Source organism: Amycolatopsis thermoflava N1165, from assembly GCF_000473265.1.
GTDB classification, from domain to species: domain Bacteria; phylum Actinomycetota; class Actinomycetes; order Mycobacteriales; family Pseudonocardiaceae; genus Amycolatopsis_E; species Amycolatopsis_E thermoflava.
Genome location: NZ_KI421511.1, coordinates 6127575 through 6183379, shown reverse-complemented (window position 1 = coordinate 6183379; position 55805 = coordinate 6127575). Strand labels below are relative to the sequence as shown.

At 71.4% G+C, this 55805-nt stretch carries 55 protein-coding genes and 1 pseudogene (2 of these 56 cut by a window edge); 33 read left to right on the top strand and 23 right to left on the bottom strand.

From position 1 onward, the window contains the following. The 3 genes from AMYTH_RS0130485 to AMYTH_RS0130475 form a co-directional block, all read right to left on the bottom strand. On the bottom strand, positions 1-505 hold the 5' portion of the coding sequence (locus AMYTH_RS0130485; RefSeq protein ID WP_027933429.1) for a cation diffusion facilitator family transporter. Its footprint begins 500 nt before the window's first position; the window shows 505 of its 1005 coding nt (coding positions 1-505); its start codon is at positions 503-505; its stop codon lies off the left edge, out of view. Between the two features lie 20 nt (positions 506-525). Next, entirely contained in the window at positions 526-1239 is a 714-nt protein-coding gene (locus tag AMYTH_RS0130480) for a DUF742 domain-containing protein (RefSeq protein WP_027933428.1), read from the bottom strand. A 141-nt stretch (positions 1240-1380) separates the two neighbouring features. Continuing rightward, on the bottom strand, positions 1381-3666 hold the full coding sequence (locus tag AMYTH_RS0130475) for a (Fe-S)-binding protein (RefSeq protein WP_027933427.1): 2286 nt from the start codon (positions 3664-3666) through the stop codon (positions 1381-1383). A gap of 147 nt (positions 3667-3813) precedes the next feature. Between AMYTH_RS0130475 and AMYTH_RS0130470 the strand changes: the two genes are divergently transcribed. Next, positions 3814-4137: a DMT family transporter gene (locus AMYTH_RS0130470; protein ID WP_027933426.1), complete on the top strand. Its 324-nt coding sequence runs from the start codon at positions 3814-3816 to the stop codon at positions 4135-4137. Continuing rightward, entirely contained in the window at positions 4134-4694 is a 561-nt protein-coding gene (locus tag AMYTH_RS0130465) for a TetR/AcrR family transcriptional regulator (RefSeq protein WP_017985646.1), read from the top strand. Before AMYTH_RS0130470 ends, AMYTH_RS0130465 begins: the two co-directional genes overlap by 4 nt. Here AMYTH_RS0130465 and AMYTH_RS0130460 read toward each other — a convergent pair whose 3' ends face one another. Both AMYTH_RS0130460 and AMYTH_RS0130455 read right to left on the bottom strand, forming a co-directional pair. Then, positions 4695-6161, bottom strand: a complete 1467-nt coding sequence (locus AMYTH_RS0130460) for an MFS transporter (protein ID WP_027933425.1) — start codon at positions 6159-6161, stop codon at positions 4695-4697. 82 nt (positions 6162-6243) lie between these two features. Beyond that, the gene (locus AMYTH_RS0130455) at positions 6244-6786 is read right to left on the bottom strand and encodes a YbhB/YbcL family Raf kinase inhibitor-like protein (protein ID WP_027933424.1); all 543 of its coding nucleotides are present in this window, start codon (positions 6784-6786) and stop codon (positions 6244-6246) included. A gap of 147 nt (positions 6787-6933) precedes the next feature. Here AMYTH_RS0130455 and AMYTH_RS0130450 point away from each other — a divergent pair, with 147 nt between their 5' ends. The 6 genes from AMYTH_RS0130450 to AMYTH_RS0130425 all read left to right on the top strand — a co-directional run bounded on the left by AMYTH_RS0130450 (position 6934) and on the right by AMYTH_RS0130425 (position 13303). Then, positions 6934-7611: a DUF4097 family beta strand repeat-containing protein gene (locus AMYTH_RS0130450; protein ID WP_027933423.1), complete on the top strand. Its 678-nt coding sequence runs from the start codon at positions 6934-6936 to the stop codon at positions 7609-7611. After that, positions 7608-8981 (top strand): alpha/beta hydrolase, encoded by a 1374-nt coding sequence (locus AMYTH_RS0130445; protein WP_027933422.1) that lies wholly within the window; start codon positions 7608-7610, stop codon positions 8979-8981. The genes AMYTH_RS0130450 and AMYTH_RS0130445 overlap by 4 nt, the downstream gene beginning before the upstream one ends. Positions 8982-9114: 133 nt before the next feature. Beyond that, positions 9115-10971, top strand: coding sequence for a molecular chaperone DnaK (gene dnaK, locus AMYTH_RS0130440; RefSeq protein ID WP_027933421.1), 1857 nt, complete (start codon positions 9115-9117; stop codon positions 10969-10971). Next, positions 10968-11663: a nucleotide exchange factor GrpE gene (gene grpE / locus AMYTH_RS0130435; RefSeq protein ID WP_027933420.1), complete on the top strand. Its 696-nt coding sequence runs from the start codon at positions 10968-10970 to the stop codon at positions 11661-11663. Before dnaK ends, grpE begins: the two co-directional genes overlap by 4 nt. 27 nt (positions 11664-11690) lie before the next feature. After that, on the top strand, positions 11691-12869 hold the full coding sequence (gene dnaJ / locus AMYTH_RS0130430; protein WP_027933419.1) for a molecular chaperone DnaJ: 1179 nt from the start codon (positions 11691-11693) through the stop codon (positions 12867-12869). Next, complete coding sequence (locus AMYTH_RS0130425; RefSeq protein WP_094006474.1) at positions 12866-13303, top strand: heat shock protein transcriptional repressor HspR; 438 nt, start codon at positions 12866-12868, stop codon at positions 13301-13303. Before dnaJ ends, AMYTH_RS0130425 begins: the two co-directional genes overlap by 4 nt. A gap of 257 nt (positions 13304-13560) precedes the next feature. Here the strand turns inward: AMYTH_RS0130425 and AMYTH_RS0130420 are convergent, their stop codons facing one another. Both AMYTH_RS0130420 and AMYTH_RS0130415 read right to left on the bottom strand, forming a co-directional pair. After that, positions 13561-14268: a dienelactone hydrolase family protein gene (locus tag AMYTH_RS0130420; RefSeq protein ID WP_027933418.1), complete on the bottom strand. Its 708-nt coding sequence runs from the start codon at positions 14266-14268 to the stop codon at positions 13561-13563. A gap of 10 nt (positions 14269-14278) precedes the next feature. Further along, complete coding sequence (locus AMYTH_RS0130415; protein WP_209440801.1) at positions 14279-15451, bottom strand: globin domain-containing protein; 1173 nt, start codon at positions 15449-15451, stop codon at positions 14279-14281. A gap of 302 nt (positions 15452-15753) precedes the next feature. On the opposite strand from AMYTH_RS0130415, the gene AMYTH_RS0130410 reads away from it, so the two are divergent. Together AMYTH_RS0130410 and AMYTH_RS0130405 are read left to right on the top strand one after the other, a co-directional pair. Continuing rightward, entirely contained in the window at positions 15754-16251 is a 498-nt protein-coding gene (locus AMYTH_RS0130410; RefSeq protein WP_027933416.1) for a MarR family winged helix-turn-helix transcriptional regulator, read from the top strand. 35 nt (positions 16252-16286) lie between these two features. Next, positions 16287-18569 (top strand): MFS transporter, encoded by a 2283-nt coding sequence (locus AMYTH_RS0130405; protein ID WP_228685326.1) that lies wholly within the window; start codon positions 16287-16289, stop codon positions 18567-18569. 67 nt (positions 18570-18636) lie between these two features. Here AMYTH_RS0130405 and AMYTH_RS0130400 read toward each other — a convergent pair whose 3' ends face one another. Beyond that, on the bottom strand, positions 18637-19884 hold the full coding sequence (locus AMYTH_RS0130400; protein WP_209440800.1) for an MFS transporter: 1248 nt from the start codon (positions 19882-19884) through the stop codon (positions 18637-18639). After that, positions 19881-20420, bottom strand: a complete 540-nt coding sequence (locus AMYTH_RS0130395) for an ArsR/SmtB family transcription factor (RefSeq protein WP_027933413.1) — start codon at positions 20418-20420, stop codon at positions 19881-19883. The genes AMYTH_RS0130400 and AMYTH_RS0130395 overlap by 4 nt, the downstream gene beginning before the upstream one ends. A gap of 141 nt (positions 20421-20561) precedes the next feature. Between AMYTH_RS0130395 and clpB the strand changes: the two genes are divergently transcribed. The 3 genes from clpB to AMYTH_RS0130380 are packed head-to-tail and all read left to right on the top strand — an operon-like array spanning position 20562 to position 24712. Then, entirely contained in the window at positions 20562-23165 is a 2604-nt protein-coding gene (clpB, locus tag AMYTH_RS0130390) for an ATP-dependent chaperone ClpB (protein ID WP_027933412.1), read from the top strand. 60 nt (positions 23166-23225) lie between these two features. Then, positions 23226-23951, top strand: coding sequence for a type III secretion system chaperone family protein (locus tag AMYTH_RS0130385; RefSeq protein ID WP_017985663.1), 726 nt, complete (start codon positions 23226-23228; stop codon positions 23949-23951). Next, the gene (locus tag AMYTH_RS0130380) at positions 23948-24712 is read left to right on the top strand and encodes an SDR family NAD(P)-dependent oxidoreductase (protein WP_027933411.1); all 765 of its coding nucleotides are present in this window, start codon (positions 23948-23950) and stop codon (positions 24710-24712) included. Before AMYTH_RS0130385 ends, AMYTH_RS0130380 begins: the two co-directional genes overlap by 4 nt. A gap of 232 nt (positions 24713-24944) precedes the next feature. Here the strand turns inward: AMYTH_RS0130380 and AMYTH_RS0130370 are convergent, their stop codons facing one another. After that, positions 24945-25607: a DUF4097 family beta strand repeat-containing protein gene (locus tag AMYTH_RS0130370; RefSeq protein WP_027933410.1), complete on the bottom strand. Its 663-nt coding sequence runs from the start codon at positions 25605-25607 to the stop codon at positions 24945-24947. Positions 25608-25703: 96 nt separating this feature from the next. Then, entirely contained in the window at positions 25704-26306 is a 603-nt protein-coding gene (locus AMYTH_RS0130365) for a PadR family transcriptional regulator (protein WP_027933409.1), read from the bottom strand. Between the two features lie 56 nt (positions 26307-26362). On the opposite strand from AMYTH_RS0130365, the gene AMYTH_RS0130360 reads away from it, so the two are divergent. Next, positions 26363-27577, top strand: coding sequence for an FAD-dependent oxidoreductase (locus AMYTH_RS0130360; protein WP_027933408.1), 1215 nt, complete (start codon positions 26363-26365; stop codon positions 27575-27577). On the opposite strand, the gene AMYTH_RS0130355 is transcribed toward AMYTH_RS0130360, so the two are convergent. Beyond that, a complete protein-coding gene (locus tag AMYTH_RS0130355) occupies positions 27537-28058 on the bottom strand; it encodes a DinB family protein (protein ID WP_027933407.1) in 522 nt (173 codons plus the stop codon). The two genes, AMYTH_RS0130360 and AMYTH_RS0130355, sit on opposite strands and share 41 nt — an antisense overlap. A gap of 84 nt (positions 28059-28142) precedes the next feature. Between AMYTH_RS0130355 and AMYTH_RS0130350 the strand changes: the two genes are divergently transcribed. Continuing rightward, complete coding sequence (locus AMYTH_RS0130350) at positions 28143-29096, top strand: helix-turn-helix transcriptional regulator (protein WP_027933406.1); 954 nt, start codon at positions 28143-28145, stop codon at positions 29094-29096. Here the strand turns inward: AMYTH_RS0130350 and AMYTH_RS0130345 are convergent. Continuing rightward, the gene (locus tag AMYTH_RS0130345) at positions 29057-29542 is read right to left on the bottom strand and encodes a DoxX family protein (protein WP_027933405.1); all 486 of its coding nucleotides are present in this window, start codon (positions 29540-29542) and stop codon (positions 29057-29059) included. The genes AMYTH_RS0130350 and AMYTH_RS0130345 overlap by 40 nt on opposite strands. Before the next feature lie 78 nt (positions 29543-29620). On the opposite strand from AMYTH_RS0130345, the gene AMYTH_RS0130340 reads away from it, so the two are divergent. After that, positions 29621-30169, top strand: a complete 549-nt coding sequence (locus tag AMYTH_RS0130340; protein ID WP_027933404.1) for a TetR/AcrR family transcriptional regulator — start codon at positions 29621-29623, stop codon at positions 30167-30169. A gap of 86 nt (positions 30170-30255) precedes the next feature. Here the strand turns inward: AMYTH_RS0130340 and AMYTH_RS0130335 are convergent, their stop codons facing one another. Continuing rightward, entirely contained in the window at positions 30256-31491 is a 1236-nt protein-coding gene (locus AMYTH_RS0130335) for an FAD-dependent oxidoreductase (protein WP_027933403.1), read from the bottom strand. Next, positions 31488-32696, bottom strand: a complete 1209-nt coding sequence (locus tag AMYTH_RS0130330; protein WP_228685017.1) for an MFS transporter — start codon at positions 32694-32696, stop codon at positions 31488-31490. The genes AMYTH_RS0130335 and AMYTH_RS0130330 overlap by 4 nt, the downstream gene beginning before the upstream one ends. Positions 32697-32822: 126 nt before the next feature. Between AMYTH_RS0130330 and AMYTH_RS0130325 the strand changes: the two genes are divergently transcribed. From AMYTH_RS0130325 to AMYTH_RS0130305, 5 genes are all read left to right on the top strand, one after another. Next, on the top strand, positions 32823-33692 hold the full coding sequence (locus tag AMYTH_RS0130325) for a LysR family transcriptional regulator (protein WP_027933401.1): 870 nt from the start codon (positions 32823-32825) through the stop codon (positions 33690-33692). 114 nt (positions 33693-33806) lie between these two features. Next, a complete protein-coding gene (gene pyrE / locus AMYTH_RS0130320; protein ID WP_017985675.1) occupies positions 33807-34367 on the top strand; it encodes an orotate phosphoribosyltransferase in 561 nt (186 codons plus the stop codon). Positions 34368-34490: 123 nt separating this feature from the next. Further along, positions 34491-34874: a DUF2784 domain-containing protein gene (locus AMYTH_RS0130315; protein ID WP_027933400.1), complete on the top strand. Its 384-nt coding sequence runs from the start codon at positions 34491-34493 to the stop codon at positions 34872-34874. A 15-nt stretch (positions 34875-34889) separates the two neighbouring features. Then, complete coding sequence (locus AMYTH_RS0130310) at positions 34890-35435, top strand: hypothetical protein (protein WP_027933399.1); 546 nt, start codon at positions 34890-34892, stop codon at positions 35433-35435. Then, positions 35432-36082 (top strand): TrmH family RNA methyltransferase, encoded by a 651-nt coding sequence (locus tag AMYTH_RS0130305; RefSeq protein WP_027933398.1) that lies wholly within the window; start codon positions 35432-35434, stop codon positions 36080-36082. Before AMYTH_RS0130310 ends, AMYTH_RS0130305 begins: the two co-directional genes overlap by 4 nt. Here the strand turns inward: AMYTH_RS0130305 and AMYTH_RS0130300 are convergent. Next, positions 36048-38228, bottom strand: a complete 2181-nt coding sequence (locus tag AMYTH_RS0130300; RefSeq protein ID WP_027933397.1) for a molybdopterin-dependent oxidoreductase — start codon at positions 38226-38228, stop codon at positions 36048-36050. The genes AMYTH_RS0130305 and AMYTH_RS0130300 overlap by 35 nt on opposite strands. 56 nt (positions 38229-38284) lie before the next feature. Between AMYTH_RS0130300 and AMYTH_RS0130295 the strand changes: the two genes are divergently transcribed. Both AMYTH_RS0130295 and AMYTH_RS49090 read left to right on the top strand, forming a co-directional pair. Further along, the gene (locus tag AMYTH_RS0130295) at positions 38285-39274 is read left to right on the top strand and encodes a glycoside hydrolase family 76 protein (protein WP_027933396.1); all 990 of its coding nucleotides are present in this window, start codon (positions 38285-38287) and stop codon (positions 39272-39274) included. A gap of 107 nt (positions 39275-39381) precedes the next feature. Next, positions 39382-39528: pseudogene (locus AMYTH_RS49090) on the top strand (IS630 family transposase); the annotation flags it as partial. 88 nt (positions 39529-39616) lie between these two features. On the opposite strand, the gene AMYTH_RS0130290 reads toward AMYTH_RS49090, so the two are convergent. Continuing rightward, positions 39617-40627 carry a LacI family DNA-binding transcriptional regulator gene (locus AMYTH_RS0130290; RefSeq protein ID WP_027933395.1) on the bottom strand — a complete coding sequence of 337 codons (1011 nt, stop codon included), beginning with the start codon at positions 40625-40627 and terminating at the stop codon, positions 39617-39619. Positions 40628-40745: 118 nt separating this feature from the next. Between AMYTH_RS0130290 and AMYTH_RS0130285 the strand changes: the two genes are divergently transcribed. From AMYTH_RS0130285 to AMYTH_RS0130250, 8 genes are all read left to right on the top strand, one after another. Continuing rightward, complete coding sequence (locus AMYTH_RS0130285) at positions 40746-41750, top strand: substrate-binding domain-containing protein (RefSeq protein WP_027933394.1); 1005 nt, start codon at positions 40746-40748, stop codon at positions 41748-41750. Beyond that, the gene (locus AMYTH_RS0130280) at positions 41747-42730 is read left to right on the top strand and encodes an ABC transporter permease (protein WP_027933393.1); all 984 of its coding nucleotides are present in this window, start codon (positions 41747-41749) and stop codon (positions 42728-42730) included. The genes AMYTH_RS0130285 and AMYTH_RS0130280 overlap by 4 nt, the downstream gene beginning before the upstream one ends. After that, entirely contained in the window at positions 42727-43533 is an 807-nt protein-coding gene (locus AMYTH_RS0130275; protein WP_020418402.1) for an ATP-binding cassette domain-containing protein, read from the top strand. The genes AMYTH_RS0130280 and AMYTH_RS0130275 overlap by 4 nt, the downstream gene beginning before the upstream one ends. Beyond that, positions 43530-44369: a PfkB family carbohydrate kinase gene (locus tag AMYTH_RS0130270; protein WP_027933392.1), complete on the top strand. Its 840-nt coding sequence runs from the start codon at positions 43530-43532 to the stop codon at positions 44367-44369. The genes AMYTH_RS0130275 and AMYTH_RS0130270 overlap by 4 nt, the downstream gene beginning before the upstream one ends. Continuing rightward, entirely contained in the window at positions 44366-45007 is a 642-nt protein-coding gene (locus AMYTH_RS0130265; RefSeq protein ID WP_017985686.1) for a nucleoside/nucleotide kinase family protein, read from the top strand. Before AMYTH_RS0130270 ends, AMYTH_RS0130265 begins: the two co-directional genes overlap by 4 nt. Next, the gene (locus AMYTH_RS0130260; protein ID WP_027933391.1) at positions 45004-45750 is read left to right on the top strand and encodes an SDR family oxidoreductase; all 747 of its coding nucleotides are present in this window, start codon (positions 45004-45006) and stop codon (positions 45748-45750) included. Before AMYTH_RS0130265 ends, AMYTH_RS0130260 begins: the two co-directional genes overlap by 4 nt. A 119-nt stretch (positions 45751-45869) precedes the next feature. Beyond that, positions 45870-46283, top strand: a complete 414-nt coding sequence (locus tag AMYTH_RS0130255) for a VOC family protein (RefSeq protein ID WP_027933390.1) — start codon at positions 45870-45872, stop codon at positions 46281-46283. An 88-nt stretch (positions 46284-46371) separates the two neighbouring features. Further along, positions 46372-47871: a class I adenylate-forming enzyme family protein gene (locus tag AMYTH_RS0130250; protein WP_027933389.1), complete on the top strand. Its 1500-nt coding sequence runs from the start codon at positions 46372-46374 to the stop codon at positions 47869-47871. 123 nt (positions 47872-47994) lie between these two features. On the opposite strand, the gene AMYTH_RS50590 is transcribed toward AMYTH_RS0130250, so the two are convergent. Together AMYTH_RS50590 and AMYTH_RS0130240 are read right to left on the bottom strand one after the other, a co-directional pair. Continuing rightward, a complete protein-coding gene (locus AMYTH_RS50590) occupies positions 47995-48243 on the bottom strand; it encodes a YdeI/OmpD-associated family protein (protein ID WP_228685016.1) in 249 nt (82 codons plus the stop codon). Continuing rightward, the gene (locus tag AMYTH_RS0130240) at positions 48240-48635 is read right to left on the bottom strand and encodes a VOC family protein (protein ID WP_027933388.1); all 396 of its coding nucleotides are present in this window, start codon (positions 48633-48635) and stop codon (positions 48240-48242) included. Before AMYTH_RS0130240 ends, AMYTH_RS50590 begins: the two co-directional genes overlap by 4 nt. A gap of 80 nt (positions 48636-48715) precedes the next feature. On the opposite strand from AMYTH_RS0130240, the gene AMYTH_RS0130235 reads away from it, so the two are divergent. Beyond that, complete coding sequence (locus AMYTH_RS0130235) at positions 48716-49651, top strand: helix-turn-helix transcriptional regulator (RefSeq protein WP_027933387.1); 936 nt, start codon at positions 48716-48718, stop codon at positions 49649-49651. Positions 49652-49675: 24 nt separating this feature from the next. Here the strand turns inward: AMYTH_RS0130235 and AMYTH_RS0130230 are convergent, their stop codons facing one another. The 4 genes from AMYTH_RS0130230 to AMYTH_RS0130215 all read right to left on the bottom strand — a co-directional run bounded on the left by AMYTH_RS0130230 (position 49676) and on the right by AMYTH_RS0130215 (position 54437). Beyond that, complete coding sequence (locus tag AMYTH_RS0130230; RefSeq protein ID WP_017985690.1) at positions 49676-50356, bottom strand: DedA family protein; 681 nt, start codon at positions 50354-50356, stop codon at positions 49676-49678. Between the two features lie 111 nt (positions 50357-50467). Further along, complete coding sequence (locus AMYTH_RS0130225; protein ID WP_027933386.1) at positions 50468-51289, bottom strand: YceI family protein; 822 nt, start codon at positions 51287-51289, stop codon at positions 50468-50470. Continuing rightward, a complete protein-coding gene (locus tag AMYTH_RS0130220) occupies positions 51286-53916 on the bottom strand; it encodes an MFS transporter (protein WP_027933385.1) in 2631 nt (876 codons plus the stop codon). Before AMYTH_RS0130220 ends, AMYTH_RS0130225 begins: the two co-directional genes overlap by 4 nt. Continuing rightward, complete coding sequence (locus AMYTH_RS0130215; RefSeq protein ID WP_017985693.1) at positions 53913-54437, bottom strand: MarR family winged helix-turn-helix transcriptional regulator; 525 nt, start codon at positions 54435-54437, stop codon at positions 53913-53915. The genes AMYTH_RS0130220 and AMYTH_RS0130215 overlap by 4 nt, the downstream gene beginning before the upstream one ends. Positions 54438-54649: 212 nt before the next feature. On the opposite strand from AMYTH_RS0130215, the gene AMYTH_RS0130210 reads away from it, so the two are divergent. Continuing rightward, positions 54650-55805, top strand: the 5' portion of a protein-coding gene (locus tag AMYTH_RS0130210; protein WP_027933384.1) for an FAD-binding oxidoreductase. Its footprint extends 236 nt past the window's final position; the window shows 1156 of its 1392 coding nt (coding positions 1-1156); the start codon lies at positions 54650-54652; its stop codon lies off the right edge, out of view.

The following is a 55805-nucleotide window of genomic DNA, read 5'->3' as shown; positions in this document are numbered from 1 at the left end:
GCGCCGGATCGTCGATGTAGCGCAGGAACTTCCAGATCGTCCGGTTCTGTTCCACCGCGCCGCGCCGCACCTGGCGGAACGCCTGCGTCCACGACACCGACTCCAAGACGAACGCCAGCGCCAGCACGACGTACCCGACGATCGGACTGGTCTGTTCCACCGGCTCCCCGAACACCGTCGAGAAACCCTCGTACAGCGCGAAAGTCGCACCGGAGGCGAAGATGGACACCGCCGCCAGCAGGGACCAGAAGTACCGCTCCTTGCCGTACCCGAACGGGTGCATGACATCGGCTGGGCGGCCGGACCGGCGCAGCGCCGTGAGGAGCAGGATCTCGGTGAACGTGTCGGCCACCGAGTGCGCCGCCTCGGAGAGCATCGCCCCCGAACCGGTGATCACGCCCGCCACGGCCTTCATCACGGCGATGGCCAGGTTCACCCCACCGGCGAGCAACACGGTGAGAGTGCTTTCGCCGCCGGCGTCCGGGCGCTCCGATTCCTCGCTCACCGGCCGATCCTACGAGCGGATCACAACCGCTGCAGGCCGTCCAGCACGCGCTTCATCAGCTCGAGCGGCGGGCGCCCCTCTGCGGTCCGTTCGATGCCGTGGATGTGCAGCAACCCCAGTTCGGCCATGTCGGACAACAGCACCCTGGCCACGCCGAGCGGGATCGACAGCAGCGCCGCGACCTCGGCGAGCGAACGCGGGGTGTCGACCACCGCGCGGACCGGCTGGTACTCCGCGCTCAGCGCGGGACCGGTCCACTTCGCGTCGGCGCGGACCGAGACCAGCGTCTCGATCGCCAGCTCGTAGGCGGAGTGCGTGCGCCCCTTGGTCAGCACGTACGGCCGCACGCGCAGCCGGTTCTCGTCGTCGGGGTCGAGCAGCTCGGGGGGCTCCGGCTCGGCAGCGGGCGCGGGCTCGGGGCGGGGCCGCGGCGAGGGTTTGAACTCCTCGCGCGGTTCGGGGTCCGGCAACGGTTCGGGCTCCGGTTCGGGCGCGGGCCGCGGCTCCGGTTCACCGAACCGAGCGAGCTGCTTCTCGGTCGGGAACCGCGCGCCTGCGGCCCGTTTGGTCTTCGTGGTCTCGGCGGGGACACGGCCCGGAGCTTGTGGTTCCGGGCCAGGGGGTTCGGCGTGTTCGCCGGTCAGCTTCCGCAACTGCTTCACGGACGGGAACCGGGCACCGGCGCGCGCGACCCCCGGCTCACCGGCCGGTCCGGTCCCGTCGGGTACTCCCATGCTCAGCCCCGTTCGCGCGCGTCGACATCCTCCGCGGGCAGCGTCGGCAGCGTGACGAACAGGATAACCCGGGTGTCGAGACCCCAACGGGTGGTGACGAAGAAGGCGCCCCCGCGTAGAACTCGCGGGGGCGCCTTCGGGCTACTTGTCCTCGGTCGGCAGCGGCGTGCCGGTCGACACCTTGTCCGTCCGGGCGTCGGCCTCCAGCGGGTCCGACTCGACCGCGGGCAGCGAGTCCGCACCGGGCGCCGGCGCGGGCTGCGGACGGCGCTTGACCGCCGACAGCAGCAGCTGCGAGACGTCCACGACCTCGACCTTCTCGCTCGCCTTGCCGTCGTTCTGTCGCGCGGTCACCCCGTCGGTGAGCATGACGCGGCAGAACGGGCAGCCGGTCGCGATCTTCGACGGCGCGGTGCCGAGCGCCTCGTCGACGCGCTCGATGTTGATCCGCTTGCCGATCTTCTCTTCCATCCACATGCGCGCGCCGCCCGCGCCGCAGCACATCGACCGGTCGCCGTGGCGCGGCATCTCGCGGAACTGCGCCCCGGACGCGCCGACCAGCTCACGCGGCGCCTCGTAGACCTTGTTGTGCCGGCCCAGGTAGCACGGGTCGTGGTAGGTGACGTCGTCCGCGATCGGCGCGACCGGCACCAGCCGCTTCTCCCGCACCAGGCGGTTGAGCAGCTGCGTGTGGTGCACGACCTCGAACTGCCCGCCCAGCTCCGGGTACTCGTTGGCGAGCGTGTTGAAGCAGTGCGCGCAGGTCGCGACGATCTTGCGGCTGCCTGCCTCGCGGCCCTCGAACACCGAGTTCAGCACCTCGACGTTCTGCTGCGCGAGCATCTGGAACAGGAACTCGTTGCCGGCGCGACGGGCCGGGTCACCGGTGCACGACTCCTCCGGGCCGAGCACCGTGTACTTGACGCCCGCGATGTGCAGCAGCTCGGCCACCGCGCGGGTGGTCTTCTTCGCGCGGTCCTCGAACGCGCCGGCGCAGCCGACCCAGAACAGGTACTCGGTGTCGCCGAGCTCGCCGTCGAACACCGGCACCTCGAAGTCCAGGTCCTCGGCCCAGGCCATCCGGTCCTTGGCGTTCTGGCCCCACGGGTTGCCCTTGTTCTCCAGGTTCTTGAACATCCCGTTCAGCTCGGTCGGGAAGTTCGACTCGATCATCACCTGGTAACGGCGCATGTCGACGATGTGGTCGACGTGCTCGATGTCCACCGGGCACTGCTCCACGCACGCGCCGCAGGTGGTGCACGACCACAGCACCTCGGGGTCGATGACCCCGCCGTCGTCGCCGACCAGCGGCCGCTCGGCCTCGGCCAGCGCCAGCACGTCGATGCCGGCGTACGGGTTCTCGCCGGTCAGGCCGACCTCTTCACCCGTGACGTCCTTCTTGCCGCCCGCGAGCAGGTACGGCGCCTTCGCGTAGGCGTGGTCGCGGAGCTGGGTGATGACCAGCTTCGGCGACAGCGGCTTGCCGGTGTTCCACGCCGGGCACTGCGACTGGCAGCGGCCGCACTCGGTGCAGGTGGTGAAGTCGAGCCAGCCCTTCCAGCTGAAGTCCTCGATCTGACCGGCGCCGAAGACGTCCTTCTCCGGGTCGGCCTCCTCGAAGTCGAGCGGCTTGCCCCCGCTCATCATGGGCTTCAGGGCGCCCAGCGCGGTGCCGCCGTCGGCCTCGCGCTTGAAGTAGATGTTGAAGAAGGCGCTGAAGCGGTGCCAGGCCACACCCATGGTGAGCGTCTGCCCGACGACGTAGAGCCAGATCATGCCCGAGAGCAGCTTGATCAGCGCGGTGATCGTGACCGCGACCGTGCTGGCGGGCAGGATCTCGGCGAGCGGCTTCGTGACGAAGCTCGTCCACAGCGCCGGGTCCTCGATGCCGCTGGAGATCTTGAACGCCTTCACGCCGAGGATGCCGAGGCCCTCGACGATCACCACGGTCTCGACGAAGTAGGCCTGCTTGAAGTTCGACCCGGCGAAGCGCGACTGCCGGTCGGCGCGGCGCGGGTGGTTCAGCTGGCGGATGATCACCAGCGCGAGACCGCCGACGACGGTGCCGAGGCCGAGCAGTTCGGTGAGCAGCAGCCAGACGCTCCAGTTGCCGATGATCGGCCAGTGGAAGTGCGGGTCGAACGTCTCGCCGTAGGCCTCGAACCACGCGAGCGAGCCGATCAGGAAGCCCCACATGACCAGCCAGTGCCATGGGCCGACGTGGCGGAACTTGTTCATCCGCGTGTGCGCGGCGAACTCCTTGATCAGCGTCGTGATGCGCGGCCCGAACGGGCCGTTGCGCGTCGCGTCCGGTTGACCGAGCCGGATGATCCGGACCATCCGGTACACGCCGGTGCCGAACATGATCCAAGCGACGATGCTTACGGCGACGCCGACCACGCCGAGCGTGATCTGCAGTGCACCCATGATCGGGGCCTTTCGTCCGTGATGTGGTGGGTTGGCGGGAGCCTAACCGGATTTACCCATGAGTAACCGATCGGCGCGAGTTGAGTCCCACGAGTGTGGCGTAGGACTCGCTGGATATCGGGACGATCGTACCGGTAGTTTGGCGGGATGGTCGCCTATCTGCTGCTCGCTCTGGCCATCGCGGCCGAGGTCACCGCCACTGTTTCGATGAAGTTGTCGGCGGGCTTCACCAAACTGTGGCCGTCGCTGGTCGTCGTGGCCGGCTACCTCGTCGCGTTCGCGGCGCTGGCGAGCGTGCTGAAGCGCGGGATGCCGGTCGGGGTGGCGTACGCGATCTGGGCCGCGGTGGGCGTGGCGGCGGTCGCAATCATCGGCGTGCTGTTCCTCGGCGAGCCGGTGAACCCGACGATCGTGGCGGGGCTGGCGCTGGTCATCGGCGGTGTGGTGCTGATCGAGGTGGGTTCGGCGTGAAGCCCCAGCGCGACGGGCGGCGGGCCCGCGGCGAGAAGCGGCGGCAGGAGATCATCGACGCGACGCTGCGGGTGATCGAGCGGGACGGCGTCGCCGGGGTGACCCACCGGACGGTCGCGGCCGAGGCCGGGGTGCCGACGACGTCGACGACCTATCACTTCGAGACGCTCGACGACCTGCTGATCGCGACCTTGATCTCGTGCGCGCGCGACATGGCGACCGAGGTGTACTGGACGATCGACCGGGCCCGGTCGCGGGGCAGCCGGGGCGCTTCCGAGGTGGCGACCCTGCTCGCGGAGGCGCTGGGCCCGCGACGGGGCCGGACGATGGCGGAGTACGAGCTGTACCTGCTGGCCGCGCGGCGGCCCGAGCTGCGGCCGGCGGCGCGGCGGTGGCTGGACGTGCTGACGACGATGGTGCGGCCGGACGACCTGGTGGCGCTGCGGGTGTTCCTGGCCGGGATCGACGGGCTGCTGATCCAGGGCCTCATCGACGACGAGCCGCCGACCGCCGAGGAGCTCCGGCCGACCGTGGAGTACCTGCTGAAACCCCGGTGATCAGCGCGGGACCGGCACCGTGTGGGCGACCGCCGCGGTCGCGGACACGCGTTCGGCCGCGACCCCCCGGTGGGTGCGGCGCGCGGCCAGCATGCCGAGCAGGACGCCGGCCGCGGAGAAGATCGCCAGCGCCAGCGACGCCCTACCGAAACCGGTGGCGAGGGCCTCCGCCGGAGCGCCTCCGGTCGCCGTCCGGGTCGCCGTGACCGAGGAGTAGATCCCGGCCACGACGGCGGTCAGCACGGCGCCGCCGACGTAGCGCGCCATGTTGGACACCCCGGACGCGGCGCCGACGTCCTCGTCGCGGACCGCGCTCGTGGACAGCGCCGAGGCGGGCCCGTTGGACAGCCCCAGCCCCACCGCGATCCCCAGCAGGGACGGCAGGATCGCCCAGTACGACCACGACGCGCGGATCACGGCGAGCACCGCGAACCCGGCGGTCATCAGCACGAACCCGGCCACGATCACCGGCCGCGGCCCGAACTTGTGCGCCAGCGGCGTGACCGCGGGGGCGACGGCGACGACCAGCGCCGCCACCGGCAGGCACGCCAGGCCGGCCAGCAGGCTGCTCATCCCGAACGTCGCCGGGTCCTGGAAGTAGAGGCTGATCAGGAACGACAACCCGGCGATCGCGCCCGCCCCGATGAGGATCGCCAGTGTCGCGCCGACCAGCACCGGGTTCCGCAGCAGCCGCAGGTCGACCAGCGGCGCGGCCATCCGGCGCTCCACCACCGGGAAGGCGATCGCGGCGAGCGCGGTGACGGCGAGGCAGACCACGGTGGGCACCGACCACCAGCCCCAGTCCGAGCCCTTCGTCATCGCGAACACGAAGGGCGCCAGCACGCATGCCACCAGCAGCGTGCCAGGGACGTCGATCGAGCGGGGCCGGTCCGGGTCGCGGGACTCCGGCACCGTCCGCACCGCCCAGGGGACGCACGCGGCGGCCACCGCCGCCGCGATCCAGAACAGGCCCTGCCACCCGGCGGCCTCGTTGAGGACACCGCCGAGCACGGGCCCGGCCGCGGCGCCGGCGGCCGCCGCGGCGCCCCAGTACGCGACCGAGCGCATCTGCGCCGGCCCCTCGGTGACGACCGACAGCAGGCTGAGCCCGGCGGCGAGGATCGCGGCGCCGGCGGCACCCTGCACGACCCGGCCGACGACGACCATCCACCCGCCGGGCGCGAGCGCGATCAGGACGCACGACACCACGAACAGCCCGAGACCCAGCACGAACACCCGGCGGCGCCCGAAGACGTCGCCGAGCGCGCCGGACGTCACGATCGTCGCGGCCCCGACGAGCATGTACCCGGTGACCGCCCATTGCAGCACCGCCAGGGACGCGCCGAGGTCCGCGCTGATCGACGGCAGCAGGATGCTGACCGCCGAGGTGTTCACGTTGACGATGAAGGTGGAGACGCATGCGGTGCCGAGCACCCCGCCGGTCTTCACCGCGCTGGTCGTGGACATTCCGCCTCCCCGCGTGCGCGTGGTCCGGAGACCATGGCGTGCGGTCGCCACGCGGCACCTCATCCGGGGGAGGTGAAAGGACTCAGCCCTTGTTCTCGTACACCGGCACGACCATCGCGCGCGCCAGCGTCGCCCCGAACATGTTGAAGCCCAGGAACGCGGGCGTCGCGGTGTCGGGGAGGTCCAGGGACTCCACGTCGAGCGCGTGCACCACGAAGAAGTACCGGTGCGGCCCGTGCCCCGGCGGCGGCGCGGCGCCCAGGAACTGTCGCACGCCACCGTCGTTGGTCACCGTCACGGCGCCGGACGGCAGGCCGGAACCCGACGCGTCCCCGGCGCCCGACGGGAGCGAAGTCACCGAGGCCGGGATGTTGTACACCGCCCAGTGCCAGAACCCGCTGGCCGTCGGGGCGTCCGGGTCGTAGCAGGTCACGGCGAAGCTCTTGGTCCCGGCGGGGAAGCCCTCCCACGCCAGGTGCGGCGACCGGTCCTCGCCGCCGGGGACGCCGAAGATCCCGCTGAGGTGCGGCGCCGCGAGCGTCTCCCCGTCCGCCACGTCGTCGCTGCGCACCGTGAAGGCCGGCACCGACGGCAGGAAGTCGTACGGATTCGGTGGTTGTGGCATCGATTCCTCCTCGTCACAGAATGGCCGTGATCACCCTAGTGCCGTTCGGGGTGACCCCCGGGATGAACCGGGGGCTTCCCTGATACCGGCGCGCCACGCCCAGGCCATAGCGTGACCGGCACAGCAAAGTTCACTGGGGAGGACGCAATGCGCAAGCCGGCACTCGCGATAGGCGGGATCGCCCTCATCGTGGCGGGGATCGGGCTCGCGCTCGGCTGGAACTGGAACTGGTGGCGCATCTCGGACCGCGCCGAGATCACCGATACCGTCGCCCAGCCGGTGTCGTCGGTCCGCGTCGACAACAACTCCGGCGACGTGCGGATCCGCGTCGAGGACACCGCCACGACGTCGGTCAACCAGGTCCTCCATTACGACGGCGACCGGCCGGACCGGGCCTTCCACCTGGACGGCGCCCAGCTGGTCCTCGACGGCTGCGGCGGGGACTGCACCGTCGACTACGAGGTGGTGGTCCCGCGCGGGACCACCGTGACCGGCGAGGTCCGCTCCGGCAGCCTCAGCGTCTACGGCACCGCGTCGGTGGACCTGGCCGCCAGTTCCGGGGACATCCGCGTCGAGGACGTCACCGGCCCGGTCACGGCCCGGACCAAGTCGGGCAGCATCGAGGTCGACCTCGCCACCGCGCAGAACGTCCAAGCCGAGGCCCAGAGCGGCGACATCCGCATCGTCGTGCCCGCCGACCGCTACCGGGTCACCGGCGAGACCAGGAGCGGCGACCGGTCGATCGAGGTCGTCCAGGACCCGTCGGCCCCGTACGTCCTCGACGTCAGCACCTCCAGCGGCGACGCGAGCGTGAAGCAGGCATGATCCCCGCGCTCGCCCTCGCCGCGACTCTGCTCGTGGCCCCCGTCGCCACCCCCGCCGCACCCGCGCTGACCTGGCGCGACTGCGCCACCCCGCAGACCGCGCAGCGCCTGCAGTGCGCCGAGCTCGACGTGCCCGGCGCGACGCTGCGGCTGGCCCGCCTGCCCGCGCTCGACCCGGCCCGCCGCATCGGCTCGCTGCTGGTCAACCCGGGCGGCCCGGGCGGATCCGGCGCCGATGTCGTCGGCTACGGCGGCCTCGGCCTCGCCACGCCCGAGTTCGCCGAGCTCAACCAGCGGTTCGACATCATCGGCTTCGACCCGCGCGGCGTCGGCGGCAGCACCCCGGCGGTCACCTGCGGCCCGGTGCACGACCCCGCGGTCAGCCGCTTCCCCGCCGACGACGCCGGCTACGCGCGGCTGGCCGCGCACAACCGGCACGTCGGCCTCGGCTGCCGCGGACCCCGCGACGTCGACACGGCCACCGTCGCCGAGGACGTCGAGCGGATCCGGCTCGCCATCGGCGAGGAGCGGATCTCCTGGCTGGGCGCCTCGTACGGCACCGAGATCGGCGCGCTCTACGCCGCCCGCCACCCGCAGCACGTGCGCGCGATGGTCCTGGACGGCGCCGTCGACCACGCCCTGCCGACGCGGCGGGCCGTCCTCGACGCGGCCGCGGCGACCGAGGACGCCCTGCTGCGCTTCGCGCGGTGGTGCGCGGGCACCTGCGGCGACGACGTGCTCGCCCGCTACGACGCGCTCATGACCACCGGCGCGCCCTCGGCACAACTCGGCCGCCACGCCACGCCCGAGGAGCTGGCCGCGGGCGTCTACTCGCACCTCTACTTCCCGCAGCTGTGGCCGCGGCTGGCCGACGCCCTGCGCGCCGCGCCGGCCGACGCGAGCGCGCTGACCTCGGCCATGCCCTTCGGCTCGGCCGAGTACCCCGCCTACCGGGCCGTCGGCTGCCAGGACTTCCCGTCGCCCTTCACCGGCCCGGCCGACCTGCGCCGGACGGCCGACCGGGTCCGGGAAGCCGCGCCGCACAGCTGGCGCTACTCCGAGTTCTGGGACTTCGCGTCGGGCTGCCTCGGCTGGCCCGTGCCGGCGGCGAACCCGCCGCACGCCGAGCCCGTCCGCGGGGCCCCGCCGATCCTGGTGGTCGGCGGGGAGCACGACCCGGCCACGCCGCTGAGCTGGGCGCGCAGCCTCGCGGCCCGGATCGAGCGCAGCGTGCTGCTCACCTACGCCGAGGACGGCCACACGGGGGTGTACAACTCCGCCTGTGCGCGGTCCCACGAGGCGGCCTACCTGATTTCGGGTACGCCGGGAACAACACCGCAGACCCGCTCGTTACCCTGTCAGAAAGGTTGAGCGAGCAGCACTCAAGTCTGATTGACGCCCAACACGCGCCCGAGATAGAACTTGAGTACCACTCGCTCAACGCGGGCGCGAAACCGCAGCTCACCGGGGCTGCGCACACAGCATGACCAGGAGGGAACACACCATGGCGCGAGCGGTCGGCATCGACCTCGGCACGACCAACTCGGTCGTCGCTGTCCTGGAGGGCGGCGAGCCGACGGTCATCGCCAACTCGGAAGGCTCCCGCACGACCCCGTCGATCGTCGCGTTCGCCAAGAACGGCGAGGTGCTGACGGGCCAGCCGGCGAAGAACCAGGCCGTGACCAACGTCGACCGGACGATCCGGTCCGTGAAGCGGCACATCGGCACCGACTGGAAGACCGAGATCGACGGCAAGGCCTACACGGCGCAGGAGATCAGCGCGCGCGTGCTGATGAAGCTCAAGCGCGACGCCGAGGCCTACCTCGGTGAGGAGATCACCGACGCGGTCATCACCGTCCCCGCCTACTTCGAGGACGCGCAGCGGCAGGCCACCAAGGAGGCCGGCCAGATCGCCGGCCTGAACGTGCTCCGCATCGTCAACGAGCCCACCGCGGCCGCACTGGCCTACGGCCTGGACAAGGGCGAGAAGGAGCAGACCATCCTGGTCTTCGACCTCGGTGGCGGCACCTTCGACGTGTCGCTGCTGGAGATCGGCGAGGGTGTCGTCGAGGTGCGCGCCACCAGCGGTGACAACCACCTCGGTGGTGACGACTGGGACCAGCGCATCGTCGACTGGCTGGTGGACAAGTTCAAGGCCAGCCACGGCATCGACCTGACCAAGGACCGGATGGCGCTGCAGCGCATCCGCGAGGCCGCGGAGAAGGCGAAGATCGAGCTGTCCAGCTCGAGCAGCGCGAACATCAACCTGCCCTACATCACGGTCGACGCGGACAAGAACCCGCTGTTCCTGGACGAGACGCTGTCCCGCGCGGAGTTCCAGCGGATCACCTCCGACCTGCTGGACCGCACGAAGGCGCCGTTCAACAACGTGATCCGCGACGCCGGCATCTCGGTCGGCCAGATCGACCACGTGGTGCTGGTCGGCGGTTCCACCCGCATGCCCGCCGTCGCCGAGCTGGTCAAGGAGCTGACCGGCGGCCGCGAGCCGAACAAGGGCGTGAACCCGGACGAGGTCGTCGCCGTCGGCGCCGCGCTGCAGGCCGGCGTGCTCAAGGGTGAGGTCAAGGACGTCCTGCTGCTGGACGTGACCCCGCTGTCGCTGGGCATCGAGACCAAGGGCGGCGTGTTCACCAAGCTCATCGAGCGCAACACGACCATCCCGACGAAGCGGTCCGAGATCTTCTCCACGGCGGACGACAACCAGCCGTCGGTGCAGATCCAGGTGTTCCAGGGCGAGCGCGAGATCGCCGCGCACAACAAGAAGCTCGGCATGTTCGAGCTGACCGGCATCCCGCCGGCCCCGCGCGGTGTGCCGCAGATCGAGGTCACCTTCGACATCGACGCGAACGGCATCGTGCACGTCACGGCGAAGGACCTGGGCACGAACAAGGAACAGTCGATGACCATCACCGGTGGCTCCGCGCTGCCGAAGGAGGACATCGAGCGGATGGTCAAGGACGCCGAGGCGCACGCGGAGGAGGACCGCAAGCGCCGCGAGGAGGCCGAGACCCGCAACCAGGCCGAGACGCTGGTCTACCAGACCGAGAAGTTCGTCAAGGACAACGAGGACAAGCTGCCCGAGGACCTCAAGGGCAAGGTCAAGACCGCGATCGACGAGGCCAACGAGGCGCTCAAGGGCACCGACACGGCCAAGATCAAGGAAGCCATCGAGAAGCTGAACACCGCGTCGCAGGAGCTGGGCACCGCCCTGTACGCCAACGCGCAGCAGGCCGGTGGCGCCAACCCGGGCGCTGACTCGGGTGCGGCGGGCGCGTCCGACAACAAGGGCGCGGACGACGTGGTGGACGCCGAGATCGTGGACGAGGACGAGAAGAAGTGACGGGACGCCACTCGAACGAGATCGACGAGCAGGAGCCGGTCACCGAGCCCCTGGTCGTGCGGGACCGGCGCAAGATCGACCCCGAGACCGGCCAGGTGCGGACCCAGCCGGAGGCTGCCGAGGCGCCTGCCGCGGAAGCCCCGGCGGCCCAGGCCGGCCCGTCGCTCGGTGAGTCCATCGTGGACGACGCGGTGGCGGCTCCGTCCGAGGTCGAGAAGGAGCTGGCGGAGCGCACCGCCGACCTGCAGCGCCTGCAGGCGGAGTTCGCGAACTACCGCAAGCGGGTCGACCGCGACCGGGAGGCCGTGGTCAGCGCCGCGAAGGCGTCGGTGGTGAACGAGCTGCTGCCGCTGCTCGACGACTTCGAGCGGGCGGAGCAGCACGGCGACCTCACCGGCGCGTTCAAGGCGGTCGCGGACAAGCTGGTCGCGAGCCTGCAGCGGATCGGGCTCGAGCCGTTCGGCGCGGAGGGCGAGCCCTTCGACCCGAGCGTGCACGAGGCCGTGCAGCACAACACCTCGCCGGAGGTGTCGGGGCCGACGGTGACGACGGTGCTGCGCCGTGGTTACCGGTTCGGCGACCGGACGCTGCGGGCCGCGCTGGTTGGCGTCACCGACCACGAGCCGGGCGAGGCCCCGGTCGAGGGTGAGCTACCGGTCGAGCAGTTGTCGGATGAGAACGCACAGCAGTAACGAACAGGCGAGAGGAGGAGACGTCCGGTGAGTGCACGGGAGTGGATCGGTAAGGACTTCTACCGTGAGCTGGGCGTCTCCTCCGACGCTTCGCAGGACGAGATCAAGAAGGCTTACCGCAAGCTGGCGCGGGAGAACCACCCGGACGCCAACCCCGGCAACACGGAGGCCGAGCAGAAGTTCAAGGCCGTGTCGGAGGCCTACGGCGTGCTGTCGGATCCGGCCAAGCGCAAGGAGTACGACGAGGCGCGACGGCTGTTCGGTTCGGGCGGCGGCCCGGGTGGCTTCGGCTTCCCCGGCGCGGGCGGCACCGGCGGTTTCGACTTCGGCGACATCTTCGGGCAGACCGCGGGCGCGGGCGCGCAGGGCGGTTTCGGCGGGCTCGGCGACATCCTCGGCGGCCTGTTCGGCAGGCGAGGCCAGCAGAGCGCGGGCGCCCGCGGCCAGCGCGGCGCCGATGTCGAGACGGACGTGCGGATCGACTTCGCCGAGGCGGTCAAGGGCGCGACCCTGCCGCTGCGGCTGTCCAGCCCGGCGACGTGTTCGACGTGCCACGGCAACGGCGCCCGCCCGGGCACCACGCCGCGCACCTGCCCCACCTGCAAGGGCGCCGGGCTGGTGAGCCGCAGCCAGGGGGCGTTCGCGTTCTCCGAGCCGTGCCCGGACTGCCGTGGCCGCGGCCGGATCATCGACGACCCGTGCCCGGAGTGCGGCGGCGAGGGTGTCAGCACCCAGACGCGCACCCTGACCGTGCGGGTGCCGGCGGGTGTGGACGACAACCAGCGGATCAGGCTGGCGGGCCAGGGCGAGCCGGGCCGCGGGGGCGCGGCTGCCGGTGACCTGTACGTGCGGGTGCACGTGAACCCGGACCCGGTGTTCGGCCGGTCGGGTAATGATCTGACGATCACGGTCCCGGTGAGCTACCCCGAGCTGGCTCTGGGTGCGACGATCACCGTGCCGACGCTGGACGGGAAGGTTTCGGTGAAGGTGCCCGCGGGCACCGGCAGCGGCCGGGTCCTGCGGGTGCGCGGCAAGGGCATCAAGAAGCGGGACGGTGCGCAGGGCGACCTGCTCGTCACGTTGCAGGTGGCCGTGCCGTCGCGGTTGGAGTCTTCGGAGCGGGAGGCGCTCGAGGCGTACGCCAAGATCGCCGAGAAGCACGACCCGCGCCCGGAGATCACGAAGCTGCTCCGCGAAAGGGGTTGATCGAGGTGTTCGGCGGGTTGCCGCACGGGGCCGACGAAGAGACGCCGGTCTTCGTGATCTCCGTGGCCGCTCAGCTGTCCGGCCTGCACGCACAGACCCTCCGCTCGTACGACCGCATGGGCCTGGTGTCGCCGGGCCGAACCGCAGGCGGCGGGCGGCGCTACTCCATGCGGGACATCGCGCTGCTGCGTGAGGTGCAGCGCCTGTCCCAGGAGGAGGGCGTCAACCTGGCGGGCATCAAGCGGATCATCGAGCTGGAGAACCAGGTCGAAGCGCTGCAGTCCCGGATCGCCGAACTGACCGAAGAACTCGCCACCGCGTACGCCGCAGCCGAACAAGCCGCGGCGGCCGTGCACCGCTCCTACCGCAAGGACCTGGTGCCGATGAAGCAGGAAACCGCCTTGGTGGTCTGGAAACCACGCCGAAGGCGATGAGAACAGAGAAGGGCCCCGCAGCACGCGGGGCCCTTCTTTTTGTTTTCTTTCAACAAAACGCCAGCCGGCAACGCAACTGCACCGACCACGCACCAGACCTCCCCCGCCCCCGATCCACAGCCGATCTTTAGTCGCCGACCAGGGTTGTCAAGGCACGCTTTCCCGCCTTGACAACCCTGCTCGGCGACTGAAACACAATCAGGCATCGGGGGCGGGGGGTGGTCACCCAAGGCGACCTTCCAGCGCCGTGAGGCGCTCTACGCCGCCTCACGACCCAAATGCTCCGCGAAGAAGGCCAACACGCGCCGCCAAGCATCCTCACTGGCCGCCCGGTCATAGCTCATCCCAGCAACCTTCAGCAACACGTTCACCGGCCCGTGGAACTGATTCGCAAAACTGTGCCCAACCCCCGGGTACTCCTTGACATCATGCGGCACCCCCCGAGCCGACAACTCCCGCTCCAGTTTCGCCGCCGCCCCACGCAAGGAAAAGTCCTTCTTCCCAAAGGAAGCCACCACAGGACAAGAACCATCCAAAACGGACAGATCCTTGGGCAACTGTCCGTAGTACGGCGCCGACGCGTCAAACCCGCGAGAGGCCGCCACCAGGGCGAACCCCCCACCCATGCAGAACCCGACGATCCCGACCCGACCAGTGCAATCAGACCTCGACGCCAGCAACGACCGCGCCGCGTCCAGGTCGTCGAACGCCCGCCCCTTCCCGGCCGCCAGCTCCTTGAACACCGACTTCACGCACCGCACGAGCCCGCCGCGCGAGTACATGTCCGGCGACAGCGCGACATAGCCGGCGGTGGCGAACCGGTCGGTGATGTTCTTCGCGTCCTGCGAGAGGCCGACCGCGTCGTGCACGATCACGACCCCCGGCCACGGCGGCTCGCCCGAGACCTCCCGCTGCGGGGTGGCCAGGTAACCGCGGATGGTTCCGTCTGCGACAGGAATGTCCATCCGTCGCAGGCTAGTCGATCGTGAACGGGTCGTACCTGATCTGATCGAGTGCCGTTCCGGCCACCAGCATCCGGGAAACCGTCGCGCGGATCATCGCGGGCGAACCGGACACCAGCACGTCGTGGCCGGGCCACGCGCCGTACCGCGTCACCACGTCGGCCAGCGTGCCCTGCTCGCCGCCGACCAGGCCCGGCCCGTTCTCCACCACCGGCGTCACCGTCAGCCACGGGTTGCAGGACGCGACCATCCGCAACCCCTCCAGCGCGTACAGGTCCTCGCGCGTCCGGCCGCCGTAGAACAGGTGCACCTTCGGGTTCTCGCCCCATTGGCCCAGCTCGTCGAGCATCGCCTGCATCGGCGCGACACCCGTGCCGCCCGCGACCATCAGCACGTCCCGGCCGCTCTCCCGGTCCACGCCCAGCGTGCCCAGCGGCGGCCCGAACCGCCACACGTCACCGGCCTGCGTGTGGCTGACGATCGCCCGGGACACCCAGCCACCCTCGATGGCGCGGATGTGGAACTCCAGCGAGCCGTCCGGGCGCGGCGCGTTCGCCGGCGACAGGTACCGCCACAACCGCGGCCGCTGCGGCACCTCGACGCTCAGGTACTGCCCCGGCCGGAACGGGATGTGCTGGTCCGGCTCCAGCCGCACCATCGCCAGGTCCCAGCTCAGCCGCCGGTGCTCGGCCACCCGCGCCGACCAGTTCGGCGGGTTCGTGTCGGTGGCCGCGGCCTCCTGCATCTGCCGGGCGATGATCGTGAACGCCTCCGCCCACGCGCGCTCGACCTCGTCCGTCCAGTCCGGCCCGAGCTGCGTCTTCATCGCCGCCAGCAACGCGGTGCCGACCGCCTCGTAGTGGTTCGGCACCACGCCGAACTTGCGGTGGTCGCGCCCGAGCTGCCGCAGGAACGGCACCAGGTCGTCGGGCTGGTCGACCATCTGCACGACGTGCACCAGCGCGCGCACCATGCGGTTGCGCTGGACCTCCATGTTGATCGGGAAGAAGTCCCGCGTCGCGGGCGCGAGGGTGAACAGCATCCCGTAGAAGAACTGCGTCACTTCGGGCAGGTACGGCTCCGCCTTGACCCAGGAGTCCCGGATCAGGCGCACCATCGCGGTGACGGCAGGGGGCGCCTCCCGGTGCACGGACCGGGGAACGGGGCTGACGGGGTCGGCTGTCATGGGTTCGGGGCTGCTCCGTGGTGCGCGTTCATGCTCGCCGTCGATTATTCATGAACACGCAATAGCAAGTGAGCGTGTGAAAAGATCATGAATAATCCACCCTACTCGGTTAATCGTAGCCAGCTAATGCGAACACGATCCGTCGCAGGGTAACCGCCTCCGCCGCAATCCTCGCGAAGTTGCTCCTTCCGGGTGGTTCGGAGATCCCCTCGATCAGTGGGACAAGTCACCAACTTAGATAGTTGTGGCATACAACTACCGCTTCTATAGTTGTATGTGACAACCAACCAGGAGGTGGGTCCATGGGGGACCGCGACGAGAAGGCCGTCCAGCTGATGCGCGAACTGCGCGCGGCCGGTCAGCTGCAGCACGCCTGGATCAACCAGTCCTGGCAGCGCGAGCACGACGGCCTGCACCCCGCGGCCGCCATGCTGCTGTCCGACCTCAACGCGCACGGCGAGAGCCGCCCGTCGGACCTCGCGAAGCGCAAGATGGTCGACATCTCGGTGATCAGCAGGCAGATCGCCCAGCTGACCGCCGCCGGACTGGTCGAGCGCAGGCCGGCGCCCGAGGACGGGCGCGCCAGCCTGATCAGCCTGTCCGAAGCCGGCCGCGCCGAGCTCGAGCGATGGCGACAGCTGCACATCGACTTCATCCGGCGTGCGCTCGCGGACTGGACCGACGACGAGGTCGAAGCACTCACCGCCCGGTTGACCCTGATGAACCAAGGACTGCGCGAGGCCCTCGGCCAGACGCCGGTCACCTGCCCGCCGGACCCGGCGGCGGAGAAGAGGAAGTGATCCCCGAAGTGAGCACGACAGCGAACCAGGAGGCGATGACGCCGCGCCAGGTCGGGCGCGCGTTCGTCGGCCTGCTCCTGGCACTGCTGGTCGCCGTGCTGTCCTCCACGATCGTCTCGAACGCACTCCCGACGATCCTGGCCGACCTCGACGGCTCGCAGAGCCAGTACACCTGGGTGGTCACCGCCACCCTGCTGGCGTCCACGGCGAGCACCCCGATCTGGGGCAAGCTGTCGGACCTGTTCAGCAAGAAGATGCTCTACCAGCTGTCGATCGTGATCTTCACGGTCGGCTCGGTGCTCGGCGGCATCTCCCAGTCCATGCCCGAGCTGATCGCGTTCCGCGCCGTCCAGGGCCTCGGCCTCGGCGGCATGCAGGCGCTGATCCAGGTCGTGATCGCGGCGATGATCTCGCCGCGGGAACGCGGCCGCTACAGCGGTTACATCGGCGCGGTGTTCGCGCTGGCGACCGTCGCGGGCCCGCTGCTCGGCGGCGTGATCGTCGACTCGCCGCTCGGCTGGCGCTGGAACTTCTGGATCACGGTTCCGGTCGCGGTGGCCGCGTTCATCGTGCTGGGCAAGACGCTGCACCTGCCGGTCCGCAAGCAGCAGGTGAAGATCGACTGGCTCGGCGCGACCCTGCTCGTCGGCGGCGTCTCGCTGCTGCTGATCTGGGTTTCGCTGGCGGGCGGCAGCTTCGCCTGGTGGTCCTGGTCGACCCTGTTCTACGTGCTCGGCGGTCTGGTCGCGCTGGCGCTGGCGGTGTTCGTCGAGTCGAAGGTGCCGGACCCGGTGGTGCCGCTGCGGCTCTTCCGCAACCGCACCTTCACGCTGGCGGTGATCGGCAGCCTGTCGGTCGGCACCGCGATGTTCGGCGGCGCGGTGTTCCTCGGGCAGTACTACCAGCTCGCCCGCGGCTACTCGCCGACGCACGCCGGGCTGATGACCATCCCGATGATGCTGGGGCTGTTCCTGTCCTCGACCGTCGCGGGTCAGGTCATCTCGCGCACCGGCAAGACCAAGGCATGGATGCTCGGCGGCGCGGTGCTGCTGGTCGCGAGCCTGTTCCTGCTCAGCACGATCGACCACCAGACCAACCTGGTGCTGATGGGCACCTACCTGGCGCTGCTCGGCCTCGGTGTCGGCGCGCTGATGCAGAACCTGGTGCTGGTCGTGCAGAACACCGTCGCGATGAAGGACATGGGTTCCTCGTCGTCGGTGGTCACCTTCTTCCGCACGCTGGGCGGTTCGGCCGGGGTGTCCGCGCTGGGCGCGCTGCTCGCGGCGAAGGTGAGCAGCCACGTGTCGAGCGCACTCGCCGCGATGGGCATCCAGGGCGGATCGGCCGGCGCGGGCAGCAGCCTGAACCTCGCCGCGCTGCCGGAGCCGTTCCAGTCGATCGTGCGGGCCGCCTACGGCGACAGCATCGGCTCGATCTTCTTCGCGGGCGGGATCATCGCGATCGCGACGCTGATCGCGGTGGTGTTCATCAAGGAGGTCCCGCTGCGCCGCAGCATCGACCTGACCGAGAGCACCGAGGCGACCGCGGCGCCGGTCACCGGCTCGGCGGTCCACGGCGTGGTCACCGGCCCGTCGGGCCGTCCGCTGGCCGGGGCCGCGCTGACGCTGACCGACTCGTCGGGGCAGCAGGTGGCGCGGACGCTGACCGCGGCCGACGGGACCTACCGGCTGCCTGCCCCACCGAACGCGATCTACCTGCTGATCACCTCGGCGGCCCGGTTCCAGCCGAGCGCCGTGATGGTCACGGTCGACGGGCAGCCGGTGCGCCGGGACGTCGAGATGAGCGGCGCCGGTGGCCTCAGCGGCGTGGTGCGGTCGAGCGCGGGCCAGCCGGTCGGCGGCGCGACGCTCGTGCTGACCGACGACCGGGGCGAGGTGGTGTCGTCGGTCGTCACCGGTGGCGACGGCTGGTACCACTTCGACGACGTGCCGGCTGGCGTCCACACGCTGACCGTCACGGCCGCCGGTCACCAGCCGGCCGCGGTGCCGCTGGCGACCACCGAGGGCGAGCAGGCCTCGCACGACATCGAACTCGGGCTCACCGCCCGACTCGGCGGAGTGGTCCGGGCGGGCCGGGACGACCGTCCGGTGGCCGAGGCCCAGGTGACGCTGCTCGACGCGGACGGCGAGGTGGTCGCGATGACGCTCACCGACGAGGCGGGCCGGTACTCCTTCACCGACCTCCCCGCGGGCGACTACACGGTCGTGACCAGCGGATATGCTCCGGTCGCCGCGCCGTTGGAAGTCGTCGCGGGCGCCCCGCTCTCGCGTGACGTGGAGCTGACGCACCCGCGCTGACCCACCGAACCCGCGAAGACCGCCTCAATCCCCCGGGAGGCGGTCTTCGTGCTTTTCCGGGGCAGCGTCACGGCACCGCGACGGGGGCGGCGGCACGCAGCGCCGCTTCGACCCGGCGGTTGCTGGTCATGGATGCCGTGACGGCCGTCATCGCCAGCAGGAGAACGGCAGCGGCGTAGAGGGGGGTGCGGACGTCGTAGGTGGTGGCCAGCCAACCGCCGACGAAGGCCCCGAGCGGGGCGGCGCACATGGCCAGCATCCGGGAGGTGGAGGCGACCCGGCCCATGAGGTGAGCCGGGACGATGGCCTGCCGGAGGGAGGGACCGAGCACCATCGTGGCGCCCATGCCGGCGCCGCAGACGGCCAGCGCCAGCCCGGCCAGATACGGGTTCGAAGCGGCGGCCAGGCCAAGGATGGCGAGCCCCTCGACGGCGGCCGTGCAGGTCAGCGCGGTGCCGGTGCCGAGTCGCCTGCCGAGGTGGGCGGCGATGGCGGCACCGAGCAGGCCGCCGGTGGCCTCCGCCGTGAGGAGCAGGCCGAAGCCGTAGGTGTCGATGCCGAGGCGGTCGTGCGCGAAGAGGGCGAGGACGGTCTCCACGGCGAGGAAGGCGACGTTCCCGACCGCCGGGCGAAGCGCGAGCCCGAGCAGCACCCGGTCCCGGAAGACGTACGAGGCCCCGGCCCGCGCCTGGCGGAGCAGCGACTCGCGGACCTCCGGCACGGGCCTGGGCATGGCCGGCAGCGTGCGCACGAGCAGTGCGGAGAGCAGGAACGACACCGCGTCGGCGAGCAGCGGGACGGCCCGCCCGAGCGCGAGCAGCGCACTGCCCGCGGGTGGCCCCGCGAAGCCGGACATGGCGGTCTGCGCGCCGCGCAGCCGGGAGTTGGCGCGTTCCAGGAGCGCGGGGTCGCGACGGAGCAGGTCCGGGAGATAGGCGGTGGCGGCGGTGTCGAAGAAGAGTCCGCCGAGGCCGAGCAGGAAGGCGATGGTCGCGAGCAGCGGGATGGACAGGACGTCGAACACCGCCGCCGTGGCGGGGACCGCGAGCAGCGCCGCGCGTGCCGCGTCCGCGACCCACATCGTGCGGCGCCGGTCCCAGCGGTCCACCAGCGCACCGCCAAGCACGCCGAAGAGCAGCCACGGCAGCGTCCCGGCAGCCGTGACGACGGCGAGCGCCATCGGCTCCCGCGTCAGCGTCAATGCGATGAGCGGCAGCGCGGCGTGCGTCACCCCGTCGCCGAGCGAGGAGATCGTCTGCGCGGTCCACAACCGGCCGAACCCGGCCGGCAACTTCTTCCGGACGTCCGAGGTCATCTGGCGCCTCCTTCGGTCTTGGCGCCCTGCGCCGGGTGGAACAGCGCGAAGACGAGCGAGGTGTCCGGCAGCGACGGATCGGACAGCTCCCGGTACTCGTCCGCCAGCGCGTTCAGCCGCGCGCCCAGCTCGGCGAACTGCTCGTCGGTGAGCCGCAGGTGCGCCATCCGCACGTGCCGCTCGCCGTCCGCGGGCGATGCCTCCAGGTCCGCCACCGCGTGCCGCATCAGCACGTCCGGCCCGCCCTCGCCCGGATCGGGCAGCTCGATGCTGCGCGCGGCCATCGCGTAATACCGCTCGACGACCCCCCGGACCTTGCGCGTCCGCACGACCTTCACCAGGCCGGCCTTTTCCAGCAGCCGCACGTGGTAGCTCGAACTCCCCTTCGCGAGACCGACCCGTTCGGCGATCTGGGTGATCGTCGCCGGCTCGAAGCGGAGCACGGCCATGATCCGGTGGCGCGTCAGGTTGGACACGGCGCGCAGCTGTTCGTCGGTGGTGACGCGGAACGTCTCGAGTTGATCGTCGTCAGGCATGTGAGCAATGGTCAACGTTTCTTGACCATTCCGCAAGGAGAAAAATCAGGGTTGAGCGGAACACGCTCAAGTTTGTTGACGTTGTAGATGTCGAGGGACCTGGAGGAAGGTCTCCGGCAGGCATGCGACATGGAGTGTGGGATGGACGCTTTCAACCCGACGACGAAGACCCAGCAGGCGATCTCGTCGGCGGCGCAGGCGGCGACCGTGGCGGGCAACCCCAGCGTCACCGCCGCACACCTGCTCGGCGCGCTGCTGGCGCAGGGCGACGGGCTGGCCGGCCCGCTGCTGACGGCGGTCGGCGCCGATCCGCGGCAGGTGCACAAGGAGCTGGAGCCGATCACGCAGGGGCTGCCCTCGGCGACCGGCGCGACCGTGTCCACTCCGCAGTTCGACCCGCCCGCGGTGAAGTCGCTGACGCACGCCCAGAAGCTCGCGACCGAGCTCGGTGACGAGTACGTCTCCACCGAGCACCTGATGGTCGGCCTCGCCGCGGAGGGCGGCCAGGTGGCGGACCTGCTCAAGCGGCACGGCGCCACCCCGGACGCGCTGCGCGAGGCGTTCACCAAGGTGCGCGGCTCGGCCCGCATCACCAGTCCGGACCCCGAGGGCACGTTCAAGGCGCTGGAGAAGTACGGCGTCGACCTGACCGACCGCGCCCGCAAGGGCGAGCTGGACCCGGTGATCGGCCGCGACGCGGAGATCCGCCGCGTGGTCCAGGTGCTGTCCCGGCGCACGAAGAACAACCCGGTGCTGATCGGCGAGCCGGGCGTCGGCAAGACCGCGATCGTCGAGGGGCTGGCCCAGCGGATCGTGGCCGGTGACGTGCCGGAGTCGTTGCGCGGCAAGCGGGTCGTGGCGCTGGACCTGGGTTCGATGGTCGCCGGCGCGAAGTACCGCGGTGAGTTCGAGGAGCGGCTGAAGGCCGTCCTGAAGGAGATCACCGAGTCGGCGGGCCAGGTCATCACGTTCATCGACGAGCTGCACACCATCGTCGGCGCGGGCGCGACCGGTGAGGGTGCGATGGACGCGGGCAACATGATCAAGCCGATGCTCGCCCGCGGTGAGCTGCGCATGGTCGGCGCGACGACGCTCGACGAGTACCGCCAGCACATCGAGAAGGACGCGGCCCTGGAGCGGCGCTTCCAGCAGGTGCTGGTCGGCGAGCCGTCGGTCGAGGACACCATCGGCATCCTGCGTGGCCTCAAGGAGCGCTACGAGGTGCACCACGGTGTCCGCATCACCGACGCCGCGCTGGTGTCGGCCGCGACGCTGTCCGACCGCTACATCACCGCGCGCTTCCTCCCGGACAAGGCGATCGACCTGGTGGACGAGGCCGCCTCCCGGCTGCGCATGGAGATCGACTCCCGCCCCGTCGAGATCGACGAGGTCGAGCGCGCCGTGCGCCGCCTGGAGATCGAGGAGATGGCGCTGTCCAAGGAGGAGGACCCGGCCTCGATCGAGCGGCTGGCCGCCCTGCGCGCCGAGCTGGCGGAGAAGCGCGAGGAGCTGTCCGCGCTGACCGCCCGGTGGCAGAACGAGAAGGGCTCGATCGAAAAGGTCCGCGAGCTGAAGGAGCAGCTGGAGCAGCTGCGTGGCGAGGCCGACCGGGCCGAGCGCGACGCCGACCTCGGCCGCGCCGCCGAGCTGCGCTACGGCAAGATCCCGGCGCTGGAGAAGGAGCTGGAGGCGGCCCAGCGCAACACCGCGACCAGCTCGTCCGGCGCCGACGTCATGCTCAAGGAAGAGGTCGGCGCCGACGACGTGGCCGACGTCGTCTCCGCCTGGACCGGCATCCCGGCCGGCCGCCTGCTCGAAGGCGAGACCGGCAAGCTGCTCCGCATGGAGGAGGAGCTGGGCAAGCGGGTCGTTGGGCAGCGCGAGGCGGTGCAGGCGGTGTCGGACGCGGTGCGGCGCACCCGCGCCGGAGTCGCGGACCCGGACCGGCCGACCGGCTCGTTCCTGTTCCTCGGCCCGACCGGCGTCGGCAAGACCGAGCTGGCCAAGGCGCTGGCGGAGTTCCTGTTCGACGACGAGCGCGCGATGACCCGCATCGACATGAGCGAGTACAGCGAGAAGCACAGCGTCGCGCGGCTGGTCGGCGCTCCCCCGGGGTACGTCGGCTACGACCAGGGCGGCCAGCTGACCGAGGCCGTCCGGCGGCGGCCGTACTCGGTGGTGCTGCTGGACGAGGTCGAGAAGGCGCACCCGGACGTGTTCGACGTGCTGCTGCAGGTGCTCGACGACGGGCGGCTGACCGACGGCCAGGGCCGCACGGTCGACTTCCGCAACACGATCCTGATCCTGACCTCGAACCTGGGTTCGCAGGCGATCGCGGACGCCTCACTGGACGAGCAGCAGCGGCGGGACGCGGTGCTGTCCACGGTGCAGCGGCACTTCAAGCCGGAGTTCCTGAACCGGCTGGACGACATCGTGGTGTTCCACTCGCTCGACACCGAGCAGCTGACGTCCATTGTGGACATCCAGGTGGCGAAGCTGGCCGCCCGGCTGGCCCAGCGCCGCCTGACGCTGGACGTCACCCCCGGCGCCCGCGACTGGCTCGCGCTGAACGGGTTCGACCCGATCTACGGCGCCCGTCCGCTGCGCAGGCTGGTGCAGTCGGCGATCGGCGACCAGCTGGCGAAGAAGCTGCTGGCCGGCGAGGTCCGGGACGGCGACACGGTCCGGGTGGACGTGCCGGACCTGAACGCGGGCGACACGCTCGTGGTCACCCGGGCGGACTAACGGGTTGCGACACGGGCCGCTGACCTTGGTTCAGCGGCCCGGCGCGCTACCCTCACCCTCGTGGGTATTCCGGCGTGGGTCTGGTTCGTCATCGCCGCCGTCGCACTGGTGGCGGGGCTGCTGCTGCTCGCCGTCGACCGGACCAGGGAGGGCTCCCGTAACCGGGAGCGGATGCGCTGGTCCGACCTGCGCGGATGGCAGTTCGTCGAGGAGGACGAGCGGCTCGTCCGGCAGTGGTCCGGCGGGGCGCTCGGGTACTTCCGCGCCGAGACGGCGGTCAACGTCGTCGTCGGCTCCACCTTCACCGCCGACGGCCGCCGCCCGGTGTTCGTGTTCGACATCGAGGCCGACGGCCAGATCCCGGCGGTCGTGGTCGCCGTGCGCTGCAACCGCGTGCACCCGGTGCTCGTCGAGCTGTGGCTGGCCAGCGTGCCGTTCCAGCGCGCGGACATGCCGGAGCTGCTCGGCCCGGTGGGCCAGCGCTACGCGTTCGCCGACGACCCCGAAGGCGCCCGCGCGGTCATCACCCAGGAACTCGTGGACGCCGCCGACGCGCTCGGCGGCGACGTCGGCGTGGCGTGGCTGGAGAACGAGTGGGTGCTCGCCAGCGTCGCGCCGCAGGCCGGGCCGTCCCGGCTGGAGCGGCTGCTCCGCGACCTCGGCGAGATCGCCGACATCGTGGACCCGTTCGACGAGGAGTACCCCGCGGCGGGCCGCCACTGGCAGCCCGGTCAGTCCGAGCAGCCGGGCCTGAGCACGCCGCCGCCGAGCGGGCCCGCCCAGTGAGCACCGCCCTCGTCACCGGCGCGACCGCCGGGATCGGCGCCGCGTTCGCCCGCCGGCTCGCCGAGGAGGGCTACGACCTGGTCCTCGTCGCCCGCAACGCGGAGCGGCTGGAAGCGCTTGCCGGCGAGCTGTCGCGGCGGCACCGGATCAAGGCGGTCGCGTTGCCCGCGGACCTCGCGTCGGCGGAGGGCCGGGCGGCTGTCGAAGCGCGGCTGGCCGCGGAGCCGGTCGACATGCTGGTCAACAACGCCGGGTTCGGCCTGGCCGGCGAGTTCTGGACCGCGCCGGTGGACGAGCTGCAGGCGCAGCTTGACGTGAACGTGACCGCCGTGCTGCGGCTGACCCGGGCGGCCCTGCCCGGGATGATCGAGCGCGGCCGCGGCGACATCATCAACGTGTCCAGCGTGGCCGGTTTCTTCTCCGGCCGCGGCTCGACGTACACAGCGAGCAAGAACTGGGTCACCTCGTTCACCGAGGGCATCGCGGCGGCGCTGCCTGCGGGCATTCGGATGACCGCGCTGTGCCCGGGGTTCACCGAGACCGAGTTCCACGAGCGAGCCGGGCTGGAGAAGCCGGGGCCGAAGGCGTTCTGGCTCAAGGCCGACCGGGTGGTCGCCGAGGGCCTGGCCGACCTGCGGCGCGGGAAGGTCATCTCCATCCCGTCGCCCCAGTACAAGGCGATCGTCGCCATCGGCGGGCTGCTGCCGCGCGGCCTGCTGCGCCGGATCTCCAGCCTCGTCGCGGGGCGCGACCGCACCTGACCCGGTGTTCTCGGCGCGCGTAGTCCTCGACCGCCGGGGCGGTCGCGATCGGCACCGCGGGCACCGGGGCCGTGCCGGCCAACTCCGCGCCCGTCGTGCGCCGGGTGCGGTGATCGCGTTCGGCGGGATCCAGGACTGCACCGTCCAGTTCCCCGATGTGCCCCAGGACGCGCTTCGCCGCGTTGCCGTGGACGGCGCGTGCGCGGCCCTGGGGCTCGGTACCTGACCCGCTTCACAGGCTGCGCGCGTTGATGTCGCCGTAGTCCGTGGTGGCGCGGATGGTGAGGCCGGCGTGCCCGCTGTTGCGGAGCGAGTTGTGGATCCGGCCGAAGCTGGTGCCCGCGTCCAGCGAAGCGGAAACCCCCGCGGCGGCGCCCACCGACACGTCACCGGCCTCGGTGCGGAGCACGACCTCGCCGCGTTCGGCCTCGGCGATGCGGATGTCGCCCTTGCGGGTGGTGATCCGCGCGGGCCCGGTCAAGCGGCCGACCGTGACGTCACCCGCCTGCGTCTCGACCCGGACGGCCGCCGCCTCGTCGAGTTCGATCTCGCCGTGCGCGCCCTCGACGGTGACCTCGCCGAGCCGCCCGGTGCCACGCAGCTCGACACTGGCGCCCGTCGCCTCGACGCTGGATCCTGCAGGCAGCTGGACCGTCACCGCGATGAAACCGGAGCTGCCGAGGATCTGGTTCCCGGCCGGGGCGGCGATCCGCAGCACGCCATCGGTGTAGGCCACAGTGGTCTGCTCGGCGGCCCGCACGTCACGCCTCTTCGCGGCGTCCGCCGGCCGGACCTCGACGGTGGTGTCGGCCCGGTCGGCGGCCACGAAACGGATGCTCCCGGCGGGGATGTCGGCGAAGGCGGCGATCGGGGCCGGGGTGTGGAAGTTCTGCATCGTGCTCTCCTGTGCTCGTTGTTCCTGCTGTTGAGGACAACTCTCGCCGGGAGCGCTGACACCGGGCCGTCACCGCGCTGACGCCGCCGCTGACACCTACGCGAACTTCTCCGCCACGGCGCGTATCGAGGCCTCCGACCAGGTGAGCTCACCAGACCGGAGCGCCGCCAGCAGGCAGTCGACCCACTTCAGCTCCGCCTCGCGAACGGCGATCGAGTACTCCTCGTCCAGGAGGAACAGGCGCGGGAGGCCGGGAACCGCCTGGAGTGCCGCGCGGTCGGCCGCCAGCGAGGTGGACAGCTCGGCCGCACGGTCGGACAGCCGGGCAAGCGCCTCCTCCGGGGTCAGGACCATGAGGGTGGCGAGCGCTGCCGGGAACTCCGGGAACTCGCGCGCCGGGCTGCCGAGCATCTCGGCGGTCCAGTCGCGGAGGGCCGACCGGCCGGCGTCGGTGATCTCGTAGACGGTGCGCTCGGGACGGCGCTCGTCGCGCTCGGTCTCCCGGACGGCGATCAGCTCTGCGCGCAACAGGCGGTCGATGGTCTGATACACGCTGTTGCGCTGCGCAACGTTCGCGATCCGGTCCTTGCCGCGCTCCTTGATCAGCTCGCGCATGCGGTACGGGTGCATGGGCTGCTCGGCCAGCAGGGAGAGCAGCACGAGTGCCAGCACGGACCGCCGATGAATGCTCCTCGCCACGCCCACGACCTTAACCGCCGCCTTGACTTGATAGTCATGAAATGTATAGTCATTTTATGACTATCAACGCACTGGTGATCGTCGGCGGCATCGCCGGTCCGGTCACCGCGATGGCACTGCAGCGGGCCGGCATCGAGGCGACCGTCTACGAGGCGTACAACCGTGGCGCGGACGGCGTCGGAGCGTTCCTGACCCTGGCGGTCAACGGCATCGCGGCGCTCGGCGCCCTCGACCTGCAGGCGGTGGTGCGCGACAAGGGGTTCGCGACCACGAGAATGTCCATCGGCATGGGCGGGAAGCCCATAGCCGAGTTCGGCTTCGGCGCGGCGTTGCCCGACGGGACCGGCACGCAGACCATCAGGCGGGCCGATCTCTACGACTCGCTGCGCGACGAGGCGGTGCGGCGTGGCGTGCCGACCGAGTACGGCAAGCGGCTGGTCGCCGCCACCCCGGAGGGCGGCGGCGTGACGGCCACCTTCGCCGACGGCAGCACCGCGCACGCCGACCTGCTGATCGGCGCCGACGGTCTGCGCTCGACCGTACGCACGATCATCGATCCCGGGGCGCCGCCGCCACGGTACGTGCCCTTGCTCAACACCGGGGGCTACGCCAGGGGGCTGCGGCTCGACGTCGAGCCCGGCGAGATGCACATGGTGTTCGGGCGCGGCTGCTTCTACTCCTACATCGTCCACCCCGACGGCGACGTGTGGTGGTTCGCGAACCCGCGCCAGCCTCGGGAGCAGGCACGCGAAGAACTGGCCGCCGTCACCGCGGACGAGTGGCGCGCCCGGCTCCTCGACCTCTTCGCCGAAGAGGACGGTCCCGCCCGCGATCTCGTGACCGCCACCGACGAGATCTTCGCGGGCTGGAACACCTACGACTTCCCGAAGGTGCCGGTCTGGCACCGGAACCGCATGATCATCGTCGGCGACGCGGCGCACGCCACCTCACCTGCTTCCGGCCAGGGCGCGTCGATGGCCATCGAAGACGCGGTCGTGCTGGCGAAGTGCCTGCGCGACGCCGGCGACGTGCCCGACGCGTTCACCACGTACGAATCCCTGCGCCGCCACCGGGTGGAACGCGTGGTGGCGCAGGGCAAGCGCAACGGCGACGGCAAGACACTCGGTCCTGTGATGCGGCACCTGCTCCCGCTGCTGTTCAAGCTGCACCGGCCTGGACCGGAAGCAATGGCCTGGTTGTACGGATACCGCATCGACTGGGACTCGCCGGTCAGCCCATGCTCTTCTGGCCGTCCAGGGACTCGCGGATGATGTCGGCGTGGCCGGAGTGCTGGGCGGTCTCGGCGACGATGTGCATGAGCACGCGCCGGTTCGACCACTCCTTGTCGGTGAACCACGGCGCCTTCGGCAGCTCGTGGCTCGCGCTCAGGTCGACGGTGGCGACCAGCCCGTCGGTGCGGCGCGCGACCGCTTCGTACTCCGCGATCACGCCGGCCAGCGTCTCGTCCGGAAGCAGCTTGAACTCGTCCTCCCGCTGCTTGAAGTCCTCCTCGGTCATCTCCTCGAAGTTCGGCATCGCGGAGGCGCCCTCGACGATGAAGTTCGCCCAGCCCCGCTCGGTCGCGGTCACGTGCTTGATCAGCCCGCCGAGGCACAGCTCGCTCGCCGTGGTGCGCTGCCGGGCCTGGTCGTCGGTCAGGCCGCGGGTGGTGAAGGTCAGGAAGAAGCGGTGCTTGGCCAGCATGGCCAGCAGGTCCGCGCGCTCGCCGGTGACGGTCTCGGTGGAGGTCATTTCGGAGTCCCTTCGTCGTCGTTGAGACCAAGGTAGAACCCCTTGCGGCCACTTTTTGACCGCAATTGCGGGAGAATCGGGAACATGGCGAACACGAGCTCGCGGACGCTGCGGTTGCTGTCGCTGCTGCAGACCCACCGGTACTGGCCGGGCAGCGAATTGGCCGAGCGGCTGGGCGTTTCACCGCGCACCCTGCGCCGGGACATCGACCGGCTGCGCGAGCTGGGTTACCCGGTGGAGGCGCAGCGCGGTGTCGACGGCGGCTACCAGCTCGCGGCGGGCGCGTCGCTGCCGCCGCTCGTGGTGGACGACGAAGAGGCGGTGGCGCTGACCGTCGGGCTCCAGACGGCCGCGCAGAGTTCGGTCGACGGCATCGCGGAGTCGTCGGTGCGGGTGCTGGCGAAGGTGGTGCAGGTGATGCCGGCCCGGCTGCGCAGGCGGGTGGACGCGCTGCGGGCGATGACCGTGCCCGCCACCTGGCCGGGAGCGTCGGCGCCCCGGATCGACCCCGGCCTGCTCACCACGATCGCGCTGGCCTGCCGGGACAGCGAACGCATCCGCTTCGGCTACACCGACGCCGGGGGCCGCGAGTCCGAGCGGGAGGTCGAGCCGCTGCGGCTGGTCCCGCTCGGGCGGCAGTGGTACCTGGTCGCCTACGACCTCACCCGGCACGCGTGGCGCAACTTCCGCATCGACCGGATCACCGATCCACGCGGCACCGGCGCCCGGTTCCGGCCACGCGAACTGCCCACCGCCGACGCCGCCGAGTTCGTCCGCAGCTCGCTCGGCGCGTTGCCGCAGCCGTATGAGGTGGAGGTCCTCGTCGAGGTGCCGGCGGCGGTGGCGCGCGAGCGGATCGGCCGGTGGGGCACGGTCGAGGAGGTCGACGCCGGCCGGTGCCGGGTGCGGATGACGACCGCCTCCCTGGACTGGCCCGCGCTGGCGCTCGGTTCGCTGTGCGCGGAGTTCCGCGTGGTCAGGCCGCCCGAGCTGCGTGATCAGCTGCGCGAGTGGGCAGGCCGGTTCAGCCGGGCCTGATCGCCGCGGCGGGCGTGCACGAAGACCGTCAGCGTCGCGGCCAGGAACACGACCTGCATGAGCGTGCGCGGGACGATCTGGTCGTCCCACGCGGTGAGCACACCGCTCTGCACCGCGTACACGTTCGCCGGGAACATCAGCACGAGCATGGCGGTCAGCCCGGCCGCGGCCCACGGGGCGGTGCGCGGCCACAGCACGCCGACGGCGCCGGCGAGTTCCAGGACGCCGGTGACGGTCACCAGCAGGGCGGGCGCGGGCAGCGCGGGCGGGACCATGTCGATGAGCTGCTGCCGCATGCCCACGAAGTGCGAGATGCCGGTCGCGGTGAACATCGCGGCGACGCCGCCGCGCACGGCCATCGGCCACGGTCTGAGCCACCGGACCCCGGCCGCGCCGGCGAGCGCGAGGACCAGCGTGACGACGATCAGGATGATGAGCGGTGCCATGGGGTCTCCTCCATATCTTGTCAGTGACAAGATTGCTCCCGCGCTCGCATCTTGTCAATGGAAAGATATGCTGGTGGCATGGCTGAGCGTTCCTACCACCACGGCGACCTGCGGCGCGCGATCCTCGACGCGGCCGCCGAAACGATCAGCGAGCACGGCGTCGCGGCCCTGAGCCTGCGCGAGGTGGCGCGACGGGCCGGCGTCTCGCACGCGGCGCCGGTGCACCACTTCCGCGACAAGGCGGGCGTGGTGACCGCCCTGGCGACCGAGGGGTACGACCTGCTGGCCGACGCCCTCGTCGCGGCGCGGGACCAGGGACTGGTGGAGATCGGCGTCGCGTACGTGCGGTTCGCGGTGGGGCACCGCGCGCACTTCGACGTGATGTTCCGGCCGGACCTGCACCACGCGGACGACGCGGACCTGCTGGCGGCGCGGCAACGGGCGTGGGCCGTGATGGCGGACGCGGTGTCGGAGGGGAAGCTGGCGCAGGTCGCGGCGTGGTCGATCGTGCACGGATTCGCGACGCTGTGCCTCAGCGGCGCGATGCCGGCCGAGGTGACCGGTGATTTGGAGGCATCCGCGCGGGCGGTTGCGGAGATGCTGACACCCGGGGGTGCGGGCCGGTGACCCGGGGGCGCCGGGCGCGGGGGCCGCGGCGGACTGTCCGCGCGAGCCGGGAGCCGAATCCCGGGGGCCGCAGAGCGGGCGGGGCTTCAGTCCGGTAGCCGCGCGCCCTGGCGCTGCAGTTCCTCCCGCACCGCGGCAGTACTCACGGCACCCCGGGCGCTGAGCGCCGCCGCCACCCCGGCGGCGTGGCCGGTCGCGAAGGCGGTTCCCATGGCCCGCAAGGAAGCGCCCGCACCACGGTCACCGTCGACGGTCCGGCCCGCGCAGAACAGGTTCGGCGTGTTCCGGCTCCACAGCACACCGAGCGGGATGCCGTAGTAGCCGGGCTCGCCGATGAACCGCCACTCCGACGGCACACCCACCCCCGGGTGGTACTCGATCGGCCACGCGCCGATCGCCACCGCGTCGTCCGCGGGGGCAGGCGACAGCACGTCCTTCTCGGTCAGCTGGACCCGGCCGACCAGGTGCCGCGACTCGCGCGTGCCCAGTTCCGGGCCGGTGCTGACGATGTAGGCGTCCGCGCATCCCGGCAGCGTCCGGATCACCCGCAGGTACGCCGCGGCCTGCCGTCGCGCGCTGCGTTCGGCGCGGCTCGTGTCCGCGGCGTCGCGCGCGTCGTAGCCCTCGTCCGCCAGGTACGTGATCAGGTCACCGGACACCGGCATCCGTGCGATCAACCCGGATTCCGCCGTCAGACCGGGCAAACCACGAGCCTTCGCCGCCCGGACGGCCTCGCGCACCGCTTCCCGCGAGACCTCGGCGTTCGCCGCGATGCCACCGAACCGCACGCCCAGCGTGCCGTTCTGCACCCAGCCGTCGTTGCCGTACCGCACCTCCGCGCCCGCGTGCTGCGCCAGGTCGGCCTCACCGGTGGCGTCCACGAACACGTCCGCGGAGTACTCGTGCACCCCGGCGTGGTCGGCCACCCGCACCGTCCGAACGCGATCGTCCACTCTGGACGCGTCCAGCAGGTGCGAGTGCAGCAGCACGTCCACCCCGGCGGCGTCGCACAGGTCGTCGGCGACCCGTTTCACCGCTTCCGGGTCGAACACCACCGCCACCGCGGTGAAGCGCGTCGGCTCGCTCACGGCGCCCAGCTCGCGCAGCCCGTCGAGCATCTCGCCGGCGACGCCGAAGACCACCTGCTCGCGATCCTCCCGCGTGAACAACCCGCAGTACGTCACCACGTTCCGCAGCGTCGCCGCCCCGCCGAGGCACGGCCCGCGCTCGATCAGCAGCGTCCTGGCCCCGGCCCGCCGCGCGCCGACCGCCGCGGCGATCCCGGCGGAACCGCCACCGGCGACGATCACGTCGTAGTTCACACAGCCTCCTTCTCGCGATCCGGCGCCGGCTGCTGTTCGCGGACGCCGAGCGTGAGCAGCGCTCCCACGAGCGGGCCTGCGGCCAGCGTGGCGAACGCCGCGAAGAACGAATGGGTCGCCTGGAAGACCGCGCCCAGCACCACCGGCACGACCGTGCTGCCGAGCTGCCAGAACGCGTTGGTCGCACCGGCCGCCGAACCGGCCAGGCCGACCCCCGCGATGCGCGGGATCATCGCGACCATCAGCGGGCTGTAGACGTAGGCCGCGACGCCGAGGAACGGCGCCACCCACAGGAAACCGGTCAGGCTGTCCCGCGTCCCGAACACCAGCAGCGCCACCACGAACGCGCCGAGCACGACGACGGTCAGCGCCTTCCGCCTGCCGCCGAGCAGGTCGGACACGAACCCGATGCACGGCTTGGCCGCGATGGCGGCGATCCCGAAGATCGCGACCACCCCGCCTGCCTGCACCCCGGTCAGCCCGCTGCCCTTGACCATCAGCGCGTTGGACCAGGTGATGAACCCGTAGGTACCCCACAGCCCGCCGAACCCGGCCAGCCCGAGCAGCCACAGATCGCGCGAGCGGGCCAGCGGGCGCAGGTCCGGCACCGCGCGTTCGGCCGCATCCTCGGTGCGGGTCCGCACCAGGAGCAGGCACAGGACCGCGATGACCATCGAGGCGCCGCCGAACACGTGGTACGACGTCTGCCACCCGGCGGACTCGAGCAGGCGCGGCACGACCGCGTTGGCGATCACCGTGCCGAGCGAGGTCGCGGTCATGAACACGCCCATCGCGAACCCGCGGTCCTTCGGCGTGAACCACTGCGCGATCAGCTTCACGCCCGCCGAGTAGTCACAGCCGGCGAAGATCCCGACCGCAGCCTGGAACGCGATGCCGACCGGCACCGAGTCGGTCTCGCCGAACAGGATCATGAACCCGCCCGCGAGGAACAGCGACGCGCCCATCACGACCCGCGCGCCCAGCCAGTCGGTGAGGACGCCGCCCGCCGCGTTCGAGATCACGTAGCCGACGTAGTAGCCGGTGGCGAAGACGCCGAGCCCGGCGAGCGAGACCCCCAGGTGCTCGCCCACCGCGACCGACGCCGGTCCCCACGTCGACCGGTCCACCGACGTCATCGTGAACGCGGCCCAGGACAGCACCAGCACCACCCAGCGGTACGGGTCCCGACCGGGAGTTCGACTCATCGTTGAGCGTCCCTTCTCCATTGATGTCCTGCCTGAGAGGCAGGGAGTAGTACACGTGCCTTGACACGCCCCTGTCCAATGCCGGTTAATCAGCCCAGCCATGCCTCACAGGCAGGGGAGGAGCGCGTGGAGCTGCGTCACCTGCGGTACTTCGTCGCCGTCGCGACCGAGGGCTCGCTCACCCGTGCGGCGGAACGGCTGCACCTCACCCAGCCGTCGCTGAGCCGTCAGATCCGGCAGCTCGAACGGGACATCGGGGCGCCGCTGCTGGAGCGCGGGGCGACGGGCACGACGCTCACGCCGGCCGGCGCCGCGCTGCACGCGCACGCGGTGCTGCTGCTGCGACTGGCGGACGCCACCAGAGAGACGACGCACGCCGCCGCCGGCCGGTCCCGCGAGGTGGTCGGCATCGGCATCCCGCCCGGGCTGTCCGCGGACTGGCTGCTGGACACGCTGGCCGCGCTCGATGCGGCGGTCCCGCACGCGGCGGTCGCCCTCACCGAGGCGAGCAGCACCGAGCAGCTCCGGATGGTCCGCGAGGGCAGGCTCGACCTGGGCCTGGTGCACGAGCAGCCGGTCGGCAGCCTGCGGGGCGCGCGGCTGTTCGACCAGCCCTTCGGGGTCGCCGTCCGGCCCGGGCACCCGCTGGCCGACGGCCCGGCGTGCCGGCTGCGGGACCTGGACGGGGTGCGGATCCTCGCCCACGGGAGGCAGCAGGTGCCGGTCGCACACGACCGCCTGGTCGTCGCGGCGCACGACGCGGGTGTGGTGCCGCTGTGGCAGTTCGCGCAGTTCTCCGAGCACGCGCGGGCGTGCGCGGAGGCGACCAAGTCGGACGCCGTGCTGCTGACCGAGCACTCCGCGACGCGCCTGCTGCCGGGCTGGCCGTGGCGGCCGGTGGTGGACCCGGCGCTGGAGCTGGTGACGTGGCTGGTGTGGCCGCCCTCGACGCGCACCGTGGTGGACGAGGTGGCGCGCACGATCAGCACCCACTGAGGGCGACACGCCCGGCTGCTCGCCACCAGGTCGAGCGCCTCGTTGATCTCCACGGCCCGCACGTTGGCCGTCGAGGGCGCGGGCCTGTCGTGGTCGTGTGTAAGACTTCCGGGCGTGGCGAACCCCGGGTTGGATCAGGCAGCGAAGTTCGAACTGGCACGTCTCATCACCGAGCTGTCGGTGGTGCACGGCAAGGTGACGCTGGCCTCCGGCAAGGAGGCCGACTACTACATCGACCTGCGGCGGGCCACGCTGCACCACGCGGCGGCCCCCCTCATCGGCCGGCTCATGCGGCAGCTCACGGCGGACTGGGACTACGTGGCGGTGGGCGGCCTCACGCTCGGCGCGGACCCGGTCGCGACCGCGATGCTGCACTCGGCGTCGGCGGACGGGAAGGTCCTCGACGCGTTCGTGGTGCGCAAGGCCACGAAGTCGCACGGCATGCAGCGCCGCATCGAGGGCATCGAGGTCGCCGGGCAGCGGGTGCTCGCCGTGGAGGACACCTCGACCACCGGCGGCAGCGTGCTGACCGCCGTGGAGGCGCTCACCGAGGCCGGCGCGACCGTGGTCGGCGTGGCGACGGTCGTCGATCGCGGCACCGGCGCGCGTGAGGCCATCGAGAAGGAAGGCCTCACCTACCGGTATCTGCTGGACCTCGACGACTTGGGCCTGTAGCCGATTCACGCCGCCCCCTAGGGGTAAACCCCGAAGTGATCTCCGGAATTCGAGTCGACATTCCTGCCTTGATCAGGAGTAACCTCGATACCAGGGGAATCGCGGGAAGGGGGCGGCGTGACGATCGCGGGAGTTCTGGCCGACATAACGGTCGGATTACACATTCTGGCTCTGCTTTACATCGGCCTCGGCGGGTTTCTCGCATGGCGGTGGCCGCGCAGCATTTTCGTGCACGTGTTCTTCGCCATCTGGGGTGTGGCGGTCAACGTCTTCCCGATCCCCTGCCCGCTGACGGCGCTGGAGGACTACTTCCGCGGCCTGCAGGGCCTGGGCCCGCTGCCGGGCGGCTTCAACGCCTACTACATCTACGACACGGTGTTCCCGCGCTCGATGCTGCCGGTGGTCGCCGCGGTCGCGCTGGCGCTGGTGGTCTTCTCCTACGCGGGCGCGTACCTGCGCTGGAAGCACCGTGAGCACCCGTCGCCGCACGCGATGCCGCAGGCCTAGGACACAATCCTCCGTGTGGTCATCCTCCTGATCCTGCTCGGCATCCTGCTCTGCGGCCTGGTCGCGGGGCTGGTCATGCGCCCACGCGCACGGGCCGCGCAGGACGCCTTCGCCGACGGGGTGCAAGCGCTTGCCGCACGCACCGGGTGGCGGCCCGACCACGCGCCGCTGCCGCCGCTGCAGTCGACGTTCGTGACGCTCAACGACGTGCTCGGGTCGAGCAACCACCACGGCATCGCGGTGAACCTGCAACTGGCCGGAAACTGGCGCGGCGTCCCGGTGCGCGTCCTCCAGTTGCGCTACCGCACCGAGTACGTCTCGACGACGCGCGCCGCCACCATGGTCCTCGTGCCACGGCCGGTGCCCGGGCCGTCGCTGACCGTGCGGCCCGGCGACGCCGCGGCGCACCTCCCGCCGGAGGTCGCGCAGCGGATCACCACCCAGACCCTGTTCTTCACCGGCGAGCACCTCGCGGCCGTGTTCCCCGGCGAGATGACCCAGCAGGACCTCACCACCGCGACCGCGGACCTGCTCGCCGACCTGTCCGGGGCCCGCCGATGAGCGAGGAGACCGGCCCGACCGAGTGGACCGCACGCGAACCGGTCGGCGTCGGCCCGTGGGAGGGCGAGTGGCCCACCGGTGCGCACTACGACCCGGAGCTGCTGGCCGAGGGCGACCGCCGCAACGTCGTGGACGCCTACCGGTACTGGCGGCGCGAGGCGATCGTCGCCGACATCGACCGCCGACGGCACCCGTTCCACGTCGCGATCGAGAACTTCCAGCACGACCACAACATCGGCACCGTGGTGCGCACCGCGAACGCCTTCGCCGCGGCCGCCGTGCACATCGTCGGGCGGCGGCGCTGGAACCGGCGCGGCGCGATGGTCACCGACCGGTACCAGCACCTCGAGCACCACCCGGACGTGCCGTCACTGCTGACCTACGCGCGCGACCGCGGCCTGGCGATCGTCGCCGTGGACAACACCCCCGGCTCGCAGCGCGTGGAAACCGCCGAGCTGCCACGGGAATGCGTGCTGCTGTTCGGCCAGGAAGGCCCCGGCCTGTCCGCCGAGGCGCACGACGCGGCGGCGATGGTCGTGTCGATCGCGCAGTTCGGGTCGACCCGCTCGATCAACGCCGGGGTCGCCGCCGGCATCGTGATGCACGCCTGGATCAGGCAGCACGCGGACCTGTCGGCGGCCTGGTAGGCGTCACCTCGACCGGGATCCCGTTCAGCACAGCGGTTCCGGACAGCGCGTCCAGCAGGGTCTCGTCGGCCACCAGGTTGCTGTTCACGCCCGCGTGCGCCGCGGCGACCGCGGTCTGCGTGCCCGGCCCGCCGTGGCCCCAGCCGTGCGGGATGCTGACCACGCCGGGCCGGATCTCCTCGGTGATCTCGACCGGCACCTCGATCTTGCCTGCCTTGGAGCTGACCAGCGCCGGTTCCCCGTCGGCCAGTCCGAGCCGCTCCGCGTCGGCCGGGTGGACCTGCACGGTGCACCGGTTCTTGCCGCGCACCAACGGTTCCAGGTTGTGCATCCACGAGTTGTTCGACGACAGCTGCCGTCGCCCGATGAGCACCAGCTCGCCGTCCGGCACGTGCGCGAGCTCCGCGGCAAGGCGCGGCACGTCGGCGGTGATGGCCTCCGGCGCCAGCTCGACCTTCCCGCTCGCGGTCGACAGGATCTCCGGCAGGCGTGGGCGAAGCGGCCCGAGGTCCACGCCGTGCGGGGCGGCTTCGAGGTCCGCCAGGGTCAGGTCGTACGGCCCGGCGCGCAGCATCAGGTCGATCAGCCGCGCCGGCCCGCGGCGGTCCCCCGCGACGGCCGGGTCGAGCCCGGCGCGCTGCGCGATCTGGCCCGCCACGAACGCGTCCAGCGCTTCGATGTCCGGATCCGGGCCCTGCCCGGTGACGATGCTGGTGAGCCGCAGCATGGTCGCCCACTCCGGCGGCAGGTCGCTCGTCAGCGCGGCCGGGGTCCAGTTCGCCACGTTGCGCACGGCCAGCTGGTACAGCGCGACGTCGTAGTGCTCCCGTTCCAGCGGGGTGGGGCCGGGCAGGATCACGTCGGCGTGCCGGGTCGTCTCGTTGCGGTAGATGTCCAGCGACACCATGAAGTCCAGCCGCGCCAGGGCTTCCGCGAGCCGTCCGGCGTTCGGGGTGCTCAGGCACGGGTTGCCGCTGACCGTGATCAGCGCGCGGACCTGGCCGTCGCCTGGCGTGAGGATCTCGTCGGCCAGCGTCGCGACCGGCACCTCGCCCAGCACCTCCGGCAGCCCCCGCACCCGGGTCCGCCAGCGGCCGTGCCGGAACGGCCTGCGCTTGCCGGGCGCGCTGTTCGCTTGTCCCGCGGCGGCGAGCGGGAACATCACGCCGCCGGGGCGGTCCAGGTTGCCGGTGAGGACGTTGAGCACGTCGACCAGCCAGCTGGCGAGGGTGCCGAACGCCTGCGTGGTGGTGCCGATCCGGCCGTAGACCGCGGCGGACTCGGCGGCGGCGAGCTCACGGGCCATCCGGCGGATTTCGCCGGCCGGGATGCCGGTGACCGGCGCGACCGCTTCGGGGGTGAAGTCACGGGACAGTTCGCCGACGTCCGCGACACCCGTGACGTGCCCGGCGAGGTGACCCAGGTCGGTCAGATTCTCCGCGAACAGGACGTTGACCAGCGCGAACAGCAGGAGCGCGTCGGTGCCAGGGCGAATCGTGTGGTGCTCGTCGGCGACCTGCGCGGTGCGGGTCCGGCGCGGGTCGACCACGACCACCTTGCCGCCGCGCTCGCGGATCGCCCTGAGCCGGCCGCGCATGTCCGGCGCGGTCATCAGGCTGCCGTTAGAGACCAGCGGGTTCGCGCCGAGCACCAGCAGGTGCTGGGTGCGGTCGACGTCCGGCACCGGGATCGTCATGCCGTCGCCGAACAGGTAGCCGCTGGAGTAGTGCTTGGGCAGCTGGTCGACGCTGCCCGCGGTGTAGAAGTTCTTGGTGCCCAGCGCCTTGAAGAAGACGCGGCCGTAGAGCGAAGTCGACAGGTTGTGCACGCTCGGGTTGCCCGCGTACACGGCGACGGCGTCGCGGCCGTGCGCCTCCATGATCGGCAGCAGGCGGGTGTCGATCTCGGCGAACGCCTCGTCCCAGGAAACCGGGACGTGCTTGCCGTCGCGCTTGACGAGCGGGGTGCGCAGGCGGTCGGGGTCGTGGTGCAGCGCGCCCAGCGACGCGCCCTTGGGGCAGATGAAGCCGCCGGAGAAGACGTCCTCGGCGTCCCCGCGCACCTCGGTGACCTGGCTGCCGTCGAAGGTGACCGTCAGGCCGCAGGTGGCCTCGCAGAGCGGACATGTGACATGCGCCGTTGTCATCCCCTGATCGTCGACGGAACCCAGCGATATGTCGAGGGCCAATCCATGATGGGTTCATGCACAGCGACTGGGCCGCCGCCGCGGAACGGGCGATCGTCACCCGGCACCTGCGCCGGGTCTGGGGACTGCCGGGCACGCTGCTCGCCCGGAGCGGCTGGCCTGCGGCCCCAGGTCACCGGCTGCACGTGCACTGGAACTACTGGTGGCAGGCTCACCTGCTGGACTGCCTGACCGACGCGCAACTGCGGGACCCGACGCCGGCCAGGGCGGCGGCGATCGACCGGTTCGTGTCGTCGATGCGGCTGCGGAACCGGGGCAGCTGGCGCAACGACTACTACGACGACCTGGCGTGGCTGGGGCTCGCGCTGCAGCGCACCGGCCGGGACGTGGGCTTCTTCCTCGGCGAGCTGCGGTCCGGCTGGACGACGGAGGGCGGCGGCGGCATCTGGTGGCGGCGCGGCGACCGGTTCAAGAACGCGCCGTCGAACGGCCCGGCGGCGATCCTGTTCGCCAGGGCCGGTGACGTGGAGCGGGCGCGGGAACTGCTGGACTGGATGGAGAAGACGCTCGTCGACGCCGACACCGGGCTGGTGTGGGACGGGCTGCGGGTGGACAGCGGCGACCTGGTGCAGGAGATTTACACGTACTGCCAAGGGGTTTTCCTCGGCGCGTGCCTGGAAATGTCCGAACTGGACCAGGCGGCGCGCACGATCCGGGCGGTGGCCGCGAATTGCGCGCCGGGCGGCGTGCTGCGCGGCCAGGGCGGCGGCGACGGCGGGCTGTTCGCGGGAATCCTGGCGCGGTACCTGGCGCTGGCCGTGCACCGGTTACCGCCGGGCCCGGAGCCGGACGCGGCGCGCGACCTGGTGCTCGCCTCAGCGGAGGCGGCGTGGACCGGAGCCGCCGACGCCTACGGCGGCCCGCTGTTCAGTCCGGAGTGGAGCGAGCCGGCCCCCACCCCGCCCCTGCCGAAGGACCACCCCGCGCGGGACCTCTCGGTGCAGCTGGGCGCCTGGATGCTCCTGGAAGCGGCGGCAACGCTCTAGTGGCCTGAGTCGTTAATTCAGTGCCAGACTAGGTTGGTGCCACTGGCCCTGTCCGACGAACGTCGCACGCTGGAGCGGTGGACCCGGCGCAGGCCGACCGCGCACGATCTCAGTCGGCGGTCTCACGGATGTGGCGGGCGTTCGGCCTCAAACCGCACCAGGTGGACACGTTCAAGATCAGCATGGATCCATTGTTCGTGGACAAGGTCCGCGACGTGGTCGGGCTGTATCTGGATCCGCCCGCGAAGGCGGTCCACCCAGGCCCTACGTCTGGACCCGCACCGCCGACCAGATCCTCGACTCCCTCGCCGCCTACTGCCGACGAACTAACCACTCAGGACGCTAGTGGCCGCAGCCGCAGGAGGCGCGGTGCATCAGGCGCGGCGGCAGGCGGACCGTCTCGTGTGGCCGGTCCGGGTCCTTGATCCGGGCCAGCAGCAACCGCACCGCACGGCGGCCGATCTCCTCGATCGGCTGCGCCATCGTGGTCAGCGGCGGCTCCACCAGATCCGACCACTCGACGTCGTCGAAGCCGGCCAGCGCCAGGTCCGCACCGGCGCGCAACCCCTGGCGGCGGACCTCGTGCAGCACCCCGACCATCATCGAGTCGTTGGCCACCACCAGCGCGGTCGGCCGGTCCGGCAACGCGAGCAGTTTCGCGGTCGCCGCCGCGCCGCCCTCGCGCGAGGAGTACCCGGACACCACCAGCTCCGGGTTCCACGACAACCCACCGCGCCCGAGGCCCAGCCGGTATCCGAGCGTCCGCTCCTCCGACGTGGTCAGCCCGGGCATCCCGCTGACAAACCCGATCCGCCGGTGCCCCAGCGCGGCCAGGTGCTCGGTCAGCGCGGACGTGGACTGGATGTTCTCCGACCCGACCTGGTCCACGTCGGTCCGCATGGTCAGCCGGTCGATCAGCACGGTCGGCAGCCCGAGCGACACCAGCTCGCTGATCACGCGGCCGTCGCCTGCGGCGGGGGTCAGCAGCATGCCCTCGACCCGCCGGGACCGCAGCGTCCGGACCGTCTCCTGCTCGGTCTTCACGGTGTCGTGGGTGTCGGCGAGCAGCACCGTGTACCCGGCCGCGGCGGCCTCGCGTTCGATCGCCTGCATCAGCGCCGCGAAGTACGGGTTGGCCAGCAGCGAGATCGCGACGCCGATCTGCCGCGTGCCGCCGGTGACCAGCGAACGGGCGATCGCGTCGCCGGTGTAGCCGGTCTCCTCGATGGCGCGCAGCACCGCGGCCTTGGTTTCCGGGGCCACCGCGCGGGTCCCGTTCACCACGTGTGAGACGGTGGTGATCGAGACGCCCGCCAGATCGGCGACGTCCTTCTGGGTGGGCCTGGACGGCATCAGATTTCTCCAACGAGCACGAGCGATCCGCAAGCGTTTGCGCAAACGCTTGCCGGAGTAGTGTAAGCCCTCCTACCGTCCCCGTCGGCAAACGATCAGCCTCGATGGGGAGGGCAGCGTGAGACAGCGGAGTCTCCTGTGCCTCGTCACGGCCGGCTTGCTGGCCGTCAGCGGGTGCACCGTCGAACGCCACTGGGGCGGGAGTTCCGCTCCGGCGGGCAGCGGCCAGGCCAAGGTCGGCCTGGTGACGAAGACCGAAACGAACCCGTACTTCGTGGAGCTGCGCAACGCGGCGAGCGCCGCCGCGCAGGCCCAGGGCGCCGAGTTCATGGCGCTGGCCGGGCAGTTCGACGGCGACAACGACGGCCAGGTCCGGGCCATCGAGAACATGGTCCAGCAGGGCGTCACCACCATCCTGATCACCCCGAACTCCTCGACCGGCGTGCTCGCCGCCATCGCGCGGGCCCGGCAGGCCGGGGTCATGGTGATCGCGCTGGACACCGCGACGGACCCGGCCGACGCGGTCGACGCCACCTACGCGACGGACAACGTCGCGGCCGGGCGGCAGCAGGGCGCCTACGTCAAGGCCGCGCTCGGCGGCGCCGCCCCGAAGGTGATCATGATCGACGGCACCGCGGGCAGCACGGTGGACACCTACCGGCACAACGGTTTCCTGGAGGGCATCGGCCTGCGAGACGGCGACCCGGCGATCGTCGGCAGGGACAACGCCAACGGCGACCAGTCCATCGCGCAGCAGAAGATGGAGAACCTGCTCCAGCGCAGCACCGACCTCAACGCCGTCTACACGATGAACGAGCCGACCGCGCGCGGCGCGTACGCCGCGCTGCAGGCCCGCGGCCTGCGGATCCTCATGGGCTCCATCGACGGCGGCTGCCAGGGCGTGCAGAACGTGCGCGACGGCCAGTACGCGGCGACGGTCATGCAGTTCCCGCGCAAGATGGCCGAAGAAGGCGTCGCCGCGGCCGTGCGGTACGCGAAGACCGGCCAGAAGCCGAGCGGGTTCATCGACACCGGCTCCGTCGTGATCACCGACCGCCCGATGCCCGGCGTGCCCAGCCAGGACACGACGTGGGGCCTGCAGAACTGCTGGGGGACGAAATGACGGCGTCCACTGTGGAGCGGCGCGAGTCGCTCGGTGAGTTCTTCCTGCGCGCCCCGGCGATCGGGCCCGCGCTCGCGCTGGTGGTCGCTGTCGTCGTGTTCTCGTTGTCCACCAGCACGTTCCTGGAGCTGGACAACCTGTCGCTGGTGGTCGAGCAGTCGCTGGTGGTCGGCACGCTCGCGCTCGGCCAGACGCTGATCATCCTCACCGCGGGCATCGACCTGTCGAACGCGGCCGCGATGGTGCTGGCGACACTGCTGATGGCGAAGCTGCTGGTCGGCGGGGTGCCCGGCGGGCTGGCGCTCATCCTTGGCGTGCTGGTCACGGCCGCGCTCGGCCTGGTCACCGGTTCGCTGGTCACCCGGGTCAAGCTGCCGCCGTTCATCGTCACGCTCGGCTTGTTCACCATGCTCACCGCGGCCGCCAAGCTGGTCGCCGACGGGCAGGCGGTGCCGATCGCGCCCGACTCGCTGCTCGCCTGGCTCGGCACCCGCCGCTACCTGTTCGGCGGCATCCCGGTCACCTACGGCATGACGCTCGCGCTGGTCATGTACCTCGTGCTCTGGTACGCGCTGACCAGGACGGCGTGGGGCAAGCACGTCTACGCCGTCGGCAACGCGCCGGAAGCCGCGCGGCTGAGCGGCATCAAGGTCAACCGCACGATCGTGTCGGTGTACCTGGTCGCCGGGCTGATCTTCGGCATCGCCGCGTGGCAGGCGCTGGGCCGGGTGCCCAACGCCGACCCGAACGCCTACCAGCTCGGCAACCTCGACTCGATCACCGCGGTCGTGCTCGGCGGCACCAGCCTGTTCGGCGGACGCGGATCGGTGTTCGGGACGATGATGGGTGCGTTGATCGTGACGGTGCTGCGCTCCGGGCTGACCCAGCTCGGCGTCGACTCGCTCTACCAGGACGTCGCCACCGGTGCGCTGGTGATCGCCGCGGTGGCCGTGGACCGGCTGGCCAGGAGGCAGAAATGACCCCGACACTCTCGGCGCGCGGCCTGGTGAAGCGCTTCGGGCGGGTGACCGCGATCGACGGCGCGGACTTCGACCTCGAACCGGGCGAGGTGCTCGCCGTGGTCGGCGACAACGGCGCGGGCAAGTCGAGCCTGATCAAGGCCCTGTCCGGGGCGCTGGTGCCGGACGCGGGCGAGATCTTCGTCGATGGCGAGCCGGTGCACTTCCGGACGCCGCTGGACGCCCGGCGCTGCGGCATCGAGACCGTCTACCAGGACCTGGCGCTCGCGCCGGCGCAGGACATCGCGACCAACATGTTCCTGGGCCGGGAGATCCGCCGCCGTGGCCCGCTCGGGCTGGTCCGCAAGCTGGACACGGCGAAGATGCGCGCCGAGGCCCAGCGGGTGCTCGACGAGCTGGACATCAAGATCAAGTCGATCACGCAGCCCGTCGAGACGCTCTCCGGCGGCCAGCGGCAGGGCGTCGCGGTCGCGCGGGCCGCGGCGTTCGGGACCAAGGCCGTGATCATGGACGAGCCGACCGCCGCGCTCGGTGTCGCCGAGTCGGCGAAGGTGCTGGAGCTGATCGACCGGATCCGGCAGCGCGGCCTGCCGGTCGTGCTGATCAGCCACAACATGCCGCACGTGTTCGAGATCGCGGACCGCATCCACGTGCACCGGCTGGGCAAGCGCGTCGGCGTGGTCTCGCCGAAGACGACCAGCATGAACCAGGTCGTCGGACTGATCACCGGCGCGCTGCGCGTCGGGGCGGACGGCCAGGTCGAGGAGGTCGAGTCGGCGGTGCGGACGGGGTTGTCGGCGTGACCGTCCTGCTCGCGGGGCTGTGCACGGTCGATCTCGTGCAGCGGGTGGCGGAGTTGCCGTCCCCCGGCGAGAAGGTGCAGTCGCTCGCTGTCGAGGTGGCCGCGGGCGGGCCGGCGACCAACGCCGCCGTCACGGTCGCCGCCCTCGGCGAGGAGGCCGTGCTGGTCACGGCGCTGGGCAGGCACCCGCTCGCCGCGCTGGCCCGCGCCGACCTGGCCGGGCACGGCGTGCGGATCGTGGACATCGCCCCCGAGCAGGACGAACCCCCCGCGGTCAGCGCCGTCGCGGTGCGTGACCGCGACGGCGAACGGACCGTCGTCTCGCGCAACGCGGGGTCGAACCCGGGCGCCATGCCGTCCGAACTGCCGGACGACGTACGAGCCGTGCTGGTCGACGGGCACCTGCCCCGGCTGGCGCTGGGCGTGGCGCGCTGGGCGCGGGAGCGCGGCGTTCCGGTCGTGCTGGACGCGGGCAGCTGGAAGCCCGTGCTGGACGACCTGCTGCCGCTGGTCGACATCGCGGCCTGTTCGGCGCGGTTCCGCGTGCCGGGGCCCAGCCTGCGGGAGCGCGGGGTGCCCACGGTGGTCGTGACGAACGGCCCCCGCCCGGTGCGCTGGGAAACGAGCGACGATGCTGGTGAGATCGAGGTGCCGCGGGTGCCCGCGGTGGACACACTGGGCGCGGGGGACGTCTGGCACGGCGCGTTGGTGTACGGCGTCGGGAGGTTCGGGCTGCCGGAACTGATCCGGTTCGCCAACGAGGTGGCCGCGGAGAAGGTGCGGCACGCGGGGCCACGGACGTGGGTCCCGGAGGTAGGGAAGTTGGGAGTGCGATGACGAGTCCGACGTTCGACGAGCTGCTGACCAGGGCGGAGGGCCTGGTGACGCGCGGGAGGCGGTCCATCCTGGGGATCGTGGGCGCGCCCGCGGCAGGCAAGACCACCCTGGCGCGCGGGCTGGCCGACGCGCTCGGCAACCGCGCGGTCGTGGTCGGCATGGACGGGTTCCACCTGGCGCAGGTCGAGCTGCAGCGGCTGGGCCGGACCGACCGCAAGGGCGCGCCGGACACCTTCGACGCCTTCGGGTACGTGAGCCTGCTGCGCCGCATCAAGGAGACCAAGGAGACGGTGTACGCGCCGCTGTTCCGGCGCGAGATCGAGGAGCCGATCGCGGGCGCGGTGTGCGTGCCGCCGGAGGTGCCGCTGGTCATCACCGAGGGCAACTACCTGCTGGTCGACGAGGAGCCGTGGAGCGACGTGCCCGGGCTGCTCGAGGAGGTCTGGTTCCTCAAGCCCGACGAGCAGGAGCGGATCGAGCGGCTGGTCAACCGGCACCGCCGCTACGGCCGCACGCTGGTCGAGGCGAAGGGCCGGGCGCTGGGCAGTGACCAGCGCAACGCGGACCTGATCGAGACCACCGCGAGCCGGGCCGACCTGGTGCTGGAGAACCTGCCGCTGCAGAACTTCGTGATATGAGCGGGGTCCTCGTCGTCACCGGCGGCAGCCGGGGCATCGGCGCGGCGGTCGCGACGCTGGGCGCCGCGCGCGGGTACGACGTGGTGATCAACTACGCGAGCGATCCGGCGGCGGCCGAGGAGGTCGCCGCCCGGGTTCGCGCCGCGGACCGGAAGGCGCTGGCCGTCCGCGGCGATGTGGCGTCCGAGGAGGACGTGATCGCGTTGTTCGACGCGGCGGCCGGGCTGGGGCCGGTCACCGCGGTGGTGAACAACGCGGCAATCACCGGCAACACGCCGGGGCGGCTGGACTCGCAGGACGTGGCGACCGTGCGCCGCGTGCTGGACGTCAACGTGACGGGCGTGTTCCTGTGCTGCCGCGAAGCAGTTCGGCGGATGTCCACTCGGTATGGCGGAGCCGGTGGCGCGGTGGTCAACATTTCGTCCACAGCCGCGCGCACCGGTTCGCCCGGCGAGTGGACGCACTACGCGGCGACGAAGGCGGCGGTCGAGACGCTGACCTGGGGCCTGGCGCAGGAGGTGGCCGGCGAGGGGGTGCGGGTCAACGCCGTGGCGCCCGGCCTGGTGGACACCGGCCTGCACGCGGCGGCCGGGCTGCCCGATCGGGTGGAACGGCTGGCGCCGACGATCCCGCTCGCGCGCCCCGGGCGGCCGGAGGAAATCGCCGAAGCGGTCCTGTGGATGCTTTCGCCCGCCGCGTCCTACGCCGTGGGCGCGATCCTGCCGGTCGGCGGCGGTCGCTGACACCGTCCACAGCCTGTGGATGAAACTTCGAGTTGTCCACAGGTACACCCGTGGAAACCGGGAACCCGAACGGGACGTTGTCATTCCGGAGGGGGCACGATCGGGTGAGAAGGGACTGCATGTCGAAGCTGACCGGAGTGCACCACTTGGCGCTCACGGTGACCGACGTCGACCGGAGTGTGCCCTGGTACGAGCGCGTGCTCGACCTGCGGGAGACCGGGCGGCGGGAGGATCCGGAGAGCGGCCTGCGGAAGGTGCTGCTCCAGGCCCCCGGCGACGCGTTCTCGGTGGTCCTGCTGCAGCACCCGGACACCGAGCGCGGCCCGTTCGACGAGCGCCGGACCGGGCTGGACCACGTCGCGTTCACCGTGCCCACCTTCGCCGAGCTGAAGCAGTGGGAGCAGCGGCTCGCCGACTACGGGGTCGAGTACAGCCCGGCCAAGCAGTCGCGCACGCTGCCCGGCTCCGCGGTCGTCGTGTTCCGCGACCCGGACGGCATCCAGCTGGAGGTCTGGGCCGGCATCGACTCCTGAGACCCGGCGCTGTTGATCTGCGCGGTCGACCGCGAGAACCTGGTTCCACCACCCGACCGCGGTGGAAGCGCCTGCCCCCGGAGGACCGATGACGGACCGGATCTTCGACGCACTCGCCGACGCCGGCGCGGACCCGGACGCCGTCGGCTGGCTGGCCGGTGGCCGCGAGATCGGGTTCGCCGAGATGGACCGGCTGTCCGACCGGTTCGCGGCCGGCCTGCTGCGGCACGGGATCCGCCACGGCGACCGGATCGCCGTCCTCGGCCCCACCACGCCGGAATGGCTCGTGGTCTACTTCGCCGCGGCCAAGATCGGCGCGGTCGTGGTGGGCCTGAGCGTGCGCTACCGGGAGAACGAACTCGCCCACATGCTGCGTGATTCCGGAGCGCGCCTGGTGGTCACCGTGCCCTCGCACGACGGCGTCGACTTCCCCGCGCTGCTCGCCGGGCTCGTGGAAACCGTGGTGACCTTCGGCGGCGACGGCCTGACCTTCGACGACCTCCTGGTCGACGGGCCGACGGCGGAGGCAAGGGCAGCGGTCACCCCGGACGACCCGGTGATGATCATCTACACCTCGGGCACCACCGGCACGCCCAAGGGCGCCGTCCTCACCCACCGCGGCCAGCTCGCGGCGGCTCGCTCGCAGGCCAGGCACATGCGCATGACCGAGCACGACGTCCTGCCGGTCGCCGTGCCGCTCAACCACGTCAGCGGGATCACCTGTTGCGTCCTGAGCGCGCTCGTCACCCGGGCGCGCGCGGTCCTGCTGCCCGCCTTCGACCCGCGCGAGATCGCCGGCCTCTTCGCCACCGCGGGCCTCACCCTGTGGGTCGGGGTGCCCACGATGCACACGCTGCTGCTCAACCGTCCGGAGCTGGACGCGGTGGACACCTCGGCGGTGCGGCTGGTCGTCACCGGCGGCGCGAACGCCGAGCCCGCCCTGCTGGAGCGCCTGCACGCCCGGTTCCCGGGCGCCAGGGTGATGAACCTCTACGGGCTGAGCGAGACGGCGGGCGCCGTGTTGATGACGGCATGGGACGACGACTTCGACACGACCGCGACCACGGTCGGGCACCCGCTGCCGGACGTCGAGATCAGGGTCGCCGGCCCGGCCGGAGCGGACCTGCCGGCGGGTGAGACCGGGGAGCTGCTGGTCCGGTCGCCGTCGCTGATGGCCGGCTACCACGGCCGCCCGCGGGAGACGGCCGAGGCCTTCGCCGGCGGCTGGCTGCGCACCGGCGACCTCGCGACCGTGACGGACACCGGCGCGGTGCGGCTGCGTGGGCGGGCCAAGGAGATGTTCGTGCAGGGCGGGTTCAACGTGTACCCGGTGGAGGTCGAAAACGTGCTCACCGCGCACCCGGACGTCGTGCTGGCCGCCGGGATCGGGGTGCCCGACCCGGTGCTCGGCGAGATCGGCCGCTACTACGTGGTGCTCGCGCCAGGGGCCACCGCGACCGCCGAGGACCTGAAGTCGTTCTGCGCCGGGAAGATCGCCGACTACAAGGTGCCGAAGGAGATCGTCGTGCGGGACAGCCTGCCGCTCACCCCCGCGGGGAAGATCCAGAAGAGCCGCCTGCGCGACTAGCGCACACCTCGGGGCTCACGGGCCGCGGTGGGACGGCGCCGCGGGCCTTGGCCAGGTCGATCTGCTCCTGGCCGCGCTCGGTCATCAGGCCCCGCTCGATCATCCGCGCGGCGCGCTCCTGGTTCACCCGGCTCCAGTTGCTGCCCGGCCGCCGCGGGTGAAGCGCAGCCGGAAGCTGGTCGCGTCGTGCTTGCGGGCGTGGCTGTCGATCCAGCCGAAGCACAGCGCCTGTTCGATCGCCTCGCCGTAGCCGATGCTCGGCACCGGGCTGTCCTTGTGCTGGATGACCAGCCAGATCTCCCGCTCGGTGCCGCTGTGCGCGGCCAGCCAGTCCCGCCACTCCGCCGCGGTGCGCGCGCTGTGCGTGGTCATCGCAGCATGTCCAGGTAGTGCTGGTTGAACATCACGCCGAGCACGTTGCCGAACGGGTCCACCACGGACGCCGTGACGAACCCCGGCCCGCGTTCGATGGGCTTCTCGTGCTCGGTGGCGCCGAGGTCGAGCAGCCGCCGGAAGGCGGCCTCGACGTCGTCCACATGCCAGTAGACGATCGCGCCGTTCGGGCCCGGCTTCTCCGGCGCGTAGCGGCTGTCCTTGAGGCCGAGTTCGTGCTGGTGGTCGCCGATGCGGAATTCGAGGTAGGCCGGCGGGCCGTCCAGCGGGCGGCGGAAGTACGGCTCGGCGCCGAGCACTTCGCGGTACCAGCGGCCGGCGGCCTCGACGTCGTCGGCGTAGTAGGTGACTGTGGTGAGTCCTCGCAACATTTTCGGGTCCTTTCTCCGGTGACAGGACCCAGGCTCGCGCCTAAAGTGCTCACCAATTGAGCACTTCTCCGGAGGAATTCGTGCGAGCCGACCGGTTGATCTCCGCGGTGCTGCTGATGCAGGCCCGCGGCCGGATCACGGCCGCCGAACTGGCCGCCGAACTGGAAGTGTCGGTGGCGACCGCGCGCCGTGATCTGGAGGCGTTGTCCACAGCCGGGATCCCGGTTTATCCACAACCCGGCCGCGGCGGCGGGTGGTCGCTCGTCGGTGGGGCGCGGACGGACCTGAGCGGGTTGTCGGCGGCTGAGGCGCGGGCGTTGTTCCTGCTCGCCGGGCCGGTGGCGGAGTCGGACGAGGCGAAGGCGGCGTTGCGCAAGCTGGTGCGGGCGCTGCCGGGACCGTTCCGCGCGGACGCGGAGGCCGCCGCGAGCGCGACGATGATCGACCCGGCCCGCTGGGGCGAGCGCGACAAGACCCGCCCGGAGCTGGTGGACCGCCTGCAGGCGGCAGTGATCGGGCGGCGGAAGGTGCGGCTGGCGTACGCGAACTCGAAGCGGGAGCGCTCGGAGCGGCTGGTCGACCCGTGGGGCCTGGTCGACAAGGACGACGTCTGGTACCTGGTGGCCGGCACCGAGCAGGGCAGGCGGACCTTCCGCGTGGACCGGATCCTGGCGGCCGAGGCGACGGACGAACCGGCCGGGCGGCCGGACGACTTCACGCTGACGCAGGCGTGGGACGAGGTGGTCACCGAGGTGGAGCGGCGCCGGTCCCGCACGTGGGCGACGGTGCTCGTGGAGTCGCGGTTCGCGGGTGTGCTGCGGGACCAGTTCGGGCGCCACAGCGAGGTCGTCGCGGAGGAGGACGGTCGCAGCCGGGTCCGCCTGGCCGCGCCGACGCCGCTGGACATCGCCCGGCACCTGGCCGGGTGGGGCGCGCTGGTCGAGGTGCTGGACCCCGAACCGGTCCGCGCGGAACTGGCGCGGATCGGCGCCGAACTGACGGCGCGGTACGCCTAGGTCCGGCCCGTCCTGGGAAACGTCCTAGGCCGCCGCGGGGTACTCGTTGTCCGGCTCCTCCTCGACCGGGCGGCGCATCTCCTGCCGGTACCGCACGAAGCCGTAACCCGTGCCGACCACGAAGAACGCGACCGACAGCCACACCAGCACGGTCTTGACCCACGGGATCGCGTCCAGCAGGCCGGCGCCGTAGTAGCCGATCAGCACCAGCGTCGGCACCCAGAACACGCCGCCGATCGTGGTGGCGAGCATGAACCGTCGCGAGTCCATCCGCGCGGCGCCCGCGATGAGGGGCGCCAGCGTGCGGATCCACGGGATCCACCTGGCCGCCACGATCGCGAAGAAGCCCTTGCGGTCGAGGAATTCCCGCGCCCGTTCGAGGTTGTGCCGGTTCAGCACCTTGCCCCCGCGCCGGGCGATGAACCGGACCCCGGTCTGCTGGCCGATGTAGTAGCCGACCTGGTTGCCGATCACCGCGACGACGAGCGCGGCCCCGGACAGCAGCCAGGCGCTCGCGTGCGCCCCGTGCGAGGCGAGTACGACCCCGGCCGCGAACAGCAGCGAGTCCCCCGGCAGGAACAGCCCGATGATGAGCGCGCACTCGATGAACACGAAGCTGAGCACGATGACCCAGACCAGCAGCGGGCCGGCGGTGTTCAACCAGCCAACGCCGACGGCTTCGGACGCGGCGAAGTCGAAAGTCACCCGGAAAGCGTACGTGCCGCACGCAACCAACAGTCAGCCGATCGGCGGAAAACAGATGATCGTTACGGAACGCGGTCGCACACCGAACAGCGTGTGCGACCGCGCATCCGCTCACATTTGCGGCAGCGACTCGCCCTGAACAGCCTCGATGTCGAGTTCGATCTTGATGTTCGACCCGATCGCGGCGACCCCGGCGCGCACCATCGCGTTGTAATTGATCGCGAAATCGTTCCGGTGCAGTTGCGTTTCCGCGTGGAACGCGACCCGCACCCCGCCCCACGGGTCGGGCCCGTACCCGCCGTAGGTCAGGTCCAGCTCGATCGGCTTGCGCTCGCCGTGCAGCGTCAGCTCCCCGGCCAGCGTCCAGGTGTCGGCGCCGCGCTGCCGCATCCCGGTGCTGACGAACCCGATCACCGGGTAGGACTCGACGTCCAGGAACTCCGGCGACCGCAGGTGGTCGTCGCGCATCTTGATGCCGGTGTCGATGCTCGCGGCCTTGATCTCCGCCTCGACCCGCGACTGCTCGGCGGGGCGGCCGATCTCGATGCGGCCGCTGATGTCGGAGAACCGCGCCTTGATGCTGGCGATGCCCAGGTGCCGCGCGGTCGCCACGGCGCTGGAGTGCACCGGGTCGATCGTCCACGGCCCGGCGGGCGGCAGCTCGACGGCGCCCGCCACCGGGGTCACCACCAGGTCGCCGAGCGAGCCCGACCCGTCCGACCCGATCTGCGCGGTCCGCGCCACCGGGGCGTACCCGGCGGCGGTGAGGACCGCGGTGTAGACGCCCGCGGGCAGCGGTGGCGTGACCACCGCTCCCGTCTCGTCGGCGACGGCGCGGGCGACCTGCTGGCCGCTCATGTCCGTCACGGTCAGCACCGCGTTCGCCACCGCCCAGCCCTCGGCCGTGCGGATCTGCGCGCGCAATCCGCTCATGAGTGCTCCACCCCGTTGTTCGCCGGGTCGCCGAGCTGGCCGAGGACCTGCTCGTACCCCAGCCGGACGTCGTGCTGGATGTCGCCGCCACCGGGCAGGTTGACCTGGCTCGTCGCGGGCGGGTACCCGCTGGCGACCACGGTGTAGTCGCCCTCCGGCAGGTCGCTGACGACGTACTCGCCGTTCTCGTCGGTCCGCGCGACCGCGGCGACGTTGCCCTCGGCGTCCAGCACCGTGATCCGCGCGTCCGGCACCGGGCGGCCGCCGTCGGTGCGGGCGGTCCCGGCCAGCAGCACCGCGGGCGCGATCTCCACGTCCTGCTGCAGCACACCGCTCTCCGGCACGGTGATCAGCGAGGCCACCGGGCGCATCCGGTCGGCGCTGGCCACCAGCGTGTAGGTGCCGGAGCCGACGCCGCGGAAGACGTAGCCGCCCTGGGCGTCGCTGATCGCGGCCCCGGTGACCTCACCGCGCGAGTCGGTCAGCGTCACGGTGGCGCCGGCCAGCGGCGAACCCTTGCCTGCCACCCGGACGACACCGCTCAGCTCGCCCGACCCGATGAGCGTCAGGTCGAGCCGCGCGGGACCGTCCGCGACGACCACGCTGGCCGCCTGCGGCTGGTGCCCGGCCGCCGACACGATGAGCACGTACGTGCCGTTGCCCGGCGCGGCGATCCGGTAACCGCCGTCGCCGCCCGCGGTCGCCCGCGAGACCTGCCTGCCCCGCTGGTCGATCAGGGTCAGCGCGGCGCCGCCGACGGACGTGCCGTCCTGGCGCCGGATGGTGCCGGTGACCGGCTGCCCGCCAGTGCCGAGGGCCTGGTCCGCCCCGGCGCTCGCGACCGCGTTCGTGATCGGCGCGGTCTGGGCCGCGAGCTGGTACTCACCGTGTCCGTTGTCGCTCAACGCATGCCTCCCACCAACTAGCGCGGGTTCGCGGTCCTCCTCGAACGCGGCGTCCGCGTCCGCCCAGGTGTCCGCTTCCGCCTCCGCCTTCGCCTCGTCGTCCGGCAGCAGCGCCTCGCCGCCCTCGACCGGCGGCGCGGGCGTGGCCGGGCCACCGGCCAGCGGGATCTCCCGCATGAACGCCAGCACGATCGCGGCGAGCAGGGCGACCCCGGCGGCGACGTAGAAGACGCCGTGCATCGAGTTGGTGAACCCGGTCAGGATCGGGACCTTCACCGCGTCCGGCAGGTTGTGCAGGCCGCTGGTGTCCGCCTGCAGCGCGCTCAGCTGGTTCTGGTCGAAGCCCGCGGGCAGGTTGCCGCCGAAGGCGTCGGCGATCTTGCCCGGCAGCAGGTTGAACAGGATGGTCAGGAAGACCGCGACACCCAGGGTGCCGCCCATCTGCCGGAAGAACGTCGCCGACGCGGTCGACACGCCCATGTCGCGGCGCGGGCCCGCGTTCTGCGCGGCGATGATCAGCGTCTGCATGCAGCCACCGAGACCGAAGCCGATCAGCAGGGCGACGACCAGCGGCTGCCACAGCGGGCTGTCGTAGTGCACCTGCGCGTACAGCACCGCACCCGCGGCGATCAGGACCGTGCCGACCACCGGCAGGATCTTGTAGCGGCCGGTCTTCGCGGTGATGCGGCCGGAGATCTGCGAACCGGTCATGATGCCCAGCACCAGCGGCAGCATCAGCAGACCCGCCTCGGTCGGCGTGTAACCGCGGACGACCTGGAAGTACAGCGGGATCATGCTCAGCGCGCCGAACATGCCGAGGCCGACGAGCGTGCCGCCGCCGATCGCGACGCTGAACGTCGAGTTGCGGAACAGCCGCAGCGGGATCAGCGCCTCGTCCTTCATCACGTACTCGACGAAGAGGAACAGCACGACGCCGAACGCCGCGACCGCGTAGCAGATGACCGACGTGGTCGAGCCCCAGCCCCAGGTGCGGCCCTGCTCGGCGACCAGCAGCAGCGGCACCACGGCGATGGCCAGCGAGATGGCGCCGAACCAGTCGATGCGGTGGTCCTGCCGCTGGTGCGGCACGTTCAGCACCTTGGCGACGACCGCCAGCGCCACGACACCGATCGGGACGTTGATCAGGAAGATCCAGCGCCACCCGTCGAAGCCGGCCAGGCTGTCGAAGCCGGAGAACAGGCCACCCAGCACCGGACCGAGCACGGTCGCGCTGCCGAAGACCATCATGAAGTAGCCCTGGTACTTGACCCGCTCGCGGGCCGGCACCACGTCACCGATGATCGTCATGGCCAGCGACATCAGACCGCCGGCGCCCAGGCCCTGGAACGCCCGGAACGCGGCCAGCTCGTACATCGAGGTGGCGAACGTGCAGGCGGCCGAGCCGACCACGAACAACGCGATCGCGGTCAGGTAGAACGGCTTGCGGCCGTAGATGTCGGACAGCTTGCCGTACAGCGGTGTCGCGATGGTCGCGGTGATCAGGTACGCCGTGGTCGCCCAGGCCTGCTCGTCGAAGCCGTGCAGGTCGTTGGCGATCTTGACGATCGCGACGCTGACGATGTTCTGGTCCAGCGCCGCCAGGAACATCCCCAGCAGGAGTCCACTGAGGATGGTCAGGATCTGTTTGTGCGTCAGGCGCGGACCCTCGTCCGCGACGGCGCCCGCGACGGGCGCCGGTTGTTCTCTTGTGGAGCGTGTCATGCGCTTTCCCCCTTGCTGCGCGCCGAGACCTGGTCGGCGAGTTGTGGAGCGTGAGCTTCGATCCCCGTGTTGAGCCGGTCGAGGAGCTTGTTCAGGACGCGGCGCTCCTCCTCCGGCCACTCGGCGAGCACCTCGGCCAGCCACCGGTTGCGTTGCCTGCGGTTCTCCTCGAACACACGCAGCCCTTCGCTGGTCGGCGCGAGCAGGCAGGCCCGTCCGTCCTCGGGGTCGGCGAGGCGCTCGACCAGGCCGTGCTGCACCAGCGAGCTGCTCTGCCTGCTGATCGTCGAGATCTCGGCGTGCAGCGCCTCGGCGAGCCTGCTCGTGCGCTGCGGCCCGTCGTGGACGAGCTGGAACAGGATCGCGTAGGCGGCGCGTTCGATCCCGTCCGGTCCGAGCTTCGCGACCTGCGACTTCGCCTTGGTGAGGAGCCGCATGAACCGGACGAGCTGCACGCCGAGCTCGTCGGCGATGTCGAGCTCGGTGTCCGTGAAGGCCGCTTCCTCTACGGGAGATGGCATGGCCGATCACTCTCTTCGTACGGGATGTCTTATTTGACCGAAGCAACTAGTTGCTCATGTCAAGGATGCACCCGCGATAGTTGGTTGCGCCACTCAAATAACCCGTCTGTGGTCGATGACACTTTAGTTGCCACAGGCAAGTGATTTCCGCGGCCGACTACTGCGGAAAAATTTTTCCGCACTGCGGACGTGATGGGCACTACCATAGATGCATGAGCACCGACGCTTTGCTGACGAAACTGCGCGCCGAGCTGGGCAAGGACGCTGTTCTGACCGATGCGGACGTCACCGGGAGCTACTCCCGCGACATGATGCCGCTGGCCCCGTCGGGCCGGCCGTTGGCGGTGGTGCTGCCCTCGGACGTCGAAGGCGTGCAGGCGGTGGTCCGCGCGTGCGCCGAGGCGAAGGTGCCGATCGTGCCGCGCGGCGCGGGCAGCGGGTTGTCGGGCGCCGCGAACGCCATCGACGGGTGCGTCGTGCTCGTGATGACCAAGCTGGACCAGATCGTCGAGATCGACGCGGGCAACCGGCTCGCCGTCGTGCAACCCGGCGTGGTCAACCTCGACTTCCGCAACGCCGTGGAGAAGCACGGCCTGTTCTACCCGCCGGACCCGTCCAGCTACGACTGGTGCACGATCGGCGGCAACCTGTCCACCAACGCGGGCGGGCTGTGCTGCGTGAAGTACGGCGTGACCACCGACTCGGTGCTGGGCCTGGAGGTCGTGCTCGCCGACGGGTCGCTGCTGAAGACCGGCCGCCGCACGGTGAAGGGCGTGGCGGGCTACGACCTGGCGCGGCTGTTCGTCGGCAGCGAGGGCACGCTCGGGGTGATCACGCAGGCCACGGTCGCGCTGAAGCCGCTGCCGCAGGCGCCGGGCACGCTGGTCGCCGGGTTCGACACGACGGAGGCGGCCGGCACCGCGGTGGCGCGGACCGTGCGCGAGGGCCTGGTGCCCTCACTGATGGAGATCATGGACGCCAGCTCGATCAAGGCGGCCGAGACGTACCTCCGGACGGACCTCGGCGCCGGTTCCGACTGCCAGGCGCTGCTGCTGTGCCAGTCCGACGCGGGCGGCGAGGTGGCGCGGCGCGAGCTGGCCGCGCTGGAGCAGATCTGCAACGACTGCGGCGCGACGATGACGTACGCGACGGACGACCTCGAAGAGGGCCGGATGCTGATGCAGGCGCGGCGGGTGGTGCTGACCGCGCTGGAGCAGTACGGCGTGTGGCTGACCGACGACGTGTCCGTGCCGCGGACGCGGATCGCCGAGCTGATCGCGGGCTGCCAGCGGATCAGCGAGGAGGTCGGGCTGCGCATCGCCGTGGTCGGGCACGCCGGCGACGGCAACATGCACCCGACGATCGTCT

Coding starts and splice junctions, on each gene's coding strand:
- AMYTH_RS0130305 (WP_027933398.1), top strand. CDS start 35,432: ATGAGCGAGGAGACCGGCCCGACCGAGTGGACCGCACGCGAACCGGTC.
- AMYTH_RS0130240 (WP_027933388.1), bottom strand. CDS start 48,635: ATGTTGCGAGGACTCACCACAGTCACCTACTACGCCGACGACGTCGAG.
- AMYTH_RS0130300 (WP_027933397.1), bottom strand. CDS start 38,228: ATGACAACGGCGCATGTCACATGTCCGCTCTGCGAGGCCACCTGCGGC.
- AMYTH_RS0130415 (WP_209440801.1), bottom strand. CDS start 15,451: ATGACAGCCGACCCCGTCAGCCCCGTTCCCCGGTCCGTGCACCGGGAG.
- AMYTH_RS0130275 (WP_020418402.1), top strand. CDS start 42,727: ATGACCCCGACACTCTCGGCGCGCGGCCTGGTGAAGCGCTTCGGGCGG.
- AMYTH_RS0130395 (WP_027933413.1), bottom strand. CDS start 20,420: ATGCCTGACGACGATCAACTCGAGACGTTCCGCGTCACCACCGACGAA.
- AMYTH_RS0130260 (WP_027933391.1), top strand. CDS start 45,004: ATGAGCGGGGTCCTCGTCGTCACCGGCGGCAGCCGGGGCATCGGCGCG.
- AMYTH_RS0130330 (WP_228685017.1), bottom strand. CDS start 32,696: ATGAGTCGAACTCCCGGTCGGGACCCGTACCGCTGGGTGGTGCTGGTG.
- AMYTH_RS0130340 (WP_027933404.1), top strand. CDS start 29,621: ATGGCTGAGCGTTCCTACCACCACGGCGACCTGCGGCGCGCGATCCTC.
- AMYTH_RS0130450 (WP_027933423.1), top strand. CDS start 6,934: ATGCGCAAGCCGGCACTCGCGATAGGCGGGATCGCCCTCATCGTGGCG.
- AMYTH_RS0130445 (WP_027933422.1), top strand. CDS start 7,608: ATGATCCCCGCGCTCGCCCTCGCCGCGACTCTGCTCGTGGCCCCCGTC.
- AMYTH_RS0130410 (WP_027933416.1), top strand. CDS start 15,754: ATGGGGGACCGCGACGAGAAGGCCGTCCAGCTGATGCGCGAACTGCGC.
- AMYTH_RS0130350 (WP_027933406.1), top strand. CDS start 28,143: ATGGCGAACACGAGCTCGCGGACGCTGCGGTTGCTGTCGCTGCTGCAG.
- clpB (WP_027933412.1), top strand. CDS start 20,562: ATGGACGCTTTCAACCCGACGACGAAGACCCAGCAGGCGATCTCGTCG.
- AMYTH_RS0130290 (WP_027933395.1), bottom strand. CDS start 40,627: ATGCCGTCCAGGCCCACCCAGAAGGACGTCGCCGATCTGGCGGGCGTC.
- AMYTH_RS0130295 (WP_027933396.1), top strand. CDS start 38,285: ATGCACAGCGACTGGGCCGCCGCCGCGGAACGGGCGATCGTCACCCGG.
- AMYTH_RS0130360 (WP_027933408.1), top strand. CDS start 26,363: ATGACTATCAACGCACTGGTGATCGTCGGCGGCATCGCCGGTCCGGTC.
- AMYTH_RS0130345 (WP_027933405.1), bottom strand. CDS start 29,542: ATGGCACCGCTCATCATCCTGATCGTCGTCACGCTGGTCCTCGCGCTC.
- AMYTH_RS0130265 (WP_017985686.1), top strand. CDS start 44,366: ATGACGAGTCCGACGTTCGACGAGCTGCTGACCAGGGCGGAGGGCCTG.
- AMYTH_RS0130480 (WP_027933428.1), bottom strand. CDS start 1,239: ATGGGAGTACCCGACGGGACCGGACCGGCCGGTGAGCCGGGGGTCGCG.
- AMYTH_RS0130250 (WP_027933389.1), top strand. CDS start 46,372: ATGACGGACCGGATCTTCGACGCACTCGCCGACGCCGGCGCGGACCCG.
- AMYTH_RS0130355 (WP_027933407.1), bottom strand. CDS start 28,058: ATGACCTCCACCGAGACCGTCACCGGCGAGCGCGCGGACCTGCTGGCC.
- AMYTH_RS0130455 (WP_027933424.1), bottom strand. CDS start 6,786: ATGCCACAACCACCGAATCCGTACGACTTCCTGCCGTCGGTGCCGGCC.
- AMYTH_RS0130215 (WP_017985693.1), bottom strand. CDS start 54,437: ATGCCATCTCCCGTAGAGGAAGCGGCCTTCACGGACACCGAGCTCGAC.
- AMYTH_RS0130220 (WP_027933385.1), bottom strand. CDS start 53,916: ATGACACGCTCCACAAGAGAACAACCGGCGCCCGTCGCGGGCGCCGTC.
- AMYTH_RS0130470 (WP_027933426.1), top strand. CDS start 3,814: ATGGTCGCCTATCTGCTGCTCGCTCTGGCCATCGCGGCCGAGGTCACC.
- AMYTH_RS0130280 (WP_027933393.1), top strand. CDS start 41,747: ATGACGGCGTCCACTGTGGAGCGGCGCGAGTCGCTCGGTGAGTTCTTC.
- AMYTH_RS0130255 (WP_027933390.1), top strand. CDS start 45,870: ATGTCGAAGCTGACCGGAGTGCACCACTTGGCGCTCACGGTGACCGAC.
- AMYTH_RS0130225 (WP_027933386.1), bottom strand. CDS start 51,289: ATGAGCGGATTGCGCGCGCAGATCCGCACGGCCGAGGGCTGGGCGGTG.
- AMYTH_RS0130405 (WP_228685326.1), top strand. CDS start 16,287: ATGACGCCGCGCCAGGTCGGGCGCGCGTTCGTCGGCCTGCTCCTGGCA.
- AMYTH_RS0130370 (WP_027933410.1), bottom strand. CDS start 25,607: ATGCAGAACTTCCACACCCCGGCCCCGATCGCCGCCTTCGCCGACATC.
- AMYTH_RS0130400 (WP_209440800.1), bottom strand. CDS start 19,884: ATGACCTCGGACGTCCGGAAGAAGTTGCCGGCCGGGTTCGGCCGGTTG.
- dnaK (WP_027933421.1), top strand. CDS start 9,115: ATGGCGCGAGCGGTCGGCATCGACCTCGGCACGACCAACTCGGTCGTC.
- AMYTH_RS50590 (WP_228685016.1), bottom strand. CDS start 48,243: ATGACCACGCACAGCGCGCGCACCGCGGCGGAGTGGCGGGACTGGCTG.
- AMYTH_RS0130460 (WP_027933425.1), bottom strand. CDS start 6,161: ATGTCCACGACCAGCGCGGTGAAGACCGGCGGGGTGCTCGGCACCGCA.
- AMYTH_RS0130475 (WP_027933427.1), bottom strand. CDS start 3,666: ATGGGTGCACTGCAGATCACGCTCGGCGTGGTCGGCGTCGCCGTAAGC.
- AMYTH_RS0130420 (WP_027933418.1), bottom strand. CDS start 14,268: ATGGACATTCCTGTCGCAGACGGAACCATCCGCGGTTACCTGGCCACC.